General features: G+C 67.8%; 60 protein-coding genes (2 of these 60 cut by a window edge). 27 read left to right on the top strand and 33 right to left on the bottom strand.

Translation table 11 applies throughout. The features are described 5' to 3' along the window. From ABZS29_RS14420 to ABZS29_RS14435, 4 genes are all read left to right on the top strand, one after another. On the top strand, positions 1–95 hold the final stretch of the coding sequence (locus ABZS29_RS14420) for a hypothetical protein (protein ID WP_355461895.1). Its footprint begins 1,174 nt before the window's first position; only the last 95 of its 1,269 coding nucleotides appear in the window; its start codon lies off the left edge, out of view; the stop codon is at positions 93–95. A 110-nt stretch (positions 96–205) separates the two neighbouring features. Then, positions 206–994 carry a DUF4097 family beta strand repeat-containing protein gene (locus ABZS29_RS14425; protein WP_355461897.1) on the top strand — a complete coding sequence of 263 codons (789 nt, stop codon included), beginning with the start codon at positions 206–208 and terminating at the stop codon, positions 992–994. A gap of 57 nt (positions 995–1,051) precedes the next feature. Further along, positions 1,052–1,711 carry an HAD family phosphatase gene (locus tag ABZS29_RS14430; protein WP_355461899.1) on the top strand — a complete coding sequence of 220 codons (660 nt, stop codon included), beginning with the start codon at positions 1,052–1,054 and terminating at the stop codon, positions 1,709–1,711. Next, on the top strand, positions 1,708–2,931 hold the full coding sequence (locus tag ABZS29_RS14435; protein WP_355461901.1) for a glycosyltransferase 87 family protein: 1,224 nt from the start codon (positions 1,708–1,710) through the stop codon (positions 2,929–2,931). The genes ABZS29_RS14430 and ABZS29_RS14435 overlap by 4 nt, the downstream gene beginning before the upstream one ends. 4 nt (positions 2,932–2,935) lie before the next feature. Here ABZS29_RS14435 and ABZS29_RS14440 read toward each other — a convergent pair whose 3' ends face one another. Then, positions 2,936–4,252 (bottom strand): hypothetical protein, encoded by a 1,317-nt coding sequence (locus tag ABZS29_RS14440; protein ID WP_355461903.1) that lies wholly within the window; start codon positions 4,250–4,252, stop codon positions 2,936–2,938. Continuing rightward, the gene (locus tag ABZS29_RS14445; RefSeq protein WP_355461905.1) at positions 4,249–4,734 is read right to left on the bottom strand and encodes a cupredoxin domain-containing protein; all 486 of its coding nucleotides are present in this window, start codon (positions 4,732–4,734) and stop codon (positions 4,249–4,251) included. Before ABZS29_RS14445 ends, ABZS29_RS14440 begins: the two co-directional genes overlap by 4 nt. A gap of 187 nt (positions 4,735–4,921) precedes the next feature. On the opposite strand from ABZS29_RS14445, the gene ABZS29_RS14450 reads away from it, so the two are divergent. Genes ABZS29_RS14450 through ABZS29_RS14460 form a run of 3 tightly spaced genes read left to right on the top strand, consistent with a single transcriptional unit; the run spans position 4,922 to position 7,831 of the window. Continuing rightward, complete coding sequence (locus tag ABZS29_RS14450) at positions 4,922–6,391, top strand: wax ester/triacylglycerol synthase family O-acyltransferase (protein ID WP_355461907.1); 1,470 nt, start codon at positions 4,922–4,924, stop codon at positions 6,389–6,391. Continuing rightward, complete coding sequence (locus tag ABZS29_RS14455) at positions 6,388–6,894, top strand: hypothetical protein (RefSeq protein WP_355461909.1); 507 nt, start codon at positions 6,388–6,390, stop codon at positions 6,892–6,894. Before ABZS29_RS14450 ends, ABZS29_RS14455 begins: the two co-directional genes overlap by 4 nt. Before the next feature lie 13 nt (positions 6,895–6,907). After that, on the top strand, positions 6,908–7,831 hold the full coding sequence (locus tag ABZS29_RS14460; RefSeq protein ID WP_355461911.1) for a Ku protein: 924 nt from the start codon (positions 6,908–6,910) through the stop codon (positions 7,829–7,831). 11 nt (positions 7,832–7,842) lie between these two features. Here the strand turns inward: ABZS29_RS14460 and ABZS29_RS14465 are convergent, their stop codons facing one another. After that, the gene (locus ABZS29_RS14465; RefSeq protein WP_355461913.1) at positions 7,843–8,970 is read right to left on the bottom strand and encodes a hypothetical protein; all 1,128 of its coding nucleotides are present in this window, start codon (positions 8,968–8,970) and stop codon (positions 7,843–7,845) included. 408 nt (positions 8,971–9,378) lie between these two features. On the opposite strand from ABZS29_RS14465, the gene ABZS29_RS14470 reads away from it, so the two are divergent. Continuing rightward, on the top strand, positions 9,379–9,630 hold the full coding sequence (locus tag ABZS29_RS14470; RefSeq protein WP_355461915.1) for a hypothetical protein: 252 nt from the start codon (positions 9,379–9,381) through the stop codon (positions 9,628–9,630). Between the two features lie 642 nt (positions 9,631–10,272). Here the strand turns inward: ABZS29_RS14470 and ABZS29_RS14475 are convergent. Next, positions 10,273–11,142: an alpha/beta fold hydrolase gene (locus tag ABZS29_RS14475; RefSeq protein ID WP_355461917.1), complete on the bottom strand. Its 870-nt coding sequence runs from the start codon at positions 11,140–11,142 to the stop codon at positions 10,273–10,275. A 102-nt stretch (positions 11,143–11,244) separates the two neighbouring features. Between ABZS29_RS14475 and pruA the strand changes: the two genes are divergently transcribed. Further along, on the top strand, positions 11,245–12,873 hold the full coding sequence (gene pruA, locus ABZS29_RS14480; protein ID WP_355461919.1) for an L-glutamate gamma-semialdehyde dehydrogenase: 1,629 nt from the start codon (positions 11,245–11,247) through the stop codon (positions 12,871–12,873). 89 nt (positions 12,874–12,962) lie between these two features. Further along, positions 12,963–14,018: a hypothetical protein gene (locus tag ABZS29_RS14485; protein WP_355461921.1), complete on the top strand. Its 1,056-nt coding sequence runs from the start codon at positions 12,963–12,965 to the stop codon at positions 14,016–14,018. On the opposite strand, the gene ABZS29_RS14490 is transcribed toward ABZS29_RS14485, so the two are convergent. Then, entirely contained in the window at positions 14,019–14,651 is a 633-nt protein-coding gene (locus ABZS29_RS14490) for a TetR/AcrR family transcriptional regulator (RefSeq protein ID WP_355461923.1), read from the bottom strand. 189 nt (positions 14,652–14,840) lie between these two features. Here ABZS29_RS14490 and ABZS29_RS14495 point away from each other — a divergent pair, with 189 nt between their 5' ends. After that, entirely contained in the window at positions 14,841–15,656 is an 816-nt protein-coding gene (locus tag ABZS29_RS14495; protein WP_355461925.1) for an alpha/beta fold hydrolase, read from the top strand. Between the two features lie 4 nt (positions 15,657–15,660). Here the strand turns inward: ABZS29_RS14495 and ABZS29_RS14500 are convergent, their stop codons facing one another. The 6 genes from ABZS29_RS14500 to ABZS29_RS14525 all read right to left on the bottom strand — a co-directional run bounded on the left by ABZS29_RS14500 (position 15,661) and on the right by ABZS29_RS14525 (position 23,289). After that, positions 15,661–15,858: a hypothetical protein gene (locus tag ABZS29_RS14500; RefSeq protein ID WP_355461927.1), complete on the bottom strand. Its 198-nt coding sequence runs from the start codon at positions 15,856–15,858 to the stop codon at positions 15,661–15,663. Positions 15,859–15,942: 84 nt separating this feature from the next. After that, on the bottom strand, positions 15,943–16,431 hold the full coding sequence (locus ABZS29_RS14505; protein WP_355461929.1) for a DUF2505 domain-containing protein: 489 nt from the start codon (positions 16,429–16,431) through the stop codon (positions 15,943–15,945). A gap of 21 nt (positions 16,432–16,452) precedes the next feature. Beyond that, positions 16,453–20,004 (bottom strand): glycoside hydrolase domain-containing protein, encoded by a 3,552-nt coding sequence (locus ABZS29_RS14510; protein ID WP_355461931.1) that lies wholly within the window; start codon positions 20,002–20,004, stop codon positions 16,453–16,455. A gap of 71 nt (positions 20,005–20,075) precedes the next feature. Next, on the bottom strand, positions 20,076–21,269 hold the full coding sequence (locus ABZS29_RS14515; protein WP_355461933.1) for an ROK family protein: 1,194 nt from the start codon (positions 21,267–21,269) through the stop codon (positions 20,076–20,078). 31 nt (positions 21,270–21,300) lie between these two features. Beyond that, positions 21,301–22,758: a glycoside hydrolase family 76 protein gene (locus ABZS29_RS14520; protein ID WP_355461935.1), complete on the bottom strand. Its 1,458-nt coding sequence runs from the start codon at positions 22,756–22,758 to the stop codon at positions 21,301–21,303. Between the two features lie 66 nt (positions 22,759–22,824). After that, positions 22,825–23,289, bottom strand: a complete 465-nt coding sequence (locus ABZS29_RS14525) for a hypothetical protein (RefSeq protein ID WP_355461937.1) — start codon at positions 23,287–23,289, stop codon at positions 22,825–22,827. Between the two features lie 82 nt (positions 23,290–23,371). Between ABZS29_RS14525 and ABZS29_RS14530 the strand changes: the two genes are divergently transcribed. Genes ABZS29_RS14530 through ABZS29_RS14545 form a run of 4 tightly spaced genes read left to right on the top strand, consistent with a single transcriptional unit; the run spans position 23,372 to position 26,832 of the window. Then, positions 23,372–24,187 (top strand): tryptophan 2,3-dioxygenase family protein, encoded by an 816-nt coding sequence (locus ABZS29_RS14530; protein ID WP_355461939.1) that lies wholly within the window; start codon positions 23,372–23,374, stop codon positions 24,185–24,187. Positions 24,188–24,197: 10 nt separating this feature from the next. After that, positions 24,198–24,806 (top strand): hypothetical protein, encoded by a 609-nt coding sequence (locus tag ABZS29_RS14535; RefSeq protein ID WP_355461941.1) that lies wholly within the window; start codon positions 24,198–24,200, stop codon positions 24,804–24,806. A 47-nt stretch (positions 24,807–24,853) separates the two neighbouring features. Further along, a complete protein-coding gene (locus tag ABZS29_RS14540) occupies positions 24,854–25,537 on the top strand; it encodes a response regulator transcription factor (RefSeq protein ID WP_355461943.1) in 684 nt (227 codons plus the stop codon). After that, positions 25,537–26,832 (top strand): HAMP domain-containing sensor histidine kinase, encoded by a 1,296-nt coding sequence (locus tag ABZS29_RS14545; RefSeq protein WP_355461945.1) that lies wholly within the window; start codon positions 25,537–25,539, stop codon positions 26,830–26,832. The genes ABZS29_RS14540 and ABZS29_RS14545 overlap by 1 nt, the downstream gene beginning before the upstream one ends. 5 nt (positions 26,833–26,837) lie before the next feature. Here ABZS29_RS14545 and ABZS29_RS14550 read toward each other — a convergent pair whose 3' ends face one another. From ABZS29_RS14550 to ABZS29_RS14565, 4 genes are all read right to left on the bottom strand, one after another. Next, positions 26,838–27,557, bottom strand: coding sequence for an anti-sigma factor (locus ABZS29_RS14550; protein ID WP_355461947.1), 720 nt, complete (start codon positions 27,555–27,557; stop codon positions 26,838–26,840). Beyond that, positions 27,554–28,159, bottom strand: a complete 606-nt coding sequence (gene sigK / locus ABZS29_RS14555) for an ECF RNA polymerase sigma factor SigK (protein WP_355461949.1) — start codon at positions 28,157–28,159, stop codon at positions 27,554–27,556. Before sigK ends, ABZS29_RS14550 begins: the two co-directional genes overlap by 4 nt. 48 nt (positions 28,160–28,207) lie before the next feature. Then, positions 28,208–28,870, bottom strand: coding sequence for a fasciclin domain-containing protein (locus ABZS29_RS14560; protein ID WP_355461951.1), 663 nt, complete (start codon positions 28,868–28,870; stop codon positions 28,208–28,210). Positions 28,871–28,970: 100 nt separating this feature from the next. Further along, entirely contained in the window at positions 28,971–30,302 is a 1,332-nt protein-coding gene (locus tag ABZS29_RS14565; protein ID WP_355461953.1) for a PLP-dependent aminotransferase family protein, read from the bottom strand. A 15-nt stretch (positions 30,303–30,317) separates the two neighbouring features. Here ABZS29_RS14565 and ABZS29_RS14570 point away from each other — a divergent pair, with 15 nt between their 5' ends. Together ABZS29_RS14570 and ABZS29_RS14575 are read left to right on the top strand one after the other, a co-directional pair. Then, positions 30,318–30,980 (top strand): DJ-1/PfpI family protein, encoded by a 663-nt coding sequence (locus ABZS29_RS14570; protein WP_355461955.1) that lies wholly within the window; start codon positions 30,318–30,320, stop codon positions 30,978–30,980. Between the two features lie 67 nt (positions 30,981–31,047). Next, positions 31,048–33,537 carry a X2-like carbohydrate binding domain-containing protein gene (locus tag ABZS29_RS14575; RefSeq protein ID WP_355461957.1) on the top strand — a complete coding sequence of 830 codons (2,490 nt, stop codon included), beginning with the start codon at positions 31,048–31,050 and terminating at the stop codon, positions 33,535–33,537. Here ABZS29_RS14575 and ABZS29_RS14580 read toward each other — a convergent pair. Further along, the gene (locus tag ABZS29_RS14580; protein WP_355461959.1) at positions 33,530–33,988 is read right to left on the bottom strand and encodes a cupin domain-containing protein; all 459 of its coding nucleotides are present in this window, start codon (positions 33,986–33,988) and stop codon (positions 33,530–33,532) included. The two genes, ABZS29_RS14575 and ABZS29_RS14580, sit on opposite strands and share 8 nt — an antisense overlap. A gap of 60 nt (positions 33,989–34,048) precedes the next feature. Beyond that, the gene (locus tag ABZS29_RS14585) at positions 34,049–34,258 is read right to left on the bottom strand and encodes a hypothetical protein (RefSeq protein WP_355461961.1); all 210 of its coding nucleotides are present in this window, start codon (positions 34,256–34,258) and stop codon (positions 34,049–34,051) included. An 87-nt stretch (positions 34,259–34,345) separates the two neighbouring features. Here ABZS29_RS14585 and ABZS29_RS14590 point away from each other — a divergent pair, with 87 nt between their 5' ends. Then, positions 34,346–34,819, top strand: coding sequence for an MSMEG_6728 family protein (locus tag ABZS29_RS14590; protein ID WP_355461963.1), 474 nt, complete (start codon positions 34,346–34,348; stop codon positions 34,817–34,819). Here ABZS29_RS14590 and ABZS29_RS14595 read toward each other — a convergent pair. From ABZS29_RS14595 to ABZS29_RS14610, 4 genes are all read right to left on the bottom strand, one after another. Next, positions 34,801–35,094: a hypothetical protein gene (locus tag ABZS29_RS14595; protein WP_355461965.1), complete on the bottom strand. Its 294-nt coding sequence runs from the start codon at positions 35,092–35,094 to the stop codon at positions 34,801–34,803. The genes ABZS29_RS14590 and ABZS29_RS14595 overlap by 19 nt on opposite strands. A 103-nt stretch (positions 35,095–35,197) precedes the next feature. After that, positions 35,198–35,581, bottom strand: a complete 384-nt coding sequence (locus ABZS29_RS14600; protein ID WP_355461967.1) for a hypothetical protein — start codon at positions 35,579–35,581, stop codon at positions 35,198–35,200. A gap of 25 nt (positions 35,582–35,606) precedes the next feature. After that, a complete protein-coding gene (locus ABZS29_RS14605; RefSeq protein ID WP_355461969.1) occupies positions 35,607–36,245 on the bottom strand; it encodes a hypothetical protein in 639 nt (212 codons plus the stop codon). 29 nt (positions 36,246–36,274) lie between these two features. Continuing rightward, complete coding sequence (locus ABZS29_RS14610; RefSeq protein ID WP_355461971.1) at positions 36,275–36,706, bottom strand: Hsp20/alpha crystallin family protein; 432 nt, start codon at positions 36,704–36,706, stop codon at positions 36,275–36,277. A gap of 513 nt (positions 36,707–37,219) precedes the next feature. Here ABZS29_RS14610 and ABZS29_RS14615 point away from each other — a divergent pair. Both ABZS29_RS14615 and ABZS29_RS14620 read left to right on the top strand, forming a co-directional pair. After that, complete coding sequence (locus ABZS29_RS14615) at positions 37,220–38,044, top strand: sigma-70 family RNA polymerase sigma factor (RefSeq protein WP_355461973.1); 825 nt, start codon at positions 37,220–37,222, stop codon at positions 38,042–38,044. 30 nt (positions 38,045–38,074) lie between these two features. Next, a complete protein-coding gene (locus tag ABZS29_RS14620) occupies positions 38,075–39,088 on the top strand; it encodes a DNA topoisomerase IB (protein ID WP_355461975.1) in 1,014 nt (337 codons plus the stop codon). A gap of 25 nt (positions 39,089–39,113) precedes the next feature. Here ABZS29_RS14620 and ABZS29_RS14625 read toward each other — a convergent pair whose 3' ends face one another. Next, a complete protein-coding gene (locus tag ABZS29_RS14625; RefSeq protein ID WP_355461977.1) occupies positions 39,114–39,839 on the bottom strand; it encodes a sigma-70 family RNA polymerase sigma factor in 726 nt (241 codons plus the stop codon). Between the two features lie 229 nt (positions 39,840–40,068). Here ABZS29_RS14625 and ABZS29_RS14630 point away from each other — a divergent pair, with 229 nt between their 5' ends. Genes ABZS29_RS14630 through ABZS29_RS14640 form a run of 3 tightly spaced genes read left to right on the top strand, consistent with a single transcriptional unit; the run spans position 40,069 to position 41,880 of the window. Next, the gene (locus ABZS29_RS14630) at positions 40,069–40,653 is read left to right on the top strand and encodes a hypothetical protein (protein WP_355461979.1); all 585 of its coding nucleotides are present in this window, start codon (positions 40,069–40,071) and stop codon (positions 40,651–40,653) included. Between the two features lie 19 nt (positions 40,654–40,672). Continuing rightward, positions 40,673–41,536: an SDR family NAD(P)-dependent oxidoreductase gene (locus tag ABZS29_RS14635; protein WP_355461980.1), complete on the top strand. Its 864-nt coding sequence runs from the start codon at positions 40,673–40,675 to the stop codon at positions 41,534–41,536. Continuing rightward, entirely contained in the window at positions 41,536–41,880 is a 345-nt protein-coding gene (locus ABZS29_RS14640) for a nuclear transport factor 2 family protein (protein ID WP_355461982.1), read from the top strand. Before ABZS29_RS14635 ends, ABZS29_RS14640 begins: the two co-directional genes overlap by 1 nt. Here the strand turns inward: ABZS29_RS14640 and ABZS29_RS14645 are convergent. The 9 genes from ABZS29_RS14645 to ABZS29_RS14685 form a co-directional block, all read right to left on the bottom strand. Beyond that, on the bottom strand, positions 41,877–42,563 hold the full coding sequence (locus ABZS29_RS14645) for a GAF and ANTAR domain-containing protein (RefSeq protein WP_355461984.1): 687 nt from the start codon (positions 42,561–42,563) through the stop codon (positions 41,877–41,879). The two genes, ABZS29_RS14640 and ABZS29_RS14645, sit on opposite strands and share 4 nt — an antisense overlap. 36 nt (positions 42,564–42,599) lie before the next feature. Next, entirely contained in the window at positions 42,600–43,481 is an 882-nt protein-coding gene (locus ABZS29_RS14650) for an SDR family oxidoreductase (RefSeq protein WP_355461986.1), read from the bottom strand. A gap of 57 nt (positions 43,482–43,538) precedes the next feature. Next, positions 43,539–44,183 (bottom strand): HemK2/MTQ2 family protein methyltransferase, encoded by a 645-nt coding sequence (locus ABZS29_RS14655; protein WP_355461987.1) that lies wholly within the window; start codon positions 44,181–44,183, stop codon positions 43,539–43,541. Beyond that, on the bottom strand, positions 44,180–45,259 hold the full coding sequence (locus ABZS29_RS14660; protein ID WP_355461989.1) for a YbdK family carboxylate-amine ligase: 1,080 nt from the start codon (positions 45,257–45,259) through the stop codon (positions 44,180–44,182). Before ABZS29_RS14660 ends, ABZS29_RS14655 begins: the two co-directional genes overlap by 4 nt. Before the next feature lie 219 nt (positions 45,260–45,478). Beyond that, positions 45,479–45,964 carry a CinA family protein gene (locus tag ABZS29_RS14665; RefSeq protein WP_355461991.1) on the bottom strand — a complete coding sequence of 162 codons (486 nt, stop codon included), beginning with the start codon at positions 45,962–45,964 and terminating at the stop codon, positions 45,479–45,481. A 34-nt stretch (positions 45,965–45,998) separates the two neighbouring features. Further along, on the bottom strand, positions 45,999–46,697 hold the full coding sequence (locus tag ABZS29_RS14670) for an ANTAR domain-containing protein (RefSeq protein WP_355461993.1): 699 nt from the start codon (positions 46,695–46,697) through the stop codon (positions 45,999–46,001). A gap of 228 nt (positions 46,698–46,925) precedes the next feature. After that, positions 46,926–47,144, bottom strand: a complete 219-nt coding sequence (locus ABZS29_RS14675; RefSeq protein ID WP_355461994.1) for a hypothetical protein — start codon at positions 47,142–47,144, stop codon at positions 46,926–46,928. 77 nt (positions 47,145–47,221) lie between these two features. After that, the gene (locus tag ABZS29_RS14680) at positions 47,222–48,190 is read right to left on the bottom strand and encodes a polysaccharide deacetylase family protein (protein WP_355461996.1); all 969 of its coding nucleotides are present in this window, start codon (positions 48,188–48,190) and stop codon (positions 47,222–47,224) included. Positions 48,191–48,195: 5 nt separating this feature from the next. Beyond that, positions 48,196–49,125: a hypothetical protein gene (locus ABZS29_RS14685; protein ID WP_355461997.1), complete on the bottom strand. Its 930-nt coding sequence runs from the start codon at positions 49,123–49,125 to the stop codon at positions 48,196–48,198. A gap of 176 nt (positions 49,126–49,301) precedes the next feature. On the opposite strand from ABZS29_RS14685, the gene ABZS29_RS14690 reads away from it, so the two are divergent. From ABZS29_RS14690 to ctaD, 4 genes are read left to right on the top strand one after another with little or no spacing between them, the layout of a single operon-like run. Next, complete coding sequence (locus tag ABZS29_RS14690) at positions 49,302–50,123, top strand: hypothetical protein (RefSeq protein WP_355461998.1); 822 nt, start codon at positions 49,302–49,304, stop codon at positions 50,121–50,123. A 1-nt stretch (position 50,124) separates the two neighbouring features. Further along, on the top strand, positions 50,125–50,589 hold the full coding sequence (locus ABZS29_RS14695; protein ID WP_355462000.1) for a phage holin family protein: 465 nt from the start codon (positions 50,125–50,127) through the stop codon (positions 50,587–50,589). Continuing rightward, positions 50,565–51,158, top strand: a complete 594-nt coding sequence (locus tag ABZS29_RS14700; protein WP_355462002.1) for a DUF3618 domain-containing protein — start codon at positions 50,565–50,567, stop codon at positions 51,156–51,158. The genes ABZS29_RS14695 and ABZS29_RS14700 overlap by 25 nt, the downstream gene beginning before the upstream one ends. 14 nt (positions 51,159–51,172) lie before the next feature. Further along, on the top strand, positions 51,173–52,912 hold the full coding sequence (gene ctaD, locus ABZS29_RS14705; protein ID WP_355462003.1) for a cytochrome c oxidase subunit I: 1,740 nt from the start codon (positions 51,173–51,175) through the stop codon (positions 52,910–52,912). Here ctaD and ABZS29_RS14710 read toward each other — a convergent pair whose 3' ends face one another. Both ABZS29_RS14710 and ABZS29_RS14715 read right to left on the bottom strand, forming a co-directional pair. Further along, complete coding sequence (locus tag ABZS29_RS14710) at positions 52,913–53,245, bottom strand: hypothetical protein (protein ID WP_355462005.1); 333 nt, start codon at positions 53,243–53,245, stop codon at positions 52,913–52,915. 64 nt (positions 53,246–53,309) lie between these two features. Continuing rightward, positions 53,310–54,286: the 3' portion of an FtsX-like permease family protein gene (locus ABZS29_RS14715; RefSeq protein ID WP_355462007.1), read on the bottom strand. Its footprint extends 1,369 nt past the window's final position; the window shows 977 of its 2,346 coding nt (coding positions 1,370–2,346); the start codon falls outside the window, past its right edge; its stop codon occupies positions 53,310–53,312.

Raw genomic sequence — 54,286 nt, forward strand, 5'->3', positions numbered from 1 at the left:
ACGGCCGCAGCCTCGCCGAGGCCGCCAAGTCCAGCAAGCTCCGCAAGTCGCTGCAGCAGCTGGCCACCTCGATCGACCAGACGTTCGTCCGCTAGTCCGTGAGCCCAGGGTCGAGGCCAGGGAGATATGGGGGTTAACCCCACCGACACAGGCCCGGGGATCTGTCAGGCTGCTGCAGAGAAGGACCTGGAGGTTGAGGAGACTGATGTCCGAGGCGCAGCGACGGCCGGCGAGCACGATGAGCGCCGAGCGGAGATACGGGATCGCGATCTCGGTCGCGCTCATCCTGGGCGGCGTCTACTGGGCGCTCACCGGTCTGACCGAGGGCACGCGGAGCGGGCAGAGCAGCTATCAGCTCGACGGCCATTCGCTGGTCGTCGAGGGCAGTTCGACGAGTGTGGAGATCGTGCCCGGTGACGGCACGGAGCTCAAGGTGGACCGGCAGTTCGAGCGCAACGCGTTCGGCTCCGACCCGACCGACACCTACAAGGACGGCAAGCTCCAGCTCAAGGAGACCAACTGCGGGTTCCTCTCCTTCAACTGCAAGACGACCTATGTGCTGACCGTGCCGCGCGACACGAAGCTGACCGTGAAGAACAACAGCGGCTCGATCAAGGTCTCCGGGATGAGCGGCGACACCGAGCTGAAGACGAACTCGGGCGACATCTTGGCCCAGGGCCTGAGCGGATCGCTCCGGATGGAGTCCAGCTCCGGCAGCCTCGAGGCCGACGCCCTGACCACGACCACGGTTGTGACGAAGAGCAGTTCGGGCGATGCGGAGCTCGGCTTCAGCACAGCGCCGCAGTCGGTCGACGCCAAGTCCAGCTCGGGTGACGTGGTGATCACCGTGCCCACCGGCGACGAGACCTACAAGGTCGACACCACCACCTCCTCCGGCGACAACGAGCCGAATGTGAAGGTCGACACCACCTCGACTCGCACGATCGCGGTGAAAACCTCCTCCGGCGACGTCAGCGTGGAGTACAGCCACTGACAGTGACCACCAGGACCGCGTCCGTGAGCCGGTTTTGTCCTGAGTAGGCTTGCCGCCATGGCAGAGGTCGACGCGGTACCCCGGGGATTGCTGGTGGACTGGGGCGGTGTGCTGACGTCGGGCCTGGATTCGGCGTTGCGGCGCTGGGCCGAGCTGGACGGGTTCGACTTCGACGCCTACGTCAAGGCGATCATGGCGTGGCTGCCGGCCGAGACCGCCGAGACGGCCGAGATCAATCCGGTCCACGCGCTCGAGCGCGGACAGATCGCCGTACCGGATTTCGAGCGCAAGCTCGCCACGATCCTGATCCGCCCGGACGGCACCCAGGTGCCGGCGGAGGGTCTGATGGAGCGGATGTTCGCCCATTTCGAGCACCAGCCGGCGATGAACGCACTGGTCCGCCGGGCCAAGGCGCTCGGCATCCGCACCGCCCTGCTGTCGAACTCGTGGGGCAACTCCTACCCGCGCGACACCTGGGACGGGATGTTCGACGACATCGTCATCTCCGGTGAGGTGGGGCTGCGCAAGCCCGAGCCGGAGATCTTCCTGCTCGCGGCCCAGCGCGTGAACCTTCCACCGTCGGCATGCGTCTTTGTTGACGACCTGCAAGTGAACGTCGACGGCGCTCGTGCCGTCGGCATGACCGGCATCCTGCACACCTCGTACGACGAGACCCGGCGCGAGCTGGAGTCCCTGTTCGGAGCAGACCTGACGTGAGCGCGACGACCACCAGCACCCCCGCATCCCGGCCGATCGATCGGCGCCGGATTCTGCTCTGGATCCTCGCCGCCGCGGTCCTGGTCGCGCTCGGCGCGTGGATCGGCAACAAGTACCACGGCATGATCGACCTGAAGGTCTACCGGCTCGGCGGTGACGCCTTGCTGCACGGACCGGCCCTGTACGACGCGAAGCTGCCGGGGATCGGGCTGCCGTTCACGTACCCGCCGTTCGCGGCGATCGCGATGGTGCCGCTCGCACTGGCGCCGTGGGCCGTCGCTCTGGTGGTCTGGACGACCGCCTCGGTGCTTTGCATCACCCTGCTCTGGCGCGCCAGTCTGCCGAAGACCTTCTGGTCGTTCATCACCCTGCGCAAGCGGACGGCGGTGCTGGTCGCGCTGACCATCGTGTCGCTGCTGCTGGAGCCCGTCTGGGCCACCATCGACTTCGGCCAGATCAACCTGTTGCTGACCGCAATGATCGTGCTGGACCTGATCCGGCCGAACGACGCCCGCCTGCGCGGGTTCTGGCTCGGCGTCGCGATCGGCGTCAAGCTGACTCCGCTGCCGTTCCTGGCGTTGCTGGTCGTCACCAAGCAGTGGAAGGCGTTGCGGAACGCGATCTTCGGCCTGCTCGCCACGATCGCGATCGGCTTCGCGTTCGCCCCGCGGCAGTCCTGGCGGTACTGGACCGAGGTCGTCTTCGACGCCAACCGCGTGGGCGGCATCGCCTACAGCGGCAACCAGTCCATCAACGGTTTCCTGCACCGCCTCGGCAACACGGCGAGCTGGGTGCAGCCGACCTGGTTCGTTGCCGCGGTCATCGTCGGCCTGGCGGTCCTCTGGCTGGCTCGCAAGTACTGGCTGGCCGACGAGCGCGTCACCGCGATCGCCGTGATGGCGCTGGCCGTTCTCTACGCCTCGCCGATCTCGTGGAGCCACCACTGGGTCTGGATCATCCCGCTCGGCGTCAGCCTGATCCGTGGCGTCAACCGCGTCTGGGGCCTCAACCCGGCCGTCGCGACCGGCGTCCTCTGGTACGGCCTGTTCGTCCTGCGCTCGATCTGGTGGGTGCCCTACCGGGACGACCGCGAGCTCGCCTGGAGCTTCTGGCAGTCGATCCCCGGCAACTCGCACCTGATCCTCGGCCTGATCGCCTTCGTCGTCCTGGCCGTGACCAGCCGCGGCCTCACCCGATCGAGCTCGGGCGAGACCGCCTGACCGGTCAGGACGAGAACAGCAGGAGCAAGCCGCCGGCGGTGTAGCCGACCATGACGATCAGCAGGGGAAGCTGACCTGCGAGCGCCTTGTGGCGGGGGAACAGCGCGACGGCACGGTCGTGCGCGGAGATGACACCGAGCAGGTGACCGCCGACCACGGCGAGGACCTGGATGACCGAGATCGCCGTGCTGTGGTTGGTGATTCCGGTGTTCACCGCGAGCAGGCCGGTGCCGAACACGTTGGCGCCGTTGCTGAGCGGGTCGCTCAGATAGATGAGCGTCCGCTGGCCTTCCAGGATCAACAGCGTCAGGTAGTGCGCGATCACGTAGCCCAGCGCGATCGGTACGACGGAATGCGCGAACAGGCCGGGCAACGACGTACGGGAGCTGTCCGAGAGCCGGCCGGCGAGCAGCGTGGCGCCGGAGTACGTGACCAGCACGAAGAGTATGAACACGATCAGGGCCGCCGTACCGAGCCAGGTCATCGAGATGTCCTGGTTCTGGGCCCAGCCGACCCACGCCGACGAGTTCGAGAAGCCGTCGTACGCCGTGGAGCCGAGTAGCGCGGCGACCATGCCCACGAGTCCTGGCTGTGCCTTCAGACCGTCGAGGTTCTCCAGCGGACGCCGTACGACCAAGGCGCCGTCGGTACGGCGGCCCCACGGCGACAGGCGCGCCATCAGCGACGCGTAGACCTCGAACGGGTCGCCGGTCGAGAACCACCGGTCGCCGAACAGGATCGCCCCGAACATCGTGATCACGACGTAGAGCGCGATCCAGGCCTGCAGCACGGGGATCGTGGCGCGGTCCGGCGCCACCAGCTCCAGCCACGTGAACGCGAAGATACCCAGTGCGGCCGGCCAGAGGCCTACGCGCGGGGACAGCTCGAGAAGTCCCTTGGATGGTGGCTGCCGCAGCAGCTTGCACAGCAGCAGGTGCAGCGTGCGCAGCGGGTTGAGCGTCCGCCAGACCGGGCCGAGCAGGATCGAGATCGGTACCAGACCGACCCAGACCAGGATGTAGATGAAGCCGAAGATCGGGTTCGTCAGCCGGTCCACGCCGAAGACCAGGGCGACCATCGCGTACAGGAAGACCGCCAGTCCGACCAGCCGGACGATCCAGCGGAACCAGCCCGCGTCGACCGTCCGAGTGATTGCGGGCGGCAACGACTTCCCGGACTCGTCGCCCCGGTACTTCGGCGTCCGCCAGGCCAGCCCGAGGATGACGAACGAGAGCGCGACCGCGACCGCCGCCCCGCCGACCGCCAAGCCGAAGGGGACCGGCAGGTCTTGACGACCGCCGATCCCGTGCAGCGGGATCAAGAGACGACGAGCTTCGCGACCAGCTTGCCGCTCTCGTGGGTCTCGACTTCGAAGGTGCCCTTCATGTCCGCGGTGAACTTCACCTGGGCGGGCTTGCCCGGGGCGAGCTCGAGCTCCTTGTCGTAGCCGTGGATGTGCAGCTCGTCCTTGGCGTCGCTGACCGCGGTGACCAGGACGGTCTGGCCGGCCTTGACCTTGACGGTCGCGCCGCTCGGGTTGACCTTGCCGTTGGCAACGGTGACGGCCAGCGTCACGTCGGCCTGGTCACCGGACGGGTCGGTGGTCGTCGACGGGGTCGAGGAGTTCGGCTTGCCCGGCGTCGGCGTGTTCGTCGGTACGTCGGAAGGGGCCGTCGTCGGCGCGGTCGTCGGCGTGCTGGGCGAGGCGCCGCTTCCGGAGTCGTTCCCGCAGCCGGCCAGGACGAACAGGGCCAGAGCGGGCAGGAGAGCGGTGGCGGTGCCGCGAGCGATCGTCGAACGCATGGGTCGAGGGGCCTTTCAGAGGGTCTGTTCAGTTCTTCTTCGGGGCGCCGGACGGGCCCCTCTTGCCTGACGAACACCAAACCTTCAGTGTTCCCAACAGTGTCGCAGCACACTGTCCGTGGGTACGGCTAGGGTGACGGAAAGCTGTTCGCCAGAGACTGTCCGCCAGAGAGGCAAGGTGACGTTCATGCCCGACCGGCTGTCATCGCTGGATCTCACCTTTCTCAAGGCCGAGTCGCCGGCCACCCCGATGCACGTCGGCACGGTCGACATCTTCGAGCCGCCGGTGCACGGCGACGACGAGTTCGACTACGAGAGCCTGGTCGCGCTGATCCGCGACCGGATCGCCTACGTGCCGCGGTACCGGCAGCGGGTGCAGCACGTCCCCGGCCGGTTCGCCGGTCCGGTCTGGGTGGACGACGAGGACTTCGACATCACCTTCCACGTGCGGCGCTCGGCGCTGCCCCGGCCGGGCACGCACGCCCAGCTGCTGGAGCTGGTCGCCCGGATCATGTCCCGGCGGCTGGACCGGGCCCGGCCGCTGTGGGAGATGTACCTGGTCGAGGGGCTGCAGGGCGACCGGTTCGCGATCATCGCGAAGTCGCACCAAGCACTTGTCGACGGCAACAGCACGGTCGACATCGGCCAGGTCGTGCTCGACGCGACCGCGCAGCCGAGCGAGACGCCGACCGACACCTGGCAGCCCGAGCACCCGCCGTCCGCGCTGGAGTTGCTGGCCGGCGTGTTCGCCGATGCGACCCGGCATCCGACCGCGGTGCTCGAGCTCGCGCGGGCCGAGATGGCCAGCCTGACCGGGTCCACCTCGGTCCGCGAGGTGCTCGGCGACGTGGTCGGCTCGCTGGTCGCGCAGCGGCACGCCCAGGAGAGCTCGCTGCACGTGAAGACCTCCGGTCAGCGCCGCTTCACCACGGTCGAGACCAACCTCGAGGACTACCGGACCGTCCGCGCGATGCACGGCGGCACGGTCAACGACGTGGTGCTCGCGGTGGTCGCGGGCGCCGTCCGGGCCTGGATGATGACGCGCGGCGAGGGCGTCGGTCCGACCCGCCACGTGCGGGCCGTCGTACCGGTCAGCATCCGCGACGACGACGATGACGAGCCGACCTCGCTCGGCTCCCGGGTGATCGCCTCCGCGCTGACGCTCCCGGTGGGGGAGAACTCCCCGGTCATGCGGCTGCACCAGATCTCGTACCAGACCAAGGTGCACAAGGACACCGGCCGCGCGGTCAGCGCCCGCTCGCTGGTCGGCATCGCCGGCTTCGCGCCGACCACGCTGCACGCGCTCGCCGCCCGGGTCGCCACGGCCACGGTCCGCCCGATCGACGACGTGGTGATCACCAACGTGCCCGGCCCGCAGTTCCCGCTCTACGCGCAGGGCGCTCCGATGCTGGCGTCGTACCCGGTCGTGCCGTTGATGCCCGGACAAGGCCTGTCCGTCGGCGTCACGTCGTACGACGGCAAGGTGTTCTACGGGCTGAACGCGGACCGGACCGCGATGCCCGACCTGGCTGTTTTCGCCCAATGCGTGACCGATGCCCTGGACGAGTTGGTCGACACCACCAAAGGCAGCCGGAACCGGGCCTCCCGGGGCCGGAAGAAGCCGCGGAGTGGTGCACCGAAGAAGGCGGATTCATGAGGGTCTACATTCCATCAACCCTGCGGCTGCTCGACGACGCCTGCCACGCGGGCGAGTTCGGCCCGCAGCCGCTCACCGTGTACGCCGTGACCCCGGCGCTGCGCGAGTGGTACACCGAGGGTGACGACGAAGAGCTCGAGTTCGCCGCGATGGCGCAGGCCGCGCGCGCCTCGGTCGGCCTGCTCGCCGACGACCCCGGTACGCCGCGCCGCCGGGTCGTGGTCTCCGCCGAGGTCAGCGCGATCCCGCCCGCCGACGGTGCCGCCGAGCTCGGCGACGCCCGCCTGGAGCTGCACGTAGTCGTCCCGTGGCGCGCCGTGGCGGCCGCCCATCTGGACGCCGCCGAAGCCACCGCGACGGTCGGAAAAGCTGCAGAATTGTGGGCGGCGGCGCAGAACGGCGACGACGACGCCCTCTTTGCCCTCGACGCGTGCGAAGGTGAAGACCTGATGTGGTATGCGACCCAGGAGATCCCGGATCTGCTGGCGGCGGAGAAATCCTAGGGAGCTGGTGATCATGCAGGCCATCTGGAAGGGTGCCATCTCGTTCGGGATGGTGACGATTCCGATCAAGGTGTTCTCGGCGACCGAGGAGAAGGACATCTCGTTCCGCCAGGTGCACGTCGCCGACGGCGGCCGGATCCGGTACAAGCGGATCTGCTCGATCGACGGCGAAGAGGTGCCGTACTCGGACATCGGCAAGGGCTACGAGATGCCGGACGGCCGGATGATCGTCCTCGAGCCGGACGACTTCGCCGACCTGCCGCTGACCAGCAAGAAGGTCATCGACGTGCTCGAGTTCGTGCCGGCCGACCAGGTCGACCCGCTCTACCTCGGCAAGTCGTACTACCTGCAGGCCGACGGCGGCCCCGGCGCCAAGCCCTACGTCCTGCTCCGCGACGCCCTCGAGGGCTCCGAGCTGTACGCGCTGGTCAAGGTCGCCCTGCGCTCGCGCGAGAGCCTCGGCCTGCTCCGCACCGTCGACGACATCCTCATCCTCCAGGTGATGCTCTGGCCGGACGAGATCCGCGACGCGTCCTTCGCCGCCCCGCCCGAAGACGTCGAGATCCGCTCCCAGGAGAAGGCGATGGCGTCGTCGTACATCGACACGCTCCGCGGCGAGTTCGACCCCGAGCAGTACCACGACGAGTACCGCCAGGCCCTCGAAAAGGTCGTCGAGGCGAAGGCCGCCGGCGTCCCGCTCCCGGAGACCGAAGAGGAAGAGACCGAGGGCGCCGAGGTCGTCGACCTGGTCGCCGCCCTCCGCGCCTCCGTCGAAGCCGCCAAGGCCCGCCGCGCCGCCGGCGGCACCGACACCAAGCCCGCCAAGAAGGCCCCCGCGAAGAAGACCGCCGAGGCCAAAACCCCAGCCAAGAAGACCGCCGCCAAAAAGACGGCAGCCAAGAAAACAGCCAAGAAGGCCACCAAGAAGTCAGCCTGACACCAGCGTTTCTAGGGTGACAGCTTCCAGATGAAGGCCAGATAGCCCGCGAAGCAGACCGACGTGGCCGCGAGGAACGTGAGAATCAGCGCGGCCTTGGCGGTCTGCGTCCGGGCCATCGCCCGGGCAGCGGGGAGCAGCAGCATGAACGCCGGGAGGATCAACCGGCCCTTCGAGTTGTAGTAATTCGACGCGCCGATCGACGAGATCAGGATCAGCGCGCTGTACAGGATCAGCGGCCAGGGGAGACGGTCGACCACGTTCAGGGCCAGCAGCAGGATCGCCGCCACCAGGACGAACGTGACCACCGTGTAGTCCAGCGCGGACGCCGTGCTCAGCGTCTTCTTGGCCACCCGGTACGCCGACGTGCCGTAGTCGAACGACGAGCGCCAGATCGACTTCTGGATGTGGAACCACCCGTCGATCCGCCCGGTCTGCTTCCCGACCCACAGGATGTACCCCAACCACCCCAGCGGAGCCGTCACCCCGGCGACCCACGGTCGCCACCCGTCCTGACGCCGTACCACCGCGATCAGCGCCACCAACCCGACCACACCCACCAGCGCAATCGCCGACGGCCGCGTCAACCCCGCCACCGCAGTCAACACACCCGCAGTCACCCAGTTCCGCCGCAGCAACGCCAGCAACGCAATCGCACTCAGCGCCGTGAACAAAGACTCGGTATAAGCCATCGACTGCACCAACGCATGCGGCACCACACCCCACAACCCCGCCAGCAAAATCCCAGTACGCCGGTCCGCCAGGTGGTTGCCGACAGCAAAGATCCCCCACGCCGCGACCAGCGACGCCACCACACTGATCAAAATCGCATTCTGCGCCGTAGACAACGGCGAGACCCACCCCACCGCCCGCACCAGCATCGGATACAGCGGGAAGAGCGCCATCTCCTTCCCACCGGCAACCGCGTCGTACCCCTTGTCGGCGATCAGCACATAGTGCACACCATCGAAGTCCCCCAGCACCTTCCCCAGGCTCTCCGAAGTACTACGGCTCCACACAGCCAGTACGACAAACGTCAGCACCCGCGTCCCGGCGTACAAGGCAACCGCCGGCCACGCCAACCGAGCAGCAACCGCCCACCCCCGCCCACCCGGCGCCGCCGCACCATGTGCGTGCATGTTCCACTGCCTCCCCTGCTACCGCGACAGCCCGCGGACGCCGGGAGCCTATCGGACCACCACCACAGGCCTATCGCCGCAGCGGCGCCAGCTCGCGCCACGTCGATCGGAAACATGATTTGGTGGACTTCAGAGATTCTAAACTCAGCTGACCAACACGCCTTCACGACAGCTCCGAAGGTTGCTCGTGATCATCAGCGACTGATCGATATTGTTAGTGAAATATCGCCTTGATGCTACAGTGGAGGAAAAGTAAAAAGGCGCTTATCTAGTCTCAGAAGACCAGGAGCTGTTTGCTGATATCGCGCGCCTCCTGGCGGCGGACGGTGCGGAATATTATCCCGGACAGAGCCCGGCGGTGCGATGAAAGATAAGAGTGCTCTCCTGACGAAGATTGGAAAGTAGTTCATGAGTATTGACAATCGGTGGGCCGTAATGGCTCTGGGTATGGACAGCGGACTGGCTAATCGGTTGTCCGAATATGCGCGAGACCACTTGGGTTTACAGGCGGAGCCGTTAGACCCAAGGCGTTTCTATGTCATGTATGCGGACCGCGGCACAATCGCTTCTGTGCGGGACAAAATTTCTTCTGACGAAAGTCTTGAGGCGGTTACAGAATCGATCGATGAATGGCTGAAAACCGCAGATCCGGTCGAATGACGTGGGGTGTTGGATTGTCGTGCGCGCGCGTCAATGTGTACTGAGTCGGTATTCGTCGACGAGAACGAGTCCCGGTCGGATTTTCGGTCGGTTCGGCAGCGACAGTCCCCGACTGGGCTTGAATCAATGGGTCGTCTTGGGCTGAAGGGCTGCCGTGGCTGACTGTGGGGGGCCGGAGTTTCGGGATCTGGTGGCGAGTGGTCAGGTGGGCGCCGTGATGGTGGCCAGCACTGACATTCCGGGGGTGGTTGTAGGGGTGCAGTATGGGTTCGGGACTTTCGTGGAGGAGGTTCTCCGGCGAGGGGCTGTGGGTGTAACTACCTGCTGACTGTGGACGCGGTCATGAATACTGAACCATCCGAAGCGACAGCCCGACCGCCAACCGTCGAACCGGCCCAGGACAAGGCCGCGGAAGACAGGCTAGAACCCTACGAAAGATCAGGGCCCGCCTCGACCGAAGGGCGATTCTGATCAGCTTCTTCGGAGTCCTCGGCTCGTGCTGACTGCGAGGCTCAAGGAGTCCGGTGCTGATGCTGGGGCGGTCAAGGCGGCAGGCCCAGCCTTTGGCACCCCCATCGAACGTTCTTTCGCCCTGCGTATTTGGTGTCGCCGCCGCTGCTTCTACGTGAGGCTCGACGCGCTCTACTGTGCTGTCTTGGCGAACTGTAGTAGGCGGACGTTTAGCTGCTTGGGGAATTCGCCGGAGAGGGCATGCGTCGCGTCGGGCCAGAGTTCGGTTTGGTTGTCGGGGATGAGCGTTTGGGCTCGGCGGGCGGCTTCTAACGGGTTGTGGACGACTGAGCGGCCGCCGAGAACGGCGAGGATCGGGACCTTCAAGCTGCGGAGGTGGGCGTCGCTGCCGTACTCGGGCGTCGGCAATGCCATGCGGTACGAGCGGAGGCCGGTGGTGAGGAGGCGGGCTATGGGTTGGGTCATGTCGGGGTCGCCGGAGACCCAGCCTAGGAAGCGGTTGCCGTAGCGCTCGGGGAGGCCGGGGAGCAGGGAGAAGCCGCCTAACAAGAACTTCTTGGAGAAGCGGGCCAGGACGTGGGCGGGCTCGATGAGGGCGGCGGTGGCTACGCGCGACGGGGTGTGGAGGGCTTGGTTGTAGGCGAGCCAGCCGCCGCCGGAGACGCCGGCGAAGTGGGCGCGGCCCACACCGAGAGCATCCAGGACTTCCGTGAGCCACAAGGCCTGGTCGGCGGAGGTGCGCAAGGGGAGGGTCTGCACGCTGCGGCCCGGCTCGCCGAGGGAGTCGACAGCGTAGACGGTGTGCGAGGCCGCGAGGGTGGGGATGTTCGGGGCCCACATGGCCGAAGTCGCGCCGCGACCATGGAGCAGCACGTACGGCGTCCCGCCCGCGGAGCCGAAGCGGTAGACGCGGACTTGGCCGAAGGTGGTCGGTACGTCGCGGACCTCCGGCGACCCAGGTATGGCCGCGATCAGCGAGTCGTACAAGGTGAGGTACGACACCTGGGCTTGTGCGCTTGTGAAGTGCCCGACTCCGCTCATGCCTGAAACCGTACCTGTCAGGTTCGTGGTACGCCGTTGGTCATGGCACCATGAAGGGGCCAGCTGTGATCCAGTAGAGCCGACCGAGGAGCGCCGCACCCGATGGATGCCGTCACTGCAGTCCCGACCCCTGTGAACGAGCCGGTGAAGGGCTATGCGCCCGGATCGGCGGAGCGGGTGAGTCTGGAGGCGAAGCTGAAGGAGTTCAACGCCGCGGGGGCGATCGACCTGACGTGCACGATCGGTGGTGAGCAGCGGCTTGGTGGCGGGGCGCCGATCCAGGTGGTGCAGCCGCACAAGCATGCTCACGTGCTGGGGACGCTCAACAACGGTACCGAGGCTGACGGCAAGGCGGCGGTGGACGCGGCGCTGGCGGCGGCGCCGAGCTGGCGGGCGCTGAGCTTCGACGACCGGGCGGCGATCTTCCTGAAGGCGGCTGACCTGCTGGCGGGGCCGTGGCGGGACACGCTGAACGCGGCCACGATGCTGGGGCAGTCGAAGACGGTGCAGCAGGCCGAGATCGACGCGGCGTGTGAGCTGATCGACTTCCTGCGGTTCAACGTCGCGTTCGCGCGCAACATCATCAACGACCAGCCGATCTCGAGCCCGGGGATCTGGAACCGGGTCGACTACCGGCCGCTCGAGGGTTTCGTCTACGCGATCACGCCGTTCAACTTCACCGCGATCGCGGGCAACCTGCCGACCGCGCCGGCGCTGATGGGCAACACCGTGGTGTGGAAGGCGTCGCCGACGCAGCAGTTCGCGGCGCACTGGACGATGCGGCTGTTCGAGGCCGCTGGGCTGCCGGCCGGTGTGATCAACCTCGTCACCGGTGACGGCATCGACGTCAGCAAGGCCGCGCTCACGCACCCCGACCTGGCCGGTATCCACTTCACCGGGTCGACCAAGACGTTCCAGTCGCTGTGGTCGACGGTCGGCGCGAACATCGCGTCGTACAAGACCTACCCGCGGCTGGTCGGCGAGACCGGTGGCAAGGACTTCATCCTCGCGCACCCGTCGGCCGACCCGGCGGTGCTGAAGACCGCGATGGTCCGGGGCGCCTTCGAGTACCAGGGCCAGAAGTGCTCGGCCGCGAGCCGGTCGTACGTGCCGCGCTCGGTCTGGAACCAGATCAAGGACGACATCATCGCCGAGACCGACTCGCTCACCATGGGCGATGTCAGCGACCTGTCGAACTTCATCGGCGCCGTGATCGACGACCGCGCCTTCGCCAAGCACAAGGCGGCGCTGGACCGGGCCGCGGCGACCGACGCGCTGCAGGTCGTTGCCGGTGGCACCTATGACGACTCCGAGGGCTACTTCGTCCGGCCGACGCTGATCGTCTCCGAGGACCCGACCGACGAGATCTTCACCACCGAGTACTTCGGTCCGATCCTCGGCGTGCACGTGTACGACGACGCCGACTACACGGCCGTGATGAAGGGCATGGAGCACTCCGCGCCGTACGGCCTGACCGGCGCGGTCATCGCGCAGGACCGGCACGCCGTCGCCGAGGCGGCCGAGTACCTGCGGTTCGCGGCGGGCAACTTCTACGTCAACGACAAGCCGACCGGTGCGGTCGTCGGCCAGCAGCCGTTCGGCGGCGCTCGCGCTTCGGGCACCAACGACAAGGCCGGCTCGATGTGGAACCTGATCCGCTGGGCCTCGCCGCGGTCGATGAAGGAGACCTTCGCGCCGCCGACCGACTACCGCTACCCGCACCAGGGCTGAGCCTGACAAGGGTCCCCGGGACACCCTGAGCTGTCCCGGGGATCACTGCTGAGCAGGATCAACCGAGGCCGACGGAGCGTCTACCGGACATGCATGAGACCGATCTGCACCTCGATCCCAACGAAGCCTCCGATCTGTGCCGCGTCTTCACCCCAGACGAGCTCGCCCGCCGCGGATGGGAGCGGGCGTTCGTGACGGTCTTGGACGAGGCGACCGCGGAGAACGCGATCGCCCTCCTCGCGCACGAGGCCGGCGCGCCCCTCGACGAGGGCTGGACCGCCGTCCGGGTGCCGGCCGACGCCGGCATTCACAACGGCCGCACCGAGGACGCAGAAGCCTGCGCGTCCAGGGGCGGCTACGTCTACCTGGTCGGCTCCCAGTTCGGCAAGAAGCGCGGCCCGCTCTCGGCCAAGCGCTCCTGGATCGCCCGCGTCAGCGAAGACTCGATCGCCAAAGCACTCGACACCGGTACGCCGGCCGAGCTCGAGGTGGTGCGCATGCGCTTCGGCCTGCACCGGGCGATCAACGACGCGCTGGCCGACCTCGACCTGATCCCGCTCGGCCCGCTCGCACAGGCGTCGTACGTCGATGCCACGATCACCAAGGGCGAGTCGAAGAGCTGGCATGGAACCGTCCGCCCGACCGACCACCCGGTCAACATCGAGGCGGCCGAGTTCAGCGCCGAAGGCAAGCTCCTGCTCGGCCTCCGCTACCCGGTCACCGCCGATGGTCACCCGATCGTGGTCGAGCTCGAGAACGTCGACGAGCTGTTCGCCGATCCCAACGCCGTACCGCGGTGTGGCAAGGTCTGGGTGCTGAACGACGTCGGCACCCGGGAGACGCCGGCCGGTCTGCGCGCGCTCGACACCCGCGACGGGCTCGAGTTCGACGCGATCGTCGGTGACCTGGACGCGATCGGCAAGTCGGCCACCGTGCTGGCCGATCACCCCGAAGGTGCCGTGGCCGACTCCGAGCACATCCGCTTCGAGCTCCCGGCGGAGGCCGGACCGGTCGGCACGAAGACGCTGCACCACTTCGGCGACATCCGCCGCATCGAAGGCATCGCCGTCGACCACGAAGGCCATGCCCACTACGTGATCGACGAGGAGGGCCATGTTGCCCTCCGGACGCTGGTGTTCGAGTAGCTACTTGGTCAGGCCGCGCCGGACGGTGATGTAGAACGTCGTCAGATCGTCGATGAGGGCTTCGATCTGCTTCTGGTTGGCGAGGTCGGCATCCAGCAGCCAGTCCGAGATCAGGTCGAACATGCCGCCGACCAGCCCGATCGCCACGCCGTGCCGGACCGCTCGCAACTCGTCGTTCGGCGGGCCGTCGTACCGGTCCCAGAGCTTTTCGAGGAAGCCGGCCGCCCAGCGGCGGTTGGCCCGGCGCTCCCGCTCGACGCTCTCCGAGATCCCGGACGCCATCCCGAAGGTGACCCGGGTGACCTGCGGATCGTCGACGAGCGCGTGCACGAAGGTCGCGAGCAGCCGCGGCGCTTCCTGCCGCTCGTTCCCGGTGGCCTGCCGCGCGGCCTCGACCATCCGCTCCTCGAGCCGGTCCGAGGTCCGCCGCAGGACGGCGACGTAACACTCTTCCCGGCTGGTGAAGAGCTCGTAGAAACTCTTGGTCCCGATGTACGCCGTCGTGCAGATCTGCTCGATCGACGTCCCGAGGTACCCGTTGGCCGCGAACAGCTTGAGTGCGGCGTCGAGCAGTTGCTCGCGTCGCTCGGCCCGCCGTTGCTCGGCGTCCAGTCCCCGAATGGTCCGACTCATGCGCTGGAGGTTACCCCCGCTCTCACTATGTAACCAGGTGAACCTGTTCTGAACTCAGGCTCTTGTCAAGAACCCGAAGACGTGTTCAACTCTCGGTTACCCACCGGTTACCGAACGATACGTCACGGGGAGCCCGCCTTGTCCATCCGCCTTCGAAGAGCCCTTGCCGCGCTGGTGGCAAGCGCCGTGGTGACTACCGCCCTGGTTACCACGACGCCCGCCACCGCCGTGACGTCGTCGGGGTTCGACAACTGGTCCTGCAAGCCGTCGGCCGCGCATCCGAACCCCCTCGTGCTGCTGCACGGCCTGGGCGGCAACGGGCCTGGCAATTACTCCTACCTCGGTCCGTACCTGGCTGGGAAGGGGTACTGCGCGTTCACCCTGACGTATGGGCAGGCGAGCCCGCTGTTCCCGGTCGGCGGCACGATCGCGATCGCCGAGTCGGCCGCCCAGATCAAGGCCTTCGTCCAGCGGGTCCGCACGGCCACCGGCGCGGCCAAGGTGGATCTCGTCGGCCACTCCGAAGGCGCCTTCCAGAGCATCTACGGCCCCAAGATCCTCGGGTACGCCGATCAGGTCGGGAAGGTGGTCGCCTTGGCGCCGCCGACCCACGGGACCACGTTCGCCGGTCTGGTGAGCGTCGGCGACTACCTTGGCCTGCGTCCGGTCGTCGACCAGGTACTGCGGCAGTTCGGCTGCCCGGCATGTGACGAGCTGATCGTCGGCGGACCGGCGGTCAACCAGGTGACGGCCGGCCCGATCGCCCAGCCCGGGATCAAGTACACGGTGATCGCGAGCCGCTTCGACCCGCTGGTCGTCCCGCACGAGACGTCGTTCATCCGCGAGACAGGCGTCGCCAACAAGTTCGTCCAGGACACCTGCCCGCTCGACCCGGTCGGTCACGTCGGCCTGGCCTTCGACCCGACCGTCGCGCAGCTGGTCGCGAACGCGCTGGATCCGGCCCACGCGCAGCGGGTCGTGTGCTTTGCGGGGCCGCCGGTCTAAAACCTCAGGCGGAGCGGCTGAGCTCCTGCAGTGGTGGGTCGACGAGCAGTGCGTACCCGCAGGCCACGCAGATCAGCTCGGTCGTTTCGTCATGGGTGTGATCGACGGCCTCGACGCGCTCGAACGGCATCGTGCCGGCGCAGATCACGCAGTACTGGGCGGTGTCGGCGACCGGCCCTGACCACAGGTGTCTTTTCCGCATCCACGCTCACCTCCAGGGAGCACTCACTCCACAGCGTGCCACTGCCGGCCGGTTCGGACCGGCAGCGACACGACGGGTGTGCGGTCAGTTGGTCCAGTCCTGGCCGAGCTCGTGCTCCTTGACCAGACCCTTGCGGACGGCGTCGACGACGAACGGCTCGATCTTCTTGCCGATCAGCGGTACGGCGACCTTGACGTCGAGCACGATGCCCTGAGTGGTCTTGCCGCCGTCCGGGATGATGCTCGCGGTGCCCTTCAGAGTGACCGGGGTGTTGGTGATCTCCCCGGCCACGTCGGCCGCCCGCGACCCGTCGGCGGCCGCGGCGTGCCAGGTCTCGGTCTGGACGACGGTCAGCGTCTGGCCGACGAACTTTCGGGCGATATCCGGTACGTCGTCCGACGCCATCTCCCGGGTCACCTTCACGATCGTGTCGGCGCCGGACTCGGTCACCTGCACGTCGTACGACAACGCGTTGGTCTTCTCGCAGGCCTGCTCACGGAACGTCTTGTCCGTGACGACTGCGAACACTTCCTCGGGCGTGGCGTCGTACGACGCGGACAGCTTCAGTTCCATGGCGTCATCCTGCCAACCAGATCAAGCGTTGGCTACTTCACCGCCGTGCCACGGTCCGATGCCGGGGGCATCCTGCCACCAGTGGCCGAGCCGGCCGGAGGCGAGCCGGGCGAAGTAGTGCAGCCTGCCGTCGGCGGACTGGGTGGTGGCGCCGTCGGCGGCGATCGTGACCGAGTTGCCGTCGGCCCGGATCACAGTGCCCTCCCACGGGCCGTTGCCGGGGTAGCGCGACCAGCCGTGGAAGATGCGGTTGTCCGTGGTGCGGGCGAAGAACACGAGCTTGCCGGAGGCATCGAGGGCGCTGACCGGATCGCCGGCGAGAGTGACTGTCTCGGTGGCGCCGTCCACAGTGACGGTGAGCGGTAGTGAGTCATAGCGCCAGGGGCCGTTGCCAGGTGTGGACTGCCAGCCGGTGATGATGCCGCCTGACGCGGTGCGAGCGTGGAACGTGAGCCGGCCGGAGATGTCCTGCGACACCGCGGGCCGTCCGTCGATGACTGCGACTGCGCCGTTTCCGCCTTGGCGGATGACGTCCACGTTCCACTGGTCGTTGCCGGGGGCGGTTTCCCAGCCGTGCAGCAGGTCGCCGTTGTGACCGCGGACGAAGTACGTCAGCTTGCCGGACGGGTCCTGCACTGACGCTGGGTCGCTGCTGACGACTGCTCGCGCGCCGCTGGCATCAGCGACGTACGCCGTTGTCCAGGTGGTTGCCCCCGGCGCCGTCTGCCGACCGCGGATCAGGTTGCCATCGGTCGTGCGGGCGAAGTACGTCAGCCGACCAAGAGCGTCCAGTACGGCGGTCGGCGTACCGGTCAGGGGCGCCGGTGTGTCGACGAGGGCGTGCGTCCAGCTGCCGTCCAGTCGGCTCCACCTGAGTTGGCCGTTCGAGGTGATTCCGATGAGGTTCATTTGGGCGGCTGGGTCGACCGCACTGGCCACGGTGCCAGTGACTCCGGCCGCGACACTCGTGACGTCGAAGCCGCTGCCGTTCTCCCGGCCGTACCCGATGGAGCCGTCGGATCGGACTGTCTGGAACGTCATGCGGCGATCGGAGTCCTGCCGCGACCACGTGCCTGGTGTCGGCAGGCCGGTCTTGCTGCGCAGGAATCGCACGTTGTCCAGGTACACCGTCAGGGGAGTGGGGCGCTTGTCCACGCGCAGGTGAATCGAGGTGATCCGCGGCAGGTCGCTGACCAGCCCAGTCAGCGGTACGACGACCTGCTGTTGCTTGCGGGGTGCCAGATAGAACGGATTGCCGTTGTCCAGGCGGACGGGGTCGTGGAAGTCGCAGTACATGACGATGAGGTCGTCGGAGTCGTTGTAGACGTCGAACGCGACCGCATCGAGGGCCGACCAGTCGTTGCGGCCGATCGACTGCTCGGGATGGCCTTCTCGCAGGGTGTACAGGTAGACGCCGGACCAGGGTGGGTCGGCGACATTCGCGTTGAAGACGAGTTTGGCGCTGTGCCCGCCGGTCGTTGGGTGCTGATTGCTGAACGAGGCGCTGGCTTCCTGGGTGACGAGTCGTGCGACATCCGCCTCCGACTCGAAAGAGTTGATCACGATCTCGTGCGGCGTCGCGACCGGTGCCACGGTGATCGTTCGGGAGAAGTTGCTGTCAGCAACAGATAGCGTGACGGTGTGCTCACCGGCCGGCAGGTCGAGGACCACGCGATGAGTTGCGGACGGTCCCTGGACGGAGGCCGGCGTACTGGCTTTGCCGGCGACTCGTACCGCGGCGTCCTTGAGAGTGATCAGCTCCACGACCACGTGGCCGGCGGTGGGCTTGTCGATCCGTACCAGCGCCGGTGTCGGCCCGAAGAGCTGTGCAACCTCGGCCCCGACCTGCGCGCGGATCTTGTGGAACAGGGCCGGATCATCCCGGTACGGCGCCAGCCAGTCGTGCAGCACGTCATGGTAGGAACCCAGTCCACGCTGGGGTTTCGGCACACCCCAGCTCGCGGCCAGTGCCGCGGCCTTACGGTCGTACAGCGCGAGGTACTCGAGGTCCTCGAAGCCCTCACGCAGCCATTCCAGCCGTACCGTGCCGACCGGCCCGTCGATGCCGACGGCATTGCCGGGGTACATCAGGAAGCCGTCGCCGGCCTCGGTCTGCAGGCCGAACGGATCGCTCCACCGGTCACCGGCCTGGTAGCCGTCGCCGGTCCACTTGCCGAAGACCGTGCTGGACCAGAACAGGTAGCCCTCGATCCCCAGGTCGTACTGGATCCACGGCAGCATTCGGTGTCCGACGCCGCTGTCGGCGATGAAGACACCGGGCAGCGGATAGTGGTGGCCGACTGCGGTGTACCACCAGACCAGGTCGCCGCGTTCCTTGAGCTGGGCAACGATTCCGGGGAGCTCCGGCTTGGGGACGGTGCTCACGAAGCACCAGGCGTGGACGAAGTCGAGCAGCTTCTGCTCTGGCAGGTGCTCCAGCGTGAGGACGTGGGGTACGTCGGGCGCGATCGCTCGCACTGTTTCGAACAGCGTGCGCACGTTCGCGTACGCTTTCTCGGACATCGGCTCGTCGGCGTAGTAGAAGTACCCGCGGTCGAGTAATCCCTTCTCCCGCAGGCCGTTGACGACCTGCTGCAGCTTGACCGTGTCGACCTGGAATCCCTCTTCGTTGCCGCCGGTGGTGTAGAGCGGGATGCGGTACTTGACGACGCGCGGATCACGCAGGAACTCGTCGGCCCGCGCGAGGAACTCGGCCGGCTCGGGTTCGGTCCCCGGTCCAGGGGTGAGGAGGTCCGGCCGGTCGGGGTGCTGGAACTTCGGCTTCATCGGCAGCGGCATGTCGTTGGTCAGCATCCGATGCTTCAGCTGGAAGTCGTAGTACTTGCGCATCAACGGTTCGTGGCGCGGATCGTCGTACGGGATGCCGTGGGCGCGGGCGACCTGCTGGTACCAGATCGAGACGGCGGTCGCCGTACTCCACTTCTCGGGCAGTTCGAAGTTCCACACCTCGAGGTCGATCGGTACGACGACGGGCGTCGTACCGCCGGTGATGGTGAGCGCGCCGGTGTAATGCCCGGCCGGTGCGCCCTTCGGGATGTTCACGGTGAACCAGATGCCAAGGTTGGCGTCGGTGCTCGCGGTGACCCGGCGGGTCGGTGCCAGGGGGACCAACGCGTCCGGGTAGGTGCCGGCGCTCCACGGAGCGGAGTCCGGCGGAGTCCACCTGACTGAGATGTAGCGCTGCTCGAAGACCTCGATGCCGGTCAGCTTGGCGCCGCCCGGGCCGGTGAGCTCGCTCGCGGTCACGCTGATGTCGGTCGTGCCGCTGGTGGTGCGGACGATCACCTGGCCGGACTCGTACTCGTTGCGGGCGGCCTGGAGGCGGATCGTGTCCGTCGAGGGTCCGAAGGCTCGGTCGCGCTTGATCTTGTCGGCCGGTGAGGGGAGCCAGACGGTCAGCGGGGCGGCGGCTGTGCCGAGGCCGGTGGCGGCCGCGGTCTGGGTCAGCGGGACGCCGGCGACGACCGCTCCCGCTCCCATCCAGCCGAGAAGTTGCCGCCTTCCAACCAGTTGGTTGGAAGGAGTGGAGCGACGCGGGGCGGTGTCGGACATCGGAGCTCCTTATTTATGACGGGCTCCATAGATATAAAGCCAGCCCGCGCTCCTGGCAACCAACCTTCGACTCAGGTCGAAACGATCGGCCGGGCATGCGGTGGGAGCGGACCCGGGCCCGAGCCGATCACTGCGTCATCGACAAGCTCGACCGCCGCGCAGAGTGCGCCGAGGACGGCGCAGTCCGCACCGAGCATTGAGGCTTCCAAGCGCGGCATCCGCAGGCAGAGCAGCTCAAGCTCCGAAGCAAGCAATGGCAACAGAAGCTCGCCGTACGCCGCGAGCGAGCCGCCGAGCACAAGCACCTCGGGATCGAGGATCGACACCACCGCACCCGCGGTGTTCGCGAGCATCCGGATGTAGCGGCGAACCGCAGCCAGCGCAGCGGGGGAGCCCTCGATGGCGGCATTCAAGGTGTCGGCTACCGGATCCGAAGTCGCCCCCGAAGCAGGCGCCACCCCGCTCTGCTGCAGGTACTCCATCGCCCCTTCCCACTTCAGCGCCGGAAACCGACTGAGATCCCCGGCAACCCCGCCGTACCCGGCATGTGGACGCCCGCCCACCACCAACCCGAGCCCGGTCCGTCGCCCCGCCTGCAGCAACACCAAACTCTCCGGCCGGCCCGCCGTCGGCGCCTGGGCCCCCTGGGCCTCACCACCCCCGAGCTTCTGCTCAGCAAGCGCGGCCAGTCGGCTGTCATTGTCGACGGCTACCAGGACCCCGGGCAGCCTCTGGTGGATGTGCGCCGCAAGGTCGACCCCCGTCCAGTCCGGGATGGCAGCCGAGAGCAGCACACGCCCCTCGCCCACCCGACCGGTGCTCCCGAGAACCACACCCCAGACGTCATCGAGTACGCGCCCGATGTCCCGCAGGCAGTCGTCGATCGCCATATCCAGCATCTTCAGTCGCCTGGCGGCCGGCATCTCAGGCGTCGTGTAGCGACGCGACTGCGCCAGCCGGCGACCGCTCAGGTCCGAGATCGCGACCCGCAGGTTGAACGCCCCGATATCCGCACCGATCAGCACGCCCGCACCAGCCCGGTACTCGTAGCGCACCGCCGGTCGCCCCCGCCCACGAACCACCGGTGCCGCCTCGCTCAGCCACCCACTGGCGACCAGATCGCGCGTCACCTCACCGACCGACGCCCGCGCCAGCCCTGTCTGCCGCACGACCTCGGTCAGCGTGTTCGCGCCGGCGCGGACCGCGGTCAGGATCGCCAACTCGTTGATCCGCCGCAGCCCGCCCAGATCTGTCCCGGCACTCATGCCGCCGAATTATGCCGGAGACCGGCTCAAATCAGACCGGCGCGTTCAGAAGATCGACCGCCGACTGCTGACGAGCCCCGTCGAGCTTGTCCACCGGCCCGTACCACCGCAGCCCGTACTGATCCATCGGCGTCCGATCCGCGGCGTACGCGCGATCCGCCTGCCGCCGCAGGTACGACGAGTACGGGTGATCGGACAACGCCGTGTTCAGCTTCGTCAGCGCCCGCGCATAGATCCCCTTGAACGACGGACCGTCACCACCGCAGTCCCCACCCTCACACGGCTCTCGCAAGATCCCGTCCGCCGTGTGCAGCCCAGCGGCGGTCGTCGACGCATTCGCAAGCTGCCGAGCAGTCGTCAGATAGGCCGAGTTGTTCGTTGCCTTCGACAACTCAACCAGTGCCGCGACCGGAACACCCTGGTTGTAGGTCCACGTCGTGTCGCCGTTGTTCTTACAGGTCGAGAGATTGATCCCGTCGTTGACCAGGTTCGAGCTGTTGATCATCCCGCTCTGCTGGAACCACGTCCACCCACTCTGCGCCCGCTGCAAGTACGTCGTGTCCCCAGCGATGCGATTGTGCAGCGCCGCACTGAGCTGGATGTACAGCGCGTTCGTGATCGCGTTCTTGTAGGTCTTGGCCTGACTCCACCAAACCCCGCCGCCACAGACGTTGTCCCAGTACGCCGCCATGTGGTCGGCGTCGGCCCGAGCCGTCTGCAGATACCGCGCTTCCCCGGTCAGGTCGTACGCCGCGATCCAGGTCAGACCCCACCACCCGGTGTCGTCGATGTAGTCGTTGCGGAACTGGCCTTGCGCAGCATTCAGGTTCAAGTCATACGTACGCCCGATCGCGTACTTGTAGCTGTTCATTCCGCTGACCCGGATGTTGTCGATGATCGCGTTCAGCGCGTTCGCCGAGTTCCACCACCCGGTCGTCCGCCACAACCCGGTCGACAGGTTGTAGTCCTGCATCAGCGCGGTCGCTGCCGCCGTACGGCGGTCCCACGCGTTCCACGTCGTACGGGCCCAGGGGGAGCAGGTGATGTCGGCGCGGTCGCCGGCCTTGCCGCAGACGCGGAGCGCGCCGACGCCTTGGTTCTGCCAGTCGTCGACGTTGTACATCTGGGTGCGCCAACCGGTCTGGCCGCTGGGGATCGTGGTCGCGCCGAGCTTGCTGCCGCCGCTCCAGCTGCGGCCACCGTCCATCGAGCGGTCGAGCCAGACCTCGTCGCCAGGGCTGCCGCCTTCGATCGATCCCCAGCCCATGGCGTCGGTGTCGTCGAAGTGCAGCCGGAACGTCCGGCCGAACAGGGTCGTCGAGACCGGCGACCGGTCTCCTGGTGACAACGCCGGGTCGCGGGCGTCGCAGTACTTGTTGCAGATCGTGGCTTGTGGCGCCAAGGCCACCTCCGGGGTCGCGGGCGCGGGCGCCGGTGCACCGAGCGGGGCGATGAGCAGGCTGAGACTGGAAACGATTCCACCGAACATCACGGAACTCCCTGGGGCGGTAGGGGGTAGGCGGTGAACCGAAAGTAGGTGGCAGCTAACGCGACGTCAAGACATCAGCAACAAGGCGGTCAGCACGCACGCGGTGAGCAGGCCGGTGCCGGCCAGGGCGACGCGGCGGCCGAGCCGGCACCGCTTCGCGATCGCCGTACGGTCGAGACCGATCGCGCACGGGTCGAAGTTCGCCGGGTCGGTCGGCGCGAAGACGCTGCCCAGTCGCTCGAGCACAGGCCGCCGGGCAGCCTCCAAGGCCGCCTCCTGGACGACCCGGCGGCGCAGGAAGTCCCGCGGCTCCCGATCCGGCACCGGCAACCCCGGCGGAACAGCAGCCTGTACGACGCGATGCGCGGCCGCGATCCGCCGCGAGCGGCTGATCGACGGCGGCAGGATCAGATAGGCGAGGCGAACCAGCGACCGGTAGTCGTCCAGCAACAGCGCCTCGACCAACGGCTCTTCCCGCGTCGGACCCTGGACAGGGCCCGGAACCAGCGGGGCTTCGACCGTGGCGGACATTCGACTCCTTGGATCGGCGTACCCCAAGTGCAACGAGCCAATGCCTGACCGGTCACGGACCCTCTGAGTTAGTGTCAGCCTCATGGCTGATGAGGTGACGGGACGTTGGGGCGGGGTCGAGGTCAACTTCGGTGAGGAAGGTGGCCGGCTGACCTACGGCAGTTACCTGCGGTTGCCGCAGTTGCTCGACCAGCAGCGGCTGGAGTCGAACCCGCCGGCCCACGACGAGTTGCTGTTCATCACGATCCACCAGGTCTACGAGCTGTGGTTCAAGCAGGTGCTGCACGAGCTGACCGCCTCCCGGGACGCGATGCTCAAGGACGAGCTGTGGCTGGCCCAGCACCTGCTGCGCCGAGTGCACACGATCGAGCGCACGCTCACCCAGCAGGTCGACATCCTGGAGACCATGACCCCGCAGGACTTCGGCGAGTTCCGGCACCGGTTGTCGCCGGCGAGTGGGTTCCAGTCGGTGCAGTTCCGCGAGATCGAGTTCCTGTCCGCGGCCAAGGACCCGTCGTTCGTACGCCGGTTCCGCGGGCTGACCGAGGCCGAGACCGCCCGCCTGGAGCGCCGGCTCGACGAACCGAGCCTGTGGGACGCGTTCCTCGCCGTACTGGGTCATGCGGGGTTCGACACCGAGACCGACGACTCGATCAGCGACGCGTTGCGCAAGGTGGCCGGCGATCGTGCACACTACGGCGCGGTCTGGGAGTTGGCCGAGGCGCTGCTCCAGCACGACGAGCTCGCTGCCGCCTGGCGCGCCCGCCACGTCGTCATGGTCGAGCGGATGATCGGTACCAAGCCCGGTACCGGTGGCTCGTCCGGAGCGACGTACCTGCGCAGCCGACTCGACCTTCGTTACTACCCGTTGCTGTGGGATCTGCGCTCCAGCCTCTAGCGTCTGCGCAATGAGGCTCTACTCGCAGGTCGGTCGGCAGCGGTTCTGGCAGCTCTTCGGCGACCTCTTGCTGGTCGGCTGGATCTATGTGTGCGTGAAGGTCGGCCTGCTGGTCTTCCGCATCACCAATGCCCTCGGTACGCCGGGCCGCAAGACCGCCGAAGCCGGTGACGGCCTGGCCGGCGACCTCCGCCGGATGTCCGAACCGATCGGCAAGGTCCCCGTCGTCGGCGACCAACTCCGCTCACCCATCGACGGCGCCGCCTCGGCCGCGGCCCGCATGGCCCAGGCCGGCCGCGACCAGGCCCACGCCGTCGAACAACTCGCCTACGTCCTCGCCGCCGTCACCATCACCCTCCCCATCCTCTTCGCCCTCCTCATCTGGCTCCCGCGCCGCCTCCGCTTCATCCGCCGAGCCACCGCCGCCCAGCGCTTCATCGACAACGCCGCCGACCTCGACCTCTTCGCCCTCCGCGCCATGGCCAACCAGCCCATGCACAAACTCGCCCGCATCTCCGACGACCCAGTCGCCGCCTGGCGCGACGGCGACCCCACCGTCATCCGCCAGCTAGCCACCCTCGAACTCCGCACCACCGGCCTGAAACCCCCACCCGCCTAACCCCGCCTGCGCGGACATTTGAGGGGTGGGTGGTTAGGCTCGCGGGTATGGCTCGGGTGTTGCTGGTGGAGGACGACGACGCGATTCGTACGTCGCTCTCGAAGGCTTTGACGGCGGTCGGGCATGTGGTGACGGCGGTGGCGGGTGGCGCTGACGGGGTGGCGGGGGTGGCGCGGGAGCGGCCGGAGGTGGTGTTGCTGGATCTGGGGTTGCCGGATCTGGACGGTCGGGACGTGCTGGCGATGGTGCGGGCGGTGAGCGACGTACCGGTGATCGTGGCGACTGCGCGCGACGATGACGCGAGTGTGGTCAGGCTGCTGGATGCGGGGGCCGACGACTACGTGATCAAGCCGTACAGCTCGGCTCAGATCGATGCGCGGATCCGGGCCGTACTGCGGAGGCTCGGGACTGATCAGCAGGACGTGACGGTGGATGTCGGGCCGCTGAAGATCGACCCGCGGAGCCGAGAGGTGACGCTGGACGGGCGCCCCGTGGATCTCACGCGGAAGGAGTTCGACCTGTTGCTCGCGCTCTCGCGGAGACCGGGGGCCGTGGTGAGCAAGCGTGAGTTGCTGGCGGAGGTGTGGGGGCTGCCGTGGGGTGGCGGAGACAGGACCGTCGACGTTCACCTGTCCTGGCTCAGGCGCAAGCTCGGTGAGACGGCCGCCGCGCCGCGGTTGCTGCACAGCGTCCGTGGTGTCGGCGTCAAGCTCGCCATTCTGGACAGCTGATGCGCCGCCGGATCCTGCTGCTCTCGGTGGGCATGACCACGCTGGTGCTGGTCGCGTTCGCCGTACCGTTGAGTCTGCTGCTGCGCAGTTCGACCGCGGAGGAGTCCAAGGAGAAGGCGCGCTACCGGGTCGAGTCGGTGGCCTACTACGTCGGCGACAAGGACCGCACGGCCGACGAGATCACGGCGTACCTCGAGGGCGTCGCCAAGGACGGTCCGGGCAGCATCTCGGTCCGATTGGCCGACGGTACGACGCTCGGCCAGGGACCGCCCGGCGGCGTCCAACCGCCCAAGTCGCAAGCCACCGACTACGACGACGATCACAAGGGCCCGCCGAAGATCGGTGATGCCGACTACCGCAAGCTGAACGGCGGCGTGGCCGTCGAGATCGCGGTCGGTACGCCGCACGGCCCGGCTTCGGTCTGTCTCTACCTGACCGGCGCCGAGCTGCACCAAGGCCTGATGCCGCGGCTCGTCGTCCTGCTGGGCGCCGGTCTGCTCGTCCTCCTGCTCAGCATCGCCGGCGCTGAGTTCGTGTCCCGTCGCCTGGCCCGCCCGCTCGAAGAAACAGCCAGTACGGCGGAACGCCTGGCCGGCGGTGATCTCGAAGCCCGCGCCCCGGTCACCGGCCCGGCGGAGGTGGCCAAGGTCGGTGCCGCCCTCAACCTCCTCGCCGATCGCATCGACGAGGTCATCGCCGTCGAACGCGAATCCGTGGCCGACCTCTCGCACCGACTCCGAACGCCTCTGACAGCACTAAGGCTCCAGGTCGAGGCACTCCCGGATCGCGAGCGCGCCGAGGAGCTCAATACCCAAGTCACCAGCCTCGAACGCACCCTGACCGCGGTCATCAGCGCCGCCCGCAGACCGCAGCGCGAAGGTCGCGTCCCACACTGCGACGCCGTCGAGGTGACCCGCGACCGCGCGGCCTTCTGGGAACCGCTCTTCGAGGATCAAGGCCGTGAGCTCACTCTCGACCTCCCGGAACCGCCCGCGATGGTTCGATCGGCGAGCGAAGACCTGGCCGCCGCCCTCGACGCGCTCGTCGAGAATGTCGTCGCCCACACCCCGGACGGAACCCCGGCCCGGATCACGTTGCTGCGCACGGAAAACGCCGTACAGATCACCATTGCGGACGAGGGACCCGGTATCCCGCTCGGAGCGGGGGAGCGCGGTCGCAGCGACCGCGGCTCGACCGGACTCGGCCTCGACATAGCTCGCCGGTATGCCGAGGCCACTGGCGGCCACCTCACCATCCGTCGCAACGAAGTGGTCCTCACCCTCGCAGCGCCTTAGCAGTCTCAGGTCATGGCGAAGACGGCGACCGGGTCTGTGGTCGGTTTCGGCGAACCGCCGGCCGGTTCCTCGGTGAGACCGAAGGTGGTCTGACCGACCACACCACCCTGGATCACCGTCGCGACATCACCCGAGGTGAGGCCGATCGAGCGCGCCTTCTGCGATGCGTCCATCAGCCACATCTGCCAGACCTTGCCGCTGGGCGGCTTGCGCAGATCATGCAGTACGACGACGACCGCATCAGCGCGCGCGGACATCACCACCGTCGCCTGTCCGCCGCCAGCAATCCCGCCGTGCGAGGTCTTCGCGTCCGGCTGGGCAAGCACCGAAGCCATCTGCTGATTGGCCTCGACCGCTGCCTGCTTGTCGCGGTACTGATCGACCGCAACTCCACCGGCCCCGGCGATCACGAGCGCCGCAGCGGCCAGCGCGAAGACCGAGCGTCGGCTATAACGCTTATCTGCAACGACTTCCGGCGTACCGGAGACCAGTGGCGGCAGCTGCCGAACGTTCTCGATCGCGTCCATGACACTGGCCTTCAGATGCCCTGGAGGCGCGGTCTCGACCTGGGTGGCGAGCTTGATCGCGGCCTCGCGAAGCTCGGCCACCTCCGCGGTGCAGAACTGGCACTCGGCGAGGTGCGCCTCGAAGCGGGTCCGCTCGTCATCGGGCAGAGCGTCCAGGACGTAAGGCCCGGTGAGCGTGTGAACGTCTGGTTCGGTCATGGCGTACCCCCCTTGGTGGTTCCGAGGCAGTCGCGGAGGCGAATCAGGCCATCGCGCATGCGGGCTTTGACAGTCGGCAGTTTGGCGTCGAGCTGGTGGGCCACTTCCAGGTAGGTGTAGCCGTTGTAATAGGCCAGCGTGATCGATTCTCGCTGCAGGTCGGTCAGCGTGCCGAGACACCGGCGGACTTGTTCGGCCTCGAGGCGCGTCGTCACGGTGTCGGCGACCTGGTCGTAGTCGACCTCGGTACTGCGGGCGCCGACCAGTTCGGTCCGGTCGGTCGCGGACTGTTCGGAGCGGACCCGGTCGACCGCCCGGCGGTGGGCGATGGTGAGGATCCACGCGTGCGCCGAGCCGCGGGCGGCGTCGAAGCGGCTGGCGGTGCGCCAGATGTCGATCATCACCTCCTGCGTCACCTCCTCCGACTGGGCCGGATTGCGCAGGACCCGCCGTACGAGACCGTAGACCCAGGGACTGATCCGGTCGTAGAGCGTGCTGAACGCCGCGGTGTCGCCGACGGCAGTCCGCGCCAGCAAGTCCGCATCGGTGACTCCTGGCCGGGATCCGTTGCCCGGCCAGGGGAGTGCGGTCGGTCCACTCACGCTGCGTTCCTCTGTTCGACCTTCATAGTGACGTAGTGCGGCTGGTGCTCAGGCGGCCGGGGGCATCAGGACCGAGTCGATCAGGTAGACGGTCGCGTTCGCCGTCTTCACGCCGCCGCAGATCACGTTGGCGTTGTTCACCTTCAGGTTCTGGCCCGAACCGGTGACGGTGAGCTCCTGCTTCTCCGCCGTCGCGTGCTTGCCGACGACCGCGGTCGGGTCGAGCTGGCCGGCCACCACGTGGTAGGTCAGGATCTTGGTCAGCAGCGGCGCGTCGGTCTTGAGGGTGTTGATGGTCTTGGCGTCGATCTTCTTGAAGGCGTCGTCGACCGGGGCGAAGACGGTGAACTCGCCGCCGTTCAGGGTCGAGACCAGGTTGACCTTCGGGTTCAGCTTGCCGGAGACGGCGGCGACCAGCGTGGTCAGCAGCGGGTTGCCGGAGGCGGCGGTGGCGACCGGTGCGGCGGCCATGCCGTCCACCGAGCCGGCACCGGTCGGGTTCGCCTTGGCGTAGGCCTCGCAGCCCGGGCCGACGAGGCCGGCGGCGTTGTCCATCGACGGTTCACTCGACGGCGCGCTGCTCGGGGCCGAGGTCGGCGCGGAGGCGGCGGGGGTGTCGGCCTTCTTGTCGTCACTGCCACACGCGGCGGTCGCCAGGACGAGGGCCAGTGCAGTCGCGGCCAGGCCGGCGCGGACGATCTTACGAGACATGACGATCTCTTTCCTGAGTGAGTGATGTGAGCGGGTGTCGCTCACACCCAGCACTTCGGGGCCGCCGGAGACCCGGATGGGTGCAACCTCAGAAAAAGTTTCAGCGGTCCCGTTCCAGCTCCACTTCCTCCCGCACAGCCCGTACGGCGGCCGCCAGGTCCGCGAGCGGGACCGAACCGATCGCGAGCCGCAGCGCCTGCGGTACGGCGGCAGTCGTGGCGAACGGCGCTGCCGTGGAGACCGCGATCCGCCGATCGGCCAGCGCCGCCACGATCCGGTCCGGCCGGGTATCCGTTGGCAACGGCAACCATCGCACGTACGACGACGGATGCCCGATCGACCGCAGCGAGCCCAACGCGGCCAAGGTGATCCCCTGCCGCTCACGCGCATCGGCACGCTTCTGCACCTCGAGCCGATCGACCGTCCCGTCCTCGAGCCACCGGCAGGCGATGGCTGCCGTGACGCCCGGCGTCTGCCAGGTCGTGGCCATGATGACGCGTTCGATCGCCGGGACCAGCTCGACCGGCGCGACGACGTACCCGATCCGCAGGCCGGTCGCGACGCTCTTCGACAAGCCGGACACATAGACCGTGCGCTCCGGGGCGAGCGTCGCCAGCGGGGGAGGCGTCTCCTCGGCCAGATACGCGTACGACGCGTCCTCCACCACCGCCAACTCGTGGCGCTGGGCAACTTCCACCAATCGTTGCCGCGTCGCACTATCCAGCACCCAGCCGAGCGGATTGTGCAGCGTCGGCATGACATACAGCCCGCGCACCCGCCGACGTCGGCACAACTCCTCCAACGCAGCGACATCGATACCGTCGGTGCTCGCCGGCAGCGGAGCCAGCTCGAGTCCTAGTGTGCGAGCGAGCACGATGAACCCGGGATAGGTGATCGCATCCACCGCGATCACATCGCCCGGCTGGAACATCGCCATCGCCGCCACCGCCAGTCCGTGCTGAGCGCCATTCACCATCAGCACTCGCTCTCGGCCGACGCTCAACCCACGGCGACGCAGATGATGCGCGACCGCCTCGCGGTCCTGCGCGCGTCCCCGATGCGGCTGGTACCGCAGCAACGACTCGAGATCCCCAGCGGCCGCGAGGTCGCGCAACGCCTGCCGCAGCAGGTCGGCCTGCCCAGGCACGGAAGGCGAGTTGAAGCTCAGGTCGATCGCGTCGACGGCCACCGCGCGCTGGTCGAACTCATCCACCGAAGTCTGGTCGCGAACGAAGGTCCCACGCCCCTGCTCGCTACTCACGAGCCCCATCGCGGCCAGCTCGGCGTACACGCGAGAGGCGGTCACGAGTGCGATGCCCTCGGCAGCGGCGAGCTCCCGATGCGTGGGCAGCCGCATCCCGGCAGGCCGCCGACCAGCCCGGATGTCCGCCGCCAGTACGTCGACCACCCGCTTGTATTTCGGTGTCCGCACCACCGCATTGTATGCATGACAATTCGTCGATCGTCATGGATCGAGCGGCGTACCGTCCGGGACATGCACATCGCGATCCTGACCTTCGACGGCTACAACGAACTCGACTCGCTAGTCGCCCTCGGCATCTTGAATCGAGTCCGCGAACCCGGCTGGCGGGTGTCGATCGCGAGCCCCACGGCACGCGTCCGCTCGATGAACGGCGTCACCATCGACGCCGCGATCGACCTCGACGAAGCCTGTACGGCGGATGCCGTCATCGTCGGCAGTGGCAGCAAGACCCGCGAGGTGGTCGAGGACCCGGCGATCATGCCCGTACTGCGTGGTCTCGACCCCGACCGGCAACTGCTGGCCGCGCAGTGCTCGGGCGCACTCGTGCTAGCGAAGCTCGGGCTGCTCGCCGATGTTCCGGCGTGCACCGACCTGATCACCAAGCCCTGGGTCGTCGCGGCCGGCGTCGAGGTGCTCGATCAACCGTTCTTCGCGCGGGGCAACCTGGCCACGGCCGGCGGTTGCCTCGCGTCGACGTACCTCGCGACGTGGACGATCGCCCGGCTGCACAGTCTCGAAGCTGCCGAGGCCGCCATGCACTACGTCGCGCCGGTCGGCGAAAAGGACGAGTATGTGACCAGAGCGCTGCGCAACGTCACGCCGTACCTGTCTCCCGCGTTGACTTGAGCGGTAGAAGCATCGGATTTCCTATCGGATCTTGACGGACTTACTTAACCCGATCAAGATTCCCATCATGACCCGATCCCCTCGAACCACAGTGCTGCGAGGTCTGTTCGCAGGTCTCCTGATCGCCGCGCTGCTGCCCGCCGGCTCCGCGCTCGTCTCGGCGGCCGCGCCGTCGCCCAAGCCGATCCCCGGCCAGGCGCTCCCGCTGCAGAAGCCTGCCACCAAGCCGGTCCCGGCAACTGATGCCGTGGTGACACCCGGCGGGCCGGCCGGAGCGAAGGCCGCCAAGCCGTACCGCGGCTGGAGCAGCTACAGCATGCAGGTGTACGCCGGGCACGGGAACACCTGGATCAACGCCGCCCAGCTCAAGGCGCAGTCCGACGCGATGCACGAGAAGCTGCAGCCGTTCGGCTACGACTACATCAACATCGACGCCGGCTGGAACGGCGGGATCGACGGCTACGGCCGCCCGACGCCGAGCGCGGAGAACTACCCCGACGGCTTCGGGGCGGTGATCAGCCACATCCACAACAACGGCCAGAAGGTCGGGATCTACAGCATCCCCGGCATCGGCCAGAGCGTGATCGACGCGAACCTGCCGGTGTACGGCGCTCCCGAGTGCAGGACCGGTGACCTGCCGGTGCGGCCGCTGGTGAAGGCCGACTACTGGGGGATCGGCTACAAGATCGACTTCTCGAAGCCGTGCGCGCAGAAGTACATCGACTCGATCGCCGACCTCTACGCATCGTGGGGGATCGACTTCCTGAAGTTCGACAGCGTCACGCCGGGCTCGGGTGTCAGCGACCTCTCGCTGGATGCCCGCGACGATGTGAAGGCCTGGTCGCAGGCGCTGGCCCGGCACAAGATCTGGCTCGAGCTGTCCTGGGCGGTCGACATCAACTACGCCGACACCTGGAAGCAGTACGCGAACGGCTGGCGGATCGACTGGGACGTCGAGTGCTACTGCGAAGGCGTCGCCCTCACCGCGTGGCCGAACATCAACCGGCTCTTCCCCAAGCTCGCCGACTGGTGGCGGCACGCGGGTCCGGGCGGCTGGAACGACCTCGACTCGCTCGACGTCGGCAACGGCCAGATGGACGGTCTGACCAAGGACGAGCGCCGTACCGCCGCGACGCTGTGGGCAGTTTCGGCAGCGCCCATGTACATCGGCAACGACATGACCCGGCTCGACCAGTACGGACTCGACCTGCTGACCAACCGTGAGGTGCTCGCGGTGCAGGCCGCCGGCCGGCCCGCGCAACCGCTGTCGACCAAGACGAATCGGCAGACCTGGTTCTCCCTGAACGCGGACAACAGCTACACCGTCGCCCTGTTCAACCTCGGTCAGACCGACGCGAACATGACGGTGAACTGGGCCGACCTCGGCCTGAACGGCGCGGCCAAGGTCCGCGACCTGTGGGCCAAGAAGGACCTCGGCACGTTCGCGAGCAGCTTCACGGCGAACGACGTACCGATCCACGGTGTCCGGCTGTTCAAGGTCACTCCGCAGAAGAACTCGACGATCAAGGTCAACGACGACGACCTGCGGGCGTCGTACGCCGGTGATTGGAAGCGCAACGGCAACTTTGAGGTACCGGCGGTCAGTGAGCCGCTGAACGTCACCGTGACCGACTCGCCGAACGCCGCGAAGGCGGCCGACGCATCCACCCGGACAGTCGAGGTCAACAACGACAACCCGCAGATGGTCTACACGGGTTCGTGGAGCCGCAGTTCGGGCCGCGGTCTCGGCGATTATCAGGACGACGTCCAGTACACCGAGCAGAACGGCGACGCGTTCTCCTACAGCTTCGTCGGGAACGGCGTCGACTATGTCACCGAGACGCACAACTCCCAGGGCGAGGTGGAGATCTACATCGACGGTCAGCTCAAGCAGACCGTCAACACCTACCAGGCTGACGGTCGTGGCGCCCAGCAGGTCGTCTTCAGCATCTCCGATCTGCCGAACGGCACCCACACGATCCGTGGCGTGAAGAAGTCCGGTCAGTTCATGCTGGTCGACAAGCTGAACATCCGGCAGGAGAGCCTGCTGAACCCGGACAAGGCAACCTTCAACAAGGCACAGGCTGCCGACGTCAGCACCGAGATCGGCCGCGACCCGGGCGAACTCACAGCGCTGGTCAACGGCACGACCGAGCTCGTCAAGGGAACCGACTACACGGTCACCGGTCGCACGGTCACGATCAAGAAGGAGTACCTGGCCAAGCAGCCGGTCGGGGCCACCGCCCTCACCTTCCGGTTCCGCGGCGACTACCGCGACGACGTACACAGTGCCGCCGCCAACGGCGCATCCGTCTCCTTCACCTTCACCGGTACGGCGGTCAACTGGTCGACGGCATTGGCCCCGGACCAAGGGGAAGCCGACGTCTACCTCGACGGCAAGCTGATCCGCCGCGTCAACCTGCACGGCGACGCCCGCGTCACCGCGCACCAGGCCTTCAGCGCCACCGCACTGACGAACACTCAACACACCCTCAAGATCGTTAAGGTCTCCGGCGACGTGCTCCGGCACGACACCTTCGCCTACATGATCAAGTAAGCGTCGCAGGCGTCGTCTGGTGGGCAGCCCGAAGAGTGTTGAGCAATTCGGGGGTGAGCTGCTCACCAGACGCGAAGGCTTCCGCGACAGCACGGAAGTAGTTCTCGTAGCCGGCCGGCGTGAACAGCATGGTGAGACGTGCGGGCTCGTCGGTCAGGTTGCGAAAGCCGTGCGCTTGCCCGCGCGGTACGGCGACCGAGCCGCCCGGCCCGACCTCGACCGGACCGGTCGAGGTGTCGAAGGTGACGACGCCCGACCCGATCAGGAAGTATTCCTCATGACCGTGATGAATGTGCGGCGCGGCCCCCAGCGCGCCCGCATTCAGCACCGAGTCGACCACCGCCAGCCCGCCGGCAGTCTCCTCGCCGGTGACGCGGATCGTCAAAACGCCGAAGGGCATCAGCAATTCGTTGCCGGAAGCACCTATCACAATCTCCGGGAAGCTCGTCACCCCCGGAAGCTTAGGTCGTCACGGGTTCGCGGACACCAGGCCGCGGACGATGGTGCCGGCTCAGTGGTTGTCGGGGTCGACCGGGGTGGTGTCGGAGTGCCGGCTCTTGGTGCGCTCGTCGGAGTGGACGGCGGTCTCGCCGGTCCCGCCTTCACTGACCGACTTGGCGATGGTGACCGCGCCCCGGCCGGCGGCGAAGAGCGTCCACAGCAGGTAGCCGACCGCGGCCAGCACGATGATGATCAACGGAATGACGATTGCGGCGCCCATGACGGTTCTCCTCGGATAGCGACTCGTTGCCAGGTACCCCGGATCAGCCCGGCTATCCACGGTTTCGCGCTCGGGTACCGCTTCTTCATGCAGTCGTTCCTGCCGACGCCGGACTTCGCCGAGACAGCCGCCCTGCTGGATCCGCGGCGGCTCGGCAAGCAACGGGTGGAGGCCCTGCAGATCTTCCGCGGCCTCACGATCCCGACGTACGGGTGGCGGCATCACCCGGCGGTGAAGATGTGGATCGGTTACGAGGAAGCGCTCGTTCGGTACGGCCTGGAGATGTGTGCCGCGTGGACGGCGAGCGGCCGCGCGGACACGTGCGCGCTGACCTTGCGGACCGAGCTGAACGACGTCCTCAAGGTGCGCACCCCACGGCTGCAGGCGGAGCTCGCCGCGGCGGATGAACTGCCACCGTGGCTCGGTGACGAGGCCCTGCATCGCAGCCACCGCTCAGCGCTGCTCCGCAAGGACCCCGACTACTACAGCCGATACTTCGACGAGCCCAGAGACCTTCCGTACGTCTGGCCGGCCTCCGACCGTCAGCGTGCCTCGGCCTGACCGGTGAATTCCCGAAGCAGGCGTTCGAGGCGACGCACGGTGGCGGGCGGACAGGTCGTCGGACCGCCCTGGTAGACGCCGCGCACGAAAGCCTCGGCGACTTGGCAGGCGGAGACGTCGCACTGCGCCGCCCACTCCCGCAGTTGAGTCCGCGCTTGTGCGGACGACAGGTCGTACCACTCCATCAGGACGCTGACGGCCTGGCGTGCGACGGCTTCGTGTTCGGTCAGATGGTGGCTGCAGAGCTTGGTACTGGCGTCGATCGATTCCAACATGGTTGCCACTTCCTCACTGCTCCCGTCGGCGGTGCGAGGCTGGTTTTACAACCTCAATGCCGGCAGCGGTGGCGCGAAATACCGTACCCAGCCCGCAAACCGGTCAGGCGGCGGCAGGGACGAGGCGGTGGGCCTGCGGGATGCGCGGCTGGTCGGCGGCGGGGTCGAGCAGCCGGATGGCGGTGCCTGTGCGGTCTGCGAAGACGGCGTACCGGCCGAGGGGGCTGTCGTCGGGCGTGAGCAGCCAGTCCAGGTCGGCGTGGTCCGCGTAGAAGGCGTCGAGGTCGCCGACGTCGTACACGCCGCCGGTGCCGAGGGCGGCCTCGGCGGGGTCCCGCACCAGCGCGATCAGAGGTTCGCCGGCCGTGGGGCCGAGGAGGGCCGAGTCGTCGCTCGGCCAGCTCAGCGGCTCCAGGCCGAGCGTGCGGTAGTACTCGACACTCGCTTCGAGGTGTTCGACCGGGCGAAGTTCGAACAGGAGCTTCATACGCGTCGTCCTCCCAGTGGGCGCTTCAGGATCGTTTGCGTTCCCGGCCGGAACGACGCGCCTCGTCACTGCGCGCGCCGAGCTCGGAGATCCGGTCGGCCAGGTCGGGATGCTGTTCGGAGAGTTGCGGGCCGGCGGCGGTCAACGGAGCCAGCAGTGCGCTGGTGTCGTCGTTGCCCAAGGCATCATGTACGGCGGCCACGCTGGCCTGCGCTGTGGAGTTCAGCCCGCCGAGAGCAGCGACCTGCCCGGCGACTCGCCGCAGGTCGGCCGCGTTGTCGCGGGCCCAGACTGCGACCGCGCGTTCGCCGGCGCGCTCGTCGCGGGTCGCCTGGACGCGTTGCTCGCGGTTGAGCCCGGGCTCGGCGGCGTTCGGCCGGAGCCGGAGGTAGCGGCGTTCGGCGGCCTGCCGGGTGGCGACTCCCAACGCCGGCGCCAACTGGGCCCAACTGGTGCCGGCCGTCCTGGCCGCGTCGATCAACTGCGGTTCCCAGGTGTTCAGGCAGTCCCGCAGTTGCCGTAGCTGGTGCAGTGCTTCGAGGAATTCGTCCGCGGACGCGGTCTCCGCCGGCTCGGTGGAGACGGCGGCGGCACGCGTCCGCAGGACATCGGTCAGGCGCCGGAGCGCGTCCGCAGGTGGGATGAGCGAGGGGTTCTGCGGCATCTGCACTCCTGTCCGAGGCCTGACCGGGATCAGGCGCTCAGCTGCTGTTGTTCGTTCTCCGCCTTGCTGCTGATCGTGATCTTGCGAGGTTTGGCCTTGGCCGCGACCGGGATCCGCAGCGTCAGTACGCCGTTGTCGTACGTCGCGCTGATCTGATCGGCGTCGAGGGCGTCGCCGAGGAACAGCTGGCGCGAGAACACACCCAGCGGTCGCTCGGACACCTGCATCTCCACGCCGTCCTCGAGCGCGGCAGGCCGCCGCTCGGCCTTGACGGTGAGCACATTGCGCTCGACGTCGAGACTGATCGCCTCCGGCGTGACGCCGGGCAGGTCGAACGCCACGACGTACTCGTCGCCGCAGTGGTAGGCATCCATCGGCATCGGACTCGGCCGCGACCAGGTGCCGCTCAGCTGCTGGGCGAGCCGGTCGAACTCCCGGAACGGGTCGGTGCGCATCAACATCGTTCCACCTCCATCATCAGCAACAGTCGGTGTCAACACGCACCACCGTTCTACCACTGTCATCAATCCGTTGACAAGCCCACTGTCACTGAACCGTTGACGCGGAGGCTGGGAGTTCGAGTTAGTCGGTACATTTTCGGGCCTAGGTGACGAAAAACTACCGCCTAACGAACCCGGGGGCCGGGCGGAGACATCCCACTGTTCTGACCGCAACCAAAGCCCGTCAGCCCCAGTTGCCGCGAGCGCGGTCGCCCACTCCGCCATCCAGCTCAGCCACCGCATTCGCCGAGCCGCGCTATCCGGTGGCTTTTCGGGCCTGGGTGACGAAAATTCACCTGGTCGGCATGCTCGCTCAGGCGGATGTCGCGCGGCACCTGAACAAGAAGGACACCGGCGACCTCGTGCAGGACATCTCGGGCGCATGACGCCGACGGCGGTTGGGTACGGGGTGCAGGCGTCAACGACGGTCTAAAAAAGGCTGTGCCCTGACGCCTGGTGGTGAGGGTGGCTGTCATGCCTTCTCTCGAGAGTGTTGTTGACGCCGTACCGACGCAGTGTCATTCGGTGCAGGATCGGGCCGCGCGCGAGGCAGCGACGCAGGAACTGTTCCAGCGGCGGTCCGGCTGCACCGATGACGCCGAGCGCAGGCGCTGCCTGGAGCTGATCGTCGAGCTCAACATCGAGATTGCGCGCGGTATCGCGCGCCGGTACCGCAACAAGGGCCCTGACCCGGAGGACCTGGATCAGGTGGCCTACCTCGGTCTGGTCAAGGCGGCGCGGGGTTATCGGCTCGACGCGGACACGCCGTTCATCGGCTACGCGATTCCGACGATTCACGGCGAGCTCAAGCGGTACTTCCGCGACGTCGCCTGGACCATCCGGATCCCGCGCAAGTTGCAGGAGATCCAGGGGCTGCTGATGACCAAGGTCCCGCAGCTCGAGCAGGAGCTGGGCCGGCAGCTGCGCCCGGACGAGATGGCGGCCAGGCTGGGCCTCGACCTGCAGGACGTCGAGGACGCCTTGGCCGCGCGAGGATGCTTCGACGTGCTGTCGATGGACTACCCGGTGGCGGACGGGAACCTGGTCCTGGCCGACGTCGTGGCCGACGACGACGGCCACGACGTCGACCGGCTGGAGCGGATCGACATGCTCCAGCCGATCCTCGAAGACCTGTCCGCACGGGATCGGCGGATCCTCGAACTGCGGTTCGTCGAGGGCTGGACACAAGGCGATATCGGGGCCGAGATCGGGGTCAGTCAGATGCAGGTCTCCCGGCTGCTCCGGCAGATCCTGGGCACGTTGCGGACTCGCCTCGCGCCGCTGTCGCAGGCCGCCTGACGGCGGCTTAGGCGCGGGTACCGGTCGGACATGCGACTTCGCCGTAGCCATCCTGACCAGCCGGGGTACACCCGCCGGCGACGCGGTCGGAGCTTCAGCTACCTCGACACCGAGGGCAAGACGATCAAGGACACCGAGATCGTCGAGCGGATCCGGACGCTGGCGATCCCGCCGGCCTGGACCGACGTCTGGATCTGCCCGTATCCCAACGGCCACATCCAGGCCCTGGGCACCGATGAGGCCGGGCGCCGGCAGTACCTGTACCACGACGACTGGCGGACCGCCCAGGACGCCGACAAGCACGACCGGGTCCGGCAGCTGGCGCGCAAGCTGCCCGCGTTCCGGGAGGCGGTGGACGCCGATCTGTGCGCCCGGGGCCTGGGCCGGCAGAAGGTGCTGGCGGTCGCGCTGCGGATGCTCGACTACGGCGTCTTCCGGACCGGCAACACCCGGTACGCCGAGGAGTACGGCAGCCGGGGAGCCGCCACGCTGCTGCGGGACGACGTCAAGGTCAGCAAGGGCAAGGTGGTCTTCGACTTCGTCGCCAAGGGCGGTCAGGAGCGCAAGCTCGAGTTGGAGGACGACCGGCTGGTGGCCGCGGTGCGTTCGCTGAAGCGCAGCCGGCACGGCGGTCCGCGACTGCTGGTGTACCGCGACGGGTCGGGCTATCACGAGATCGACGCCGGGATGGTCAACGAGCGCTTCCACGAGCTGGTCGGTGACGACTACACGGTCAAGGATCTCCGGACCTGGACGGCCACGGTGCTCGCCGCCGTCGAGCTCGCCGAGGCCGATCCGCCGACGACGAAGAAGGCTTTGAACGCGGCGGTCAAGGAGATGGCCGAGGAGGTCTCCGACCATCTCGGCAACACACCGACCGTCGCGCGGGCGTCGTACATCGATCCGCGGGTGGTCGAGCAGTACGAACGCGGCCGCACGATCACCAGCGCCGTCGAGCGCGTCGGTGACGACCTCGACGACCCGGAGACCCGCGCCGCGCTCGAACGCTCGGTCAACCGCCTGCTGGACCAGGACGCCCGCTAGGCGCGGGCGTCGGTCCCGCGGCCGATCAGCTGGTGAGGGCGAGCCGGAGCCGGAGCATGATGCTGTGCAGCAGCCGCGAGATCTGCATCTGGCTGATGCCGATCTCGGCGCCGATCTCGGCCTGGGTCCGGTGGTCCACGAACCGGCGCTGGAAGATCAGCCGGTCCCGGTCGGGGAGTTCGTTCACCACCGGCAGCAGGGAGTTGACCTGGTTGACCAGCTCGTAGGTGTCGTTCGGATCGCGGACCAGCTGCCCGAGATTCAGCGCGGCGTCGTTGGGCAGCGGCGCGTCCAGCGAGCTCGGCTGGAAGCAACCCCGGGCCTGCTCGGCCTCGATCACCTCGCAGACCTCGACGTCGAGCGCCTCGGCCAGCTCCCGACGCGTCGGCCAGCGGTGCAGCTCCGCGGCGAGTTCGGCCTCGACGGACTGGACCTGGGTCTGGATCTCCTGCAGCCGCCGCGGCAGCTTGACCGCCCAGGCGTGATCGCGGAAATGATGCCGGATCCCGCCCCGGATCGTCGGTACGGCGTACGAGCGGAAGTCGGAGTCCTCGGTGGGCTGGTAGTTCCGCACCGCTTTGATCAGGTACTCGAGGGCGACCTGGTCGAGGTCTTCGTTGTCGACGCCGCGCCCGTGATAGCGCCGGGCCAGAGTCCGCGCGAGCGGAATACCGGCCAGGATCGCGGCGTCGAGGAGTGCTTCGCGCTGCGGGCCGCGCGCGGTATGAGCGCGGCGGAGGAGGCGCTCCATCCGGGCAGCCTCGTCGGCTCGGCGCGGATGCGGGGAAGTCGGGCACACAACATCGGGGTCGGTGGGCGACATGAGGCGAGTCCTGCCTGCCAAGAGTTCCGGCTGATGCGGCACGGTGTTCGACCACGGCCCGGAACGGGCACCTTGTACCCACGCCGAACCGATCCGAATCACGGGGCATGCAGCCTCGCGGCCCGGGTACCGCCGAGCTCCGGAGGAGGGGAGCGACGTGGGAATCTACAAGACCCTGTGGCGGATGAGCTGCCTCGCCTTCGTCGGCACCGGAGTGCTCGCCGCGCTGCTCGTCGTACCGGCCGGAATCTGGCTGACCCTGGCCGTGCCGGCGGCGATCGCCGGCTGGGCGCTCTACGTCGCGCGCGGCGGAATGGACGTCGGACCCCAACCGTCGCCGGGCCAGTGGGCCCTGCGGAAGGTCGCGAGCTGGTACGCCGTGCTGATCGCCGTCGTCGGTCTGACGATGATCCTGCACGCCGCCGCCGTGCTCCTGCTCGCGGTGATGGCCGCCGGATCACCCCGGGCACTTCGCTGGTACGGCGGATCGCAGCCGACGATGCCCGGTACACACCAGCAGGCGTTGAGTACGAGCGACCTGTGCCGCGAATGGATGGCGACGTACGGCGAGTTGGTCAATGCACCGTCGTCGGCCGCCCGCCTGCGCATCGTGATGAAGCGGCAGCGGTGTCTGGACGAACTCGAGCGGCGTGATCCGGATGGCCTGCAGGCTTGGCTGGCCTCGGCCGCGAGCGCCGGTGGCGACCCTCGCCGCTACCTGACCGGTCCTGGGCGTGAATAGCTGCGGGAACCGGCACTGCATGGCTTCCCCAGAACAAGGACAGGCACTGCGCACTGTGGTGATCACCGGCGCCGGCAGCGGGATCGGTGCGGCGACGACGATCCGGCTGGACGAGGAGGGATGGCGCGTGTTCGCCTGCGTCCACAGCGCGGACGACGGTGCGGTCATCGATCGGCAGACCTCCGAGCGGGTCACTGTTCTCCCGCTCGACGTGACGAACGCCGACTCGATCAAGGATGCGGCGGCGGCGGTCGACCTGGCGCTCGGCGGGGCGGGCCTCCACGCGCTGGTCGACAACGCCGGGATCGCCGTGGCCGGTCCGCTGGAGACACTGCCGATCGACAATCTCCGCGTTCAGCTCGAGGTGAACGTGGTCGGCCAGGTCGCGACGACTCAGCAGTTCCTGCCCCTGTTGCGGCGTACGACGGGCTCCCGGGTGGTCTTCGTCGGCTCGATCGGTGGAAAGATCGCGACCGGCTTCGCGGGTCCGTACCACGCCTCGAAGTTCGCGATGGAGGCGATCGCCGATGCCTGGCGGCAGGAGCTGCTGCCCGACGGCATCTCGGTCGTGATCGTCGAACCGGGACCGCTGGCCACACCGATCTGGTCGAAGGCCGCGAAGACGCTGGACTCGCTGCCGCCGAATGCCGTCTACGACGAGCGGCTGAACACCTTGCGCGAGGTGCTCCGGCGGCGTGGCAAGGAGAGCCCCAGCCCGCAGGAAGGCGTCGATCTGATCATGCACGCCGTGAGTGCCGACCGGCCGCACACGCGGTACGCGAACGGCCTGACTGCGACCGTGCTGCCGAAGGTACGGCGGATGATCCCGGACCGGCTGTTCGACCGGTTCGCGCTGCGGGTGACCACGAAAGCAGACGCTTGATGCACGAGTTCTACGAGCGCTATCTGCGGCGCTGCAACAGCTATCGCTTCGACGACCTCGACGAATTCGTCGCTGACGACGTCGAGATCAACGGGGGGTTGGCCGGCCTCGAGAAGTACGGCGCCGGCCTGCGGTCCGTGGTGGAGACCTATCCGGACTTCCACTGGGAGCTGCATCGGCTCCTGGTCGACGGGGACTGGATGAGCGCCCACCTGTTCGACACCTACACCACGGTCGACGGCAGGCCCGCCGTACTGCAGGAGTTTGCGCTGTATCGGCTGCGCGGCGGCCGGATCGTGCAGGTGTGGGGAGATCTCGATCCGGATCGGCTGGCGAACCGCTAAGGGCGTGGATCTCTCTTCTGTGTTTCGGTGACGAGGTCCTCGGCCAGGCGACGGAGTTTCACGTTGCCGTGCTGCGAGAGCCGGGTCAGGAAGGCGAACGCCCGCTGGTCGTTCAGGCTGTACCGCTCCATCACGATGCCGACCGCCTGACCGATCGTCTGGCGGGTCTGGATGGCGTCCTGGAGATTGTTGATCTCCTGGGCGTAGCTGATCGCTATCGCGGACTGATGGGTGAAGAGCAGGCCGAGCGAGCCCAGGTCGTCGAACGCGCCGGGCTTGGTCGAGTACAGGTTCAGGGCTCCCTGCGATTGGGGCGCGTCGAACAACCGGAGGCCGGCCTGGGCCCGGATTCCCGCGGCGACGGCGGTCACGGCGTACCGCGGGAAGCGCGTGTCGGCAGCGAGATCAGAACTGATCACATGGGCGCTCTCGGTTGCCGCTTCGTAGCAAGGCCCTTCCTGCAGCTCGTACTGCGCGGCGTCGACGCCCCACAGCAGGTCGTCGGTCGGGGCAGCCGTCTCCACCCGCCCGTCGCTGTGCTTCAGAGTGAACGACGCGTACTCGACCAGCGGCAGCACCTCGACCGCCGCTGCCGTGATCCGACTCAGGGTATGGTCCAGGTCACCGGGTGTCAGCGATTTCGACAACCGGCCGGCCGCCTCCAGCAGTCCTGAGTCATCCATCCACTCTCGGTACCCTTCCAGGGCCTTTGCATGCCACTAGGGCAGGGGCTTACCGCCGGTGATGCCGATGCGCTCGCCAGTGATGTAGCTGGAGTCCGACGACGCCAGGAACACGTACGCGGCGGCTAGTTCGGCCGGCTGTCCGGCCCGGCCGAGGGGCGTATCGGCACCGAACTGGTCGACCTTGTCCGGCGGCATCGTCGCCGGGATCAGCGGTGTCCAGATCGGCCCCGGAGCCACCGCGTTCACCCGGATGCCCTTCGAGGCCAGCTCCTGGGCGAGGCCCTTGGTGAAGTTCAGGATCCCGGCCTTGGTGGTCGCGTAGTCGAGCAGTTGCGGCGACGGCTCGTAGGCCTGGATCGAGGTCGTGTTGATGATCGCCGAGCCGGGCGCCAGGTGCGGGATCGCCGCCTTGCTGAGCCAGAACATGGCGTACAGGTTGGTCTTCAGCACCCGGTCGAACTGCTCGGTCGTGATGTCCGCGATCCCGCTCTGGGACATCTGGTACGCCGCGTTGTTGACCAGAATGTCGAGACCGCCCAGGTCCGACACCGCACGGTCGATCAACTGCCGGCAATGCTCCTCGTCGGTGATGTCACCGGCCACGGGCACCGCCTTGCGGCCCGCCTCCTCGACAAGCCGGCAGGTCTCCTGGGCATCGGCCTCTTCGCTGTCCAGATAGGAGATCAGTACGTCGGCTCCCTCGCGAGCGAAGGCGAGCGCTACCGCCCGGCCGATACCGGAGTCGCCGCCGGTGATCAGCGCCCGTTTGTCCGTGAGCTTCCCGCTGCCCTGATAGCTCTTCTCGCCGTAATCGGGCTGGTGGTCCATCTCGCGGCTCAGACCCGGGTGCTCGAGCTGTTCCTTGTCCTGGCTCTCCGGTCCCGGGTAGCGGTCGGTCGGATCTTGATCAGACATCGGGAAGAACTCCTTGTACGTCGGGTTTCCGTGCGCCTCTGCGGTACCCACGGACAATCAGCTCGGGCCGACCGCGCGGATGACGACGACGTCCTCGTGGTCGATCTCCGCCGGGATCGTGCCGGCCTTCTGCTGCGCACGCATCAGCGGTCCCAACGGCCCCCGTACCGATGTCCGCACCTCCACCTCGACCAGCCCGGCGTTCCGCAGCCGGTCGAGGGTGAGGTCGGTGCCGATCAGCGAAGACGAGACCAGCAGCACCACTCCGCCTGGCCGAAGGTGGGCAGGGGCCGCATCGCACAAAGCGTCGAGGACGATCCGCCCGGTGCGACCGGCCTCCCAGGCCCGGCTCGGTCCGCGCCTCGGGAGATCGGTGCGCGGCGAGGGCACGTACGGCGGATTGCTGACGATCAAGTCGAATCGTTCACCGGCCACGGGCGCGAAGGTCTGGCCGCGCAGGGTGCGGACGTGGACGCCGTGCCGGATGGCGTTGAGACGGACCGTGAGCAACGCTCGTCGGGACACGTCGACGGCAGTCGTCTCTGCTCCGCAACTGGCTGCGGTCAGAGCGAGCACGCCGCTGCCGGTACAGACGTCGAGTGCTCGTGATCCGGGGCCGAGGTCTTCCTGCCGGATCGCGTCGGCCAGCAGCCAGGAGTCGGAGATCGGGGCAAAGACGCCGGGCAAGGTCAGCAGGTTCATTGGGTGAACACCTCCGCAAGCCAAGGGACGACCCGCTCGGGCCCGAGGGCGCGGAGGTGGTCGACCGGTGGATTTTCGATCAGAGCGCGCGCATCGTCGAGAGCACCGTCGGCGTGCGGCTCGACGGCGTCGAGGAGATCGTGCAGACAGCGGGCGGTGGGTCTGGCCTCGCCGGTCCGCAGGTCGAGAAGGTTGCCTCGGACACCGTCTCGCAGGGCGGCCCAGCGGTTTTCCGCGATCCGCCAAGTCGGGGCCGGCGGCAACAATTCGCCGTACCGGTGCTGGTCGGCGAGCCAAGCACCGAGTGCGTGGACGAACCGGACCAGTGCGCTGGTCCGGCCGATCGTCGCCTGGACGTCCAGGACACGCAGTTCGAGAGTTCCGTACCGCGGATGGGGACGCAGCTCCCACCACCACTCCGCCGCGTCGGCCACGGCACCGCCGCGGATCACCCAGGCGAGGTCGTCGGCGTACTGGTCCCAGGAGGTGATGATTGGCGGGACGCCCTGGCGGGGCAGGCCGGAGGCGATCACCGGGCGCACCGAGCACAGGCCGGTGTCGCGCCCGCCCGCGAAGGGCGCCGCGCCCGCGAGTGCGGCCAGCTCCGGGAGCAGGTTGCGGAGCCCGTGGTAGACCGCCAGCGTGCAGTCCGGATCGCCGAAGGCGAGGTGCACTTGGAGGGACGAGACCAGTTGGCGGCCGATGATCTCGCGGTAGCGGTTCATCATGCCGGCGGCTCGATCCGACGACCGCAGAGCGACGACTTCGCCGGCCTGCGGGTGCACAGGCGTGGCGATCGGCGCCAGGCCTGGGTCGCAGGCGGCCGCGATCAGCTTGCGGCAGGTCCGGAGCTCCTCGATCGCACTCGGTACGCCGGTGTGTACCGATGTCGCGATCTCGACCTGGCAAGCCATCAGCTCCGGCTTCACCCGGGGATCGTTGACCGCGGCCACCACATCCGCGGCAGCGTCGACCGGCAGACCGGTGGTCCGGTCCACCAGCAGCAGTTCTTCCTCGAGTCCCACGGTGCCGGGCGCCGTACCGGAGATCAGGGAGGGCAGCGGCACCTCGGTCACGGAGCCTCCGGGGGTCAGGTTTCGGGAGGTCTTCGGTACCCCGGGCAGGGGCCTCCAATCAGTTGCCCCGCACCCGAATACAGGGTCGCGTCGCGGGTACCTAGCCCGTCACTTCGGTCGGCGGAACGGTGGGAGCCGGTCGAAGACTGTGAGGGGAGCGGGGATGGTCGTCGAAGCCCAGGCGTGGACAACCTGGGTGTGAGGTGGCGGCCATCCCCGTCAGTGCGGAGTCTCCAAGGCCGTGCGGAGCAGCTGCAGGGCGGCGACAGTCGACTGCTCGATGACCTGGGTCGGATCGCCGTCGAAGTGATGGTGGCCGACCGCCTCGCGCGAACCGGCCCGGACCGCGAGGTAGACCGTGCCGGCCGGGTGGCCCTCGTCCGGATCAGGTCCGCCGACGCCGGTCACCGCGACGGCGAGGTCTGCGCTCAGGAGCTCCGCGACGCCCGTCGCCATCTGTGCGGCGCAGTGAGCCGTCACGACCGGACCAGGGTCGACTCCGAGCACCTTGAACTTCACGTCCGCGGCGTACGCGACCACTCCGCCGACGAACCAGGAACTGGCCTCCGGGGCCGCGCCCAATTGGTTCGCGATCATTCCGCTGGTGAGGGACTCGGCGACCGCGACGCGTGCGCCGCGTTGCTGCGCCAGGCGCGCGACCTGCTCCGCGAGCTGCTGGGCTTCATCAGAAGAAGTGGATTGCATACCTGCCGGTACCCGATCCCATGCCCGCGGCCGATCAGGATGTGTCGTCGTCGGAGAAATGCAGGCGCCGGCTGATGATCTCCTGCGCGACCGCTGCCAGTGTGGTGTTGTGCGCGAAGGCGTGCGCCCGGAGCAGCGCGAACGCGTCGTCCGGGTCCACTCCGAGCTGGGCCACCACCATCCCAGCCGCCTGGTGGATCTCCGAGCGGGCTGCCCACGGTCTGCCGTCGAGGTCGGACTCGTCGGGCGCGATCTTGACCAGTGCGGCGCCGATGGCGTTCGCCAGGAACTGCGCGTGCTCGGGATCCGGCAGTTCCGGAGTGCTCTGATGAATGCTCAGCACCCCGATCACACTGTCGGGCCACGGCCGCATCGGTACGGCGTACAGGGTCTCGGCGGTGGGGATCGAGCGGGCGGCCTGCGTGAACAGCGGCCACGGCCCGTCCCCGGCACTCAGGTCGGCGACGGTGATGCGCTCGGTCTGGTAGGCCGCCGTACCGGGGCCTTCACCGACGACCTCCTGAAGGTCCTCGAGGCGGGCCGCCAGATCGTCGGTCGTGCAGAGTGTGATCCGGTCAACGGTGTTGTAGGACAGGGTGATCGCCGCACCGCCGCCACCGAGAATCGCCAGGTACGCCTGGCACAGCCGGCCTTCCAGTGGTTTGCCGGAACTGTCGTCGGCGATCAGTCGCGTCAGCCGGCCGAGCATGGCGGCCCGATTCAGATCGGCCATCGGTCGTCGTCCCGTCGTTCGCAGCAGCTTTGAACTTTCAGTACCCGGGTCTGCGGTTCGCACGCTTGCTCTCGGGACGGATGGGCACTGGCGGGGGCAGGAACTCGGATCGCGCGCGAGGTCAGGGTTCCAGGTTCCGGGAGTTCAGACCAGCAGCCTTCGGAACCGCCTGCAATTGAGTGCGAGTGCCCGGCCGCGACTGCGACCGGGCACTCGTCGTACGGATGGTCAGTTCCACCAGTAGAAGTGGTAGCCGCCGCCGCTGTAGTAGATCTTGCCGACGATGTAGTTCTTGACGAACCCGTAGTCGTACCACTTGGCCCAGCAGGCGTTGTAGTCGTAGCCGCACGCAACCTCGCCCTGTGCCGCGTGTGCCGCGGTGGCTCCACCGAAAGCCATCGCGACGACCATGGTCGCTGCCGCGATCATTCGTCTGCTTGTCTTCATTACTCTGCCCTTTCTCGCTCGTGTGCCGCCTTGCGAGTGCCCGGTACCCTGAGTAATCAGGGATAAGCACTCTGCAACTATCGCGAGGTGTCGCGGCGCAGGCGGTCCAGCCAGTAGGCCATTTCCAGCGCGCCCTTGCCGCCGGCGTGCGAGCTGCAGCGGATCCGTGGGATCGCCATCGGATCGAAGTCCTTCCGGTACGACGAGGGTGCCGGGTTGGCGCCGACGAGCAGCACACCCTCGTTCCGGTACGCCGTCGGTCCGGATCCGCCCTGGGCCAGCAGCGACCGCCGGCGCGGGTGAACGCCGAGCGGCAGGGCGAGTGTGCGTGGTGGCGGCACCCCGGCGGCCGCGACCAGCGCGGACAGCCCGCCGAGCTCGGCCTGGACCTCGGCGTCGCTGAGCGACCGCAGGTTCGGGTGCGTGAGGGTGTGGTTGCCGATCTCGCAGTCGAGTTCCTCGAGCTTCCGGAGCGCGCGGGCGACGTCGGCGCCCCGATAGCCGAAGGGGTTCTGGTTGATGTAGAACGAGGCCACCGCGGGGAAGTCCGGATGCCTGCGCTGGAAGTCGAGCATGATGCCCAGCGCGGACTGGGGATCCACGCGGCCGCGGGCGTCGACCGCGAACTGCCGCGGGCTGCTGTCGTCGAACGTCAGCACCACCGGCGTCTTGCCGGCCGGCACTGTGGAGAAGTTGCCGCGGGCAAGGTCGATGGTCCGGATCGGGTGGTACTTCTCGCGATACAGCCGCTCCAGCTCGGCGCGGAAGAACTGTGGCGTCATGTCGTAGGTGCCGGATTCGCCGTCGACGAGACGATGGTGCATGAGCACGGGCACCATTCCCATGAACGGAGGCGCGGTCGCCGTGACGGATGGTGCAGCCGGCGTGGACGGTGTCGGCTGGGCCGGTGGGCGTGGCGACGTACGAGCTGCGACGTGGTCGGCGACCACCGGTGCGGGATCGGGAGCACCAGTGTCGGCGCAGCCGGCTAGGCCTGCGCTCACCGTTACTCCGGCGGTGAGCTGCAGGAACTGACGCCTGGACACCGGGTTCATTCGTAGATCACCAGCTCGGGCCGCGGCTTGAGTGCCAGCACCTGTGGCGGTGTCATCAGCGCGCCGTGCCGGGTGTCTTCTTGGTAGAAGAGCTTGAAGCCCGTGTGAATACCCTTGGGAAGTGTCTTGGTCAGACCGCGATAGGTCGCGACCTTCTGCCCCATGTTGCCGATTCCGTCGACGGACTTGAGCGTCACCACGCCGGCATGCGTGCGGAGGGTCTTCTCGTTGTGCACGATCGGCTTGGACAGCTGGTGGAACACGAACAGCTTCTCGGGGAGGCGGTGCTTGCTTACCAGGCTCGACAGGTAGGCGCCGATCGCGTTCAGCTCCGCTCCCGACGTACGGCCGAAGACGCGGCCGGGCACTTGGCCGCGCCCGACCTCCCACTCGGGGTCGACCGCGAGCCCGACGTCCGGTTGGCGCAACCAGGGCTCAAGGAGGCGTACCTCGTCGAGTGGCTTCGCCTGGCCGGGCTGGACGTCGAGCATGAGCAGCATCTTGTGCTTGCGTGCCACGGCCAGGTAGCGATCGATCGCCGCGGGGTTGATCCGGGAGCGGTACTTGCCGTCGCCGCCGGCGCTGCCTTGGGCGGTGACCACGATCAGCTCCATCACTGGGAGCGTCTTGCGACCGCCCTGGTACGACGCGGCCAGCTTCTCGAGGCGGGCGGCACGCTCATCGAGGTTGCTGTCCAATGGGCCGAGCGCCGGTGACCCGGGCGCGCCGACGAAGGCGACCAGTTGGTGATCCGGCAGTAGTCGCCGGCCGCCGCGCGGCAACTGCGGCAACGGTTTCGGCTTCGGCGACGGGGTGGTGGCTGTCGGGGAAGGTTTCTTCGACGGCTGGCTGAGCTGGTCCGCGGCGACGTCGGTGGGGACGTCAGCACAGCTTGCCAGCAAGGAGATCAGTGCGAGGGCAATCAAGCAGTGGACTCGTCCGAGCACGGGCAACCCAGGTTTCTGCAGTAGCTCCAGGCAGCGTCCTTGTACCCGGCCACTACGAAGTGTAGCCGAAAGCTCACTGTTCGTACGGGGTGAAGTGCGGAGGTTTGTTGGGTCGGCGGTGGGTTACCGACGGCCCGAACCGAAGGGAGTTACCGATGACCTCCACCACCAATTCGACGACCGGGAGCGGTCAGTTGAGCGACAGCGTTCGGGCCGAGGCCGGTGCCGTCCAGGAGACGACGGTCGACGCCACCCGGGAAGTTGCGGGAACTGCCAAGGAGCAGGTCGGCGTCGTCGCCACGGATGTGCGGGACCAGACCCGCCAACTGCTCGGCGAGACCCGTGACCAGGTCACCCAGCAGGCCGGGCAGCAGCGGGACAACGTCGTAGGCGGACTTCGCTCGCTCGGCGACGAACTGCGCTCGATGGCCGAGCACGGCTCCGGCTGGGGTGCGCAGGCCGCGCGGCACGGCGCGTCCTGGTCCGACCAGGCCGCCGGATTCCTCGACGGCCGTGAGCTCAGTGACGTCGTCGAAGACCTCCGGATGATGGCCCGGCGCCGCCCCGGCCGCTTCCTCGCGGGTGCCGTCGTCGCGGGGATCCTCGCCGGTCGTGCCTCCCGGGCATTGGCCGCGGGCGCCCCGACGCCGTCGAGCCCGGCGTCGTCCAACGGCGCACTGCAGGCAAGGCCCGCTCACGCCCGTCCGTCCCGGACTGATGTTCCGGGAAGCTATCCCGCGACAGGCTCCGGCTCGGCCGGCACGGACCCGTACGACACAACCCGGTCCACAGGTCCGGTCGGCACGCCGCCTGAGGGACCCCTCGGCGACCTGCCGGCGGGCGGCGTACCGGGGCGGTCGGACGGACTGCCGACAGCCGGTACGGCGATGCCGCCGCCGACCCCGACCCCGACGATGCCCGACCTGGATCCGGGGGCACCGGTCGAGCCGGAGTTCGGTCCGCGGACGGAGCGTTGAGATGACCGAGCCGTACACCCCGGCCGGTGACAGCCGGGTGCAGGCCGCGGTACCGGCCGGCTCGTCGTACAACGACGCCTCGCTCGGGGCAGACGCCTCGCTGGGGGAGATCGTCTCGCGACTCACGACCGACGTCGGAACGCTGACCCGCCAGGAACTCGCGCTGGCCAAGGCCGAGTTGCAGGCGGAGGCCAAGCAGGCCGGCAAGGGCGCGGGCATGCTCGGCGGCGCCGCGGTGGCCGGCTGGATGCTCGCCCTGTTCGTGTCGCTCACGGTGATGTGGGCGCTGGGCGAGGCGATGCATCTGGCCTGGGCGGCATTGATCGTCGCCGTGATCTGGGGCGTGATCGCCGCTGTCCTGGGCGCGTCCGGCCGCAAGGCGCTGAAGGACGTGAACCCGAAACCTGAGCAGACCGTGGAGACCCTGAAGGAGGATGCGCAATGGCTGAAGACCCGCAAACCCTGAGACGCAACATCGAGCAGACGAGGCGTCAGGTCGGTGACGATGTCGATGCGCTGGCGGACAAGGTCAGCCCACGGCAGATCGTCCACCGGCAGACGGACGCGGCCAAGAGCCGGTTGTCGTCCCTGCGGCACAGCGTGATGGGCTCTGCCGAGCACGCCGGGCACAGTGTCGGGTCGTCGCTGCAGGATGCCGGTAGCAAGGTCGGCGACGCGGTCACCTCCGCGCCGTCCTCGGTGAAGGAGCGGACCCGCGGCGCGCCACTGGCCGCCGGCCTGGTGGCTTTCGCGGCCGGCTGGGTGATCTCGGCAGCACTGCCGCCGAGTGTCAAGGAACGCGAGCTGGCCGCGACCGCGAAGGACAACGTCGCGGAACCGGTCAAGGAACAAGCCGGTCAGATCGCGCAGGAGCTGAAGGAGAACCTGGCCGAGCCGGCACAGGAAGCCGTCGAGCACGTCAAGGAGTCGGCGGCGCAGGCCGCCGCTGAGGTCAAGGACGAGGCCCGCTCGGCAGCCGACGACGTCAAGCAACAGACCCAGGACTCCGCCGGCACCGTCCGCAGCCAGGCCTGACCGAACGGCCGACCATGGTCACCATCGATCGACGGGCCGCGGGCTCGGTCGTCGCAGCCGCCACCCGGCGTCCACTCGGGCGCCGGGTCGTGGCCGTTCTGACCACGACGGATCACAAGGTGATCGGTCAGCTCTACCTGATCACGTCGTTCGTCTTCTTCCTGATCGCCGGCGTGATGGCGCTGCTGATCCGCGCCGAGCTCGCTCAGCCGGGTCTGCAGATCGTCAACGAAGAGGTCTACAACCAGCTGTTCACGATGCATGGCACGATCATGTTGTTGCTGTTCGCAACACCGCTGTTCGTCGGCTTCGCGAACGTGATCATGCCGGTCCAGATCGGCGCCCCCGACGTCGCGTTCCCGCGGCTCAACATGTTCAGCTACTGGCTGTTCCTGTTCGGCGGGCTGATCGCTTTGTCCGGGTTCCTGTCGCCGCGGGGCGGACCGTCGTTCGGCTGGACGGCGTACACGCCGTTGTCGGACGCCACCCGCTCGCCGGGCGTTGGCGCCGACCTGTGGATCATGGGGCTGTGGATGGCCGGTCTGGGCACGATCCTCGGCGCGGTCAACTTCGTCACCACGGTCATCACCATGCGCGCTCCGGGGATGACGATGTTCCGGATGCCGATCTTCACCTGGAACATCCTGGTGACGTCGATCCTGGTGCTGATCGCGTTCCCGATCCTCGCCGGCGCACTGCTGATGCTGGAGGCCGACCGAACACTGGGCGCCCACGTCTTCGACGCCGCGAACGGCGGCCCGTTGTTGTGGCAGCACCTGTTCTGGTTCTTCGGCCATCCCGAGGTCTACATCATCGCGCTGCCGTTCTTCGGCATCATCACCGAGATCCTCCCGGTCTTCAGCCGCAAGCCCATCTTCGGGTACGTCGGTCTGGTCGGCGCGACGCTGATGATCGCGCTGTACTCGATCGCGGTCTGGGCGCATCACATGTTCGTCACCGGCGCGGTCAGTCAGCCGTTCTTCTCCCTGATGACGTTCATCATCGCCGTACCGACCGGGGTGAAGTTCTTCAACTGGATCGGCACGATGTGGGGCGGCTCGCTGTCGTTCGAGACCCCGATGCTCTGGTCGGTCGGCTTCCTGGTCACGTTCCTGTTCGGCGGGCTGACCGGTGTGATCCTCGCGTCACCCGGGATGGACTACCAGCTGAGTGATTCCTACTTCGTGGTCGCGCATTTCCACTACGTCGTCTTCGGGACGGTGGTGTTCGCGATGTTCGCCGGGTTCTACTTCTGGTGGCCGAAGATGACCGGCCGGATGCTCGACGAGCGGCTCGGCAAACTGCACTTCTGGCTGCTGTTCTTCGGCTTCCACACGACGTTCCTGGTGCAGCACTGGCTGGGTGTCGAGGGCATGCCGCGGCGCTACGCGACGTACGGGGCGAACGAGGGCTTCACTGTCCTGCACCAGGTGTCGTCGGTCGGCGCCTTCGTCTTGGGCATCTCCACGCTGCCCTTCCTCTACAACGTGTACAAGTCCCGCAAGGCACCGCTGGTCAAGGTCGACGACCCGTGGGGCTGGGGCCGATCGTTGGAGTGGGCAACTAGTTCACCGCCACCACGGCACAACTTCGTTGAACTGCCGCGGATCCGCTCCGAGAGCCCGGCTTTCGACATACACCATCCCGAGATCGCGCTCACGGAGTACGACGCGAACCGGGCGCCGGAGGACAACCTGCTGGACGCCGGCGAGAACCAAGGTCGCGCCGAACACCTGCGTGACCAGGCCGACTGACTACTCCTGATGCCGTGTCTGCCGGGCCACCTTGGCCTGGCGGCTACGGCGCCACAGATAGAAGCCGAGCGAAGCGGCGACGACGAACCCCAGGAACAGGAACGAGATGACCACCAGCGCTACCTGGTCGTAGTCGGCGGCATCACCGTCGTTGTCGTTCGGCAGGTCGGCCACGGTCTGCGGCGTCGAGCCCAGGCTCGGCGTCGGCGTCGCCTGCGCCAACGCCGTCACCGTGGCCTGCCCGCCCGATCCGAACCACCCCGCGACCGGCCGCGCCACGCCGGCGGCCACCACCAGCAGGACCGCCAGCAGTACAAATGAGCTCCGTCGCATTGGGGCTCAGTGCCCCGATTCTCGCCGTACTAACAGCACAGTCCGGTCACGACGTTGCAGCCTGCTACTCGTTGTGGAGGACCTGGGCGATCGTCGTACGGGCGGCTGAGCGGGCCGGGACGTAGGCGCCGGCGGCGGCGATCAGCACGCCTGCGAGGACGAGCAGCGCGAGGAGCCCGGCCGGGAAGACGTCGAGCATGAAGTCCGGCAGATCGATCTGAGCTCCGTTCGCCATCGCCGGTACCACCAGGCGATGCGCGAGGATTCCGAGCGGGATCCCGAGCAGGCTGCCGAGTGCACCCAGCGCGGTCATGGACGTCACGACCATCACCACGACCTGTCCTGGAGTCATGCCGATCGACTTGAGCATGCCGAGGTCGCGGCGACGTTCGCGGGTGTTGAGGACGACGGTGTTGAAGACACCGAGCGCGGCGACCGTGCCCAGCATCAGCGTGAGCAGAACGACCGTGGCCAGCACAACCGCGACGAACGTCCCGGCGTCCTGCCCGTCGCCTTCGATCAGACCGGAGTCCTTCGCCTGGATCGCCTTGACGACGGCGTCGAGGTTCGTGCCGGGCTTCACATTGATCTCGTAGATGCTGGCCCGCGCGGCCGGTGCAATCAGCCCGAGCGTCGCCCAGTTCGACAGCACCTCGTCACCCGAGTTGTACATCGCCTTGCCGACGATTTGTGCCCGCACACTCTTTCCGTGCGACTGCAAGGTAATCGTGTCGCCGACTGCCAGTCCGCGCTGCCGCAAAAAGCGTTCCGAAACGACAACCTGCCCCGGGCCGTCGAACCAGCGACCGCCCAGCAGCCGGTAGCCCACCTGCTGGAAGTCGCCGCGGTAAAACGACACCCGTACGTCGGTCTGCGCGCCCGCCAGTTGCATCGGCAGGTCGGCGAGAGCGGCCACCGAGGTCACGCCGGGGGTGGATCGCAGCAGCGCCTCGTCCTCCGCGTCAGTCAGCTTCGCGCCGGACGGCTCTCCAGGACCGTTCGGAACCGGGCCGTTGGGGACCGGGCCGTTCGGGCCAGGCT

Source organism: Kribbella sp. NPDC005582, from assembly GCF_040605415.1.
Taxonomy (GTDB): domain Bacteria; phylum Actinomycetota; class Actinomycetes; order Propionibacteriales; family Kribbellaceae; genus Kribbella.

Coding starts and splice junctions, on each gene's coding strand:
- ABZS29_RS14615 (WP_355461973.1), top strand. CDS start 37,220: ATGCCTTCTCTCGAGAGTGTTGTTGACGCCGTACCGACGCAGTGTCAT.
- ABZS29_RS14595 (WP_355461965.1), bottom strand. CDS start 35,094: ATGTTGGAATCGATCGACGCCAGTACCAAGCTCTGCAGCCACCATCTG.
- ABZS29_RS14575 (WP_355461957.1), top strand. CDS start 31,048: ATGACCCGATCCCCTCGAACCACAGTGCTGCGAGGTCTGTTCGCAGGT.
- ABZS29_RS14625 (WP_355461977.1), bottom strand. CDS start 39,839: ATGGAGCGCCTCCTCCGCCGCGCTCATACCGCGCGCGGCCCGCAGCGC.
- ABZS29_RS14605 (WP_355461969.1), bottom strand. CDS start 36,245: ATGCCGCAGAACCCCTCGCTCATCCCACCTGCGGACGCGCTCCGGCGC.
- ABZS29_RS14485 (WP_355461921.1), top strand. CDS start 12,963: ATGCATGAGACCGATCTGCACCTCGATCCCAACGAAGCCTCCGATCTG.
- ABZS29_RS14425 (WP_355461897.1), top strand. CDS start 206: ATGTCCGAGGCGCAGCGACGGCCGGCGAGCACGATGAGCGCCGAGCGG.
- ABZS29_RS14690 (WP_355461998.1), top strand. CDS start 49,302: ATGACCTCCACCACCAATTCGACGACCGGGAGCGGTCAGTTGAGCGAC.
- ctaD (WP_355462003.1), top strand. CDS start 51,173: ATGGTCACCATCGATCGACGGGCCGCGGGCTCGGTCGTCGCAGCCGCC.
- ABZS29_RS14560 (WP_355461951.1), bottom strand. CDS start 28,870: ATGTCTCGTAAGATCGTCCGCGCCGGCCTGGCCGCGACTGCACTGGCC.
- ABZS29_RS14655 (WP_355461987.1), bottom strand. CDS start 44,183: ATGAACCTGCTGACCTTGCCCGGCGTCTTTGCCCCGATCTCCGACTCC.
- ABZS29_RS14670 (WP_355461993.1), bottom strand. CDS start 46,697: ATGGCCGATCTGAATCGGGCCGCCATGCTCGGCCGGCTGACGCGACTG.
- ABZS29_RS14505 (WP_355461929.1), bottom strand. CDS start 16,431: ATGGAACTGAAGCTGTCCGCGTCGTACGACGCCACGCCCGAGGAAGTG.
- ABZS29_RS14500 (WP_355461927.1), bottom strand. CDS start 15,858: ATGCGGAAAAGACACCTGTGGTCAGGGCCGGTCGCCGACACCGCCCAG.
- ABZS29_RS14540 (WP_355461943.1), top strand. CDS start 24,854: ATGGCTCGGGTGTTGCTGGTGGAGGACGACGACGCGATTCGTACGTCG.
- ABZS29_RS14520 (WP_355461935.1), bottom strand. CDS start 22,758: ATGTTCGGTGGAATCGTTTCCAGTCTCAGCCTGCTCATCGCCCCGCTC.
- ABZS29_RS14550 (WP_355461947.1), bottom strand. CDS start 27,557: ATGACCGAACCAGACGTTCACACGCTCACCGGGCCTTACGTCCTGGAC.
- ABZS29_RS14585 (WP_355461961.1), bottom strand. CDS start 34,258: ATGGGCGCCGCAATCGTCATTCCGTTGATCATCATCGTGCTGGCCGCG.
- ABZS29_RS14465 (WP_355461913.1), bottom strand. CDS start 8,970: ATGCACGCACATGGTGCGGCGGCGCCGGGTGGGCGGGGGTGGGCGGTT.
- ABZS29_RS14645 (WP_355461984.1), bottom strand. CDS start 42,563: ATGGATGACTCAGGACTGCTGGAGGCGGCCGGCCGGTTGTCGAAATCG.
- ABZS29_RS14700 (WP_355462002.1), top strand. CDS start 50,565: ATGGCTGAAGACCCGCAAACCCTGAGACGCAACATCGAGCAGACGAGG.
- ABZS29_RS14640 (WP_355461982.1), top strand. CDS start 41,536: ATGCACGAGTTCTACGAGCGCTATCTGCGGCGCTGCAACAGCTATCGC.
- ABZS29_RS14665 (WP_355461991.1), bottom strand. CDS start 45,964: ATGCAATCCACTTCTTCTGATGAAGCCCAGCAGCTCGCGGAGCAGGTC.
- ABZS29_RS14525 (WP_355461937.1), bottom strand. CDS start 23,289: ATGTCCGCCACGGTCGAAGCCCCGCTGGTTCCGGGCCCTGTCCAGGGT.
- ABZS29_RS14490 (WP_355461923.1), bottom strand. CDS start 14,651: ATGAGTCGGACCATTCGGGGACTGGACGCCGAGCAACGGCGGGCCGAG.
- ABZS29_RS14675 (WP_355461994.1), bottom strand. CDS start 47,144: ATGAAGACAAGCAGACGAATGATCGCGGCAGCGACCATGGTCGTCGCG.
- ABZS29_RS14710 (WP_355462005.1), bottom strand. CDS start 53,245: ATGCGACGGAGCTCATTTGTACTGCTGGCGGTCCTGCTGGTGGTGGCC.
- ABZS29_RS14610 (WP_355461971.1), bottom strand. CDS start 36,706: ATGTTGATGCGCACCGACCCGTTCCGGGAGTTCGACCGGCTCGCCCAG.
- ABZS29_RS14450 (WP_355461907.1), top strand. CDS start 4,922: ATGCCCGACCGGCTGTCATCGCTGGATCTCACCTTTCTCAAGGCCGAG.
- pruA (WP_355461919.1), top strand. CDS start 11,245: ATGGATGCCGTCACTGCAGTCCCGACCCCTGTGAACGAGCCGGTGAAG.
- ABZS29_RS14570 (WP_355461955.1), top strand. CDS start 30,318: ATGACAATTCGTCGATCGTCATGGATCGAGCGGCGTACCGTCCGGGAC.
- ABZS29_RS14635 (WP_355461980.1), top strand. CDS start 40,673: ATGGCTTCCCCAGAACAAGGACAGGCACTGCGCACTGTGGTGATCACC.
- ABZS29_RS14515 (WP_355461933.1), bottom strand. CDS start 21,269: ATGAGTGCCGGGACAGATCTGGGCGGGCTGCGGCGGATCAACGAGTTG.
- ABZS29_RS14455 (WP_355461909.1), top strand. CDS start 6,388: ATGAGGGTCTACATTCCATCAACCCTGCGGCTGCTCGACGACGCCTGC.
- ABZS29_RS14460 (WP_355461911.1), top strand. CDS start 6,908: ATGCAGGCCATCTGGAAGGGTGCCATCTCGTTCGGGATGGTGACGATT.
- ABZS29_RS14535 (WP_355461941.1), top strand. CDS start 24,198: ATGAGGCTCTACTCGCAGGTCGGTCGGCAGCGGTTCTGGCAGCTCTTC.
- ABZS29_RS14545 (WP_355461945.1), top strand. CDS start 25,537: ATGCGCCGCCGGATCCTGCTGCTCTCGGTGGGCATGACCACGCTGGTG.
- ABZS29_RS14695 (WP_355462000.1), top strand. CDS start 50,125: ATGACCGAGCCGTACACCCCGGCCGGTGACAGCCGGGTGCAGGCCGCG.
- ABZS29_RS14510 (WP_355461931.1), bottom strand. CDS start 20,004: ATGTCCGACACCGCCCCGCGTCGCTCCACTCCTTCCAACCAACTGGTT.
- ABZS29_RS14600 (WP_355461967.1), bottom strand. CDS start 35,581: ATGAAGCTCCTGTTCGAACTTCGCCCGGTCGAACACCTCGAAGCGAGT.
- ABZS29_RS14530 (WP_355461939.1), top strand. CDS start 23,372: ATGGCTGATGAGGTGACGGGACGTTGGGGCGGGGTCGAGGTCAACTTC.
- ABZS29_RS14650 (WP_355461986.1), bottom strand. CDS start 43,481: ATGTCTGATCAAGATCCGACCGACCGCTACCCGGGACCGGAGAGCCAG.
- ABZS29_RS14475 (WP_355461917.1), bottom strand. CDS start 11,142: ATGAGCGGAGTCGGGCACTTCACAAGCGCACAAGCCCAGGTGTCGTAC.
- ABZS29_RS14620 (WP_355461975.1), top strand. CDS start 38,075: ATGCGACTTCGCCGTAGCCATCCTGACCAGCCGGGGTACACCCGCCGG.
- ABZS29_RS14590 (WP_355461963.1), top strand. CDS start 34,346: ATGCAGTCGTTCCTGCCGACGCCGGACTTCGCCGAGACAGCCGCCCTG.
- ABZS29_RS14470 (WP_355461915.1), top strand. CDS start 9,379: ATGAGTATTGACAATCGGTGGGCCGTAATGGCTCTGGGTATGGACAGC.
- ABZS29_RS14445 (WP_355461905.1), bottom strand. CDS start 4,734: ATGCGTTCGACGATCGCTCGCGGCACCGCCACCGCTCTCCTGCCCGCT.
- ABZS29_RS14430 (WP_355461899.1), top strand. CDS start 1,052: ATGGCAGAGGTCGACGCGGTACCCCGGGGATTGCTGGTGGACTGGGGC.